This is a genomic window from Pseudoalteromonas rubra (assembly GCF_005887115.1).
Lineage (GTDB): Bacteria > Pseudomonadota > Gammaproteobacteria > Enterobacterales > Alteromonadaceae > Pseudoalteromonas > Pseudoalteromonas rubra_F.
In genome coordinates, this window is the sequence record NZ_PNCJ01000017.1 from 1 (window position 1) to 57,671 (window position 57,671).

Sequence of the window (57,671 nt, forward strand, 5' to 3'; positions counted from 1 at the left end):
GCAATGCAGCGGGTTTTTTGCGTTTGGAGTAAAGTACTTCCATGTAGTATCTCCCCTTCGCGCGTCCTTGCGCTCACTTCCTCGAACTGCGAAGCGTTGCTTCGGTCGCAACTCACCCCGCACTGGAAGCGGGATCAATCAAAAGGCCACACCAAATGCATGGCATTGGCTCCTTACCAAACACACTAACGAGACGGGCTTGTATCAACCTCAGAACAACGACAAAGCAGCGTAAGGGCGCAGAGTGAAGTCAGATATAGTGTGTGAGTTGCTGTTCGAACAAGGCGCAGACACAGCAAACTCAGTGTCTTGCCGGAGAGCAACAAAATAATTGCCCCTATTTTCAATAAATTTAAATCACCCTAGTTTCAAAGTCTCATGCGTTCAATTTCTAATGACCTAATACTTTAGGTATTAAAATACCTATATTTATATTTAATGTGAATTAAAGTTCCTTTAAGTTGTGCTGTAAATCGACTTTTTAGAAATAAATATGCTTGATTTGATGTTTTCGACCATGTTAAAACATAGGCAATTCATCAACAGGACCAATGCCCACATGCAAATTATTACGTTGTCACTATTGCTTAACCTCTTACTGCTTAGCTGTAAGAGCGGGGCGTAGTTGCGCGTAAGGGCAGCAACACGATAAACCCCGCACATTGTGCGGGGTTTTTTTATGCTTAAACGAGGACATCAGGTATGCAAGACAAGGTTTGGATATTCGATACAACATTAAGAGACGGAGAGCAGGCGCTTAAGGCCAGTCTGACTGAAGAAGATAAAATTCTACTCGCGCATACCATTAGTCGTTTAAATGTTGATGTGATGGAAGTTGGCTTTCCAGTTTCAAGTCCGGCGGACTTTCGCGCGGTACAGCGCATTGCCAGAGAAATCAGCGGACCAAGCATTTGTGGTTTGGCGCGTGCCGTGAGCAAAGACATTGAAGCCTGTGGTGAAGCGCTGAGACCAGCTGAGAAAAGCCGTATTCATACTTTTATCGCGACCAGCCCTTTACACCTTGAGCATAAGCTGAGAATGTCCCTGGAAGATGCAACCGAGATGGCGGTCAAATCTATCAAGCTGGCGCGCAACTATACCGATGATGTTGAATTTTCCTGTGAAGATGCGAGCCGAACTCCATTTGATGATTTGTGCCGTGTTGTTGAGCGAGCTATTGACGCAGGGGCCAGCACCATTAACCTGCCTGATACAGTAGGCTATGTGACACCCGATGAATATGCCGCGATGATCCGTCATATTCGCAATAATGTGCCAAACATAGATAAAGCACGTCTGAGTGTACATTGCCACAATGATTTAGGACTGGCTGTTGCGAATTCCATTGCCGCAGTACAGGCCGGTGCAAGGCAAATCGAATGTACCATTAATGGTATTGGTGAGCGTGCCGGTAACTGTTCATTAGAAGAAGCCGCCATGATCCTGAAAATGCGTGAAGACCATTTACGGGTGGGTTGTGATATTCGCAGCGAAGAAATTTATCGGGCATCACGCCAGGTCGCCAAGATTTGTAATATGCCGGTCCAGCCTAATAAAGCCATCGTCGGCGAAAATGCCTTTGCTCATAGCTCTGGTATTCACCAAGACGGCGTATTGAAGGCGCAAAATACCTACGAAATCATGTCTCCAGAAACTGTGGGTGTACCCAACAACCAATTGAATATGACCTCACGTTCTGGCCGCCATGTTATTGAACACCGTCTGAGTGAACTGGGCTATCAAAAATCTGACTATGACATGGACTCACTCTACGAGAGCTTTTTAGCCCTGGCTGATCAGAAGGGCACTGTGTACGACTATGACCTTGAAGCGATGATCCACTTTAATCAAATTACTGATAAAGACAGTTTTTACCAGCTGCAATTTGTGAATGCGTCGTCGAATTCTCAGTCTATTGCCAGCGCAACCGTTGGGATTGCAATGGGCGAGCAATTAAAACAGGAAGCTGCTACGGGTAATGGCCCGGTAGAAGCGGCATTTTTGGCACTTGAGCGGATCACCGGTAAGGCTATTGATATCGTTGAATACAACCTGGATGCCACCGGCCAGGGGGCTAGCTCATTAGGACAGGTCGATATGATAGCCAAATATGACGGTCGTCAATATCACGGTACGGGACTGGCGGCTGATGTTGTAGAAGCCTCAGTGCACGCCATGATCCACGTATATAACTTAATTCACCGAGCCGCCAAGGTCTCGAGTTTGAAACAACAAAGGAAAGCAGGATGAGTCAATCAAATTATCAGATAGCCGTATTAGCCGGAGATGGTATTGGACCAGAGGTGATGGCAGCCGCTGAGTTGGTGCTCGATAAAGTCAGTGAAGTCTTTGGTATCAGCTTACAGCGCCAACACCATGCTATCGGTGGTGCGGCCATTGATGAATATGGCGTCGCGTTGCCTCCAGCAACACTGGCAGCCTGCGAAGCATCGGATGCGATTTTGTTTGGTTCAGTCGGCGGACCTAAATGGGAACATTTGCCACCTCAGGAGCAACCTGAACGCGCTTCTCTATTACCCCTGAGAAAACATTTCGGTCTGTTTTGCAACCTGCGCCCGGCTCAGTTACTACCGGCACTGAGTGCAGCTTCTCCGTTACGTGCTGACATCAGCCAGCAGGGCTTTGATATTTTGTGTGTTCGCGAGCTAACCGGCGGTATCTATTTTGGTGAGAAGGGCCGCGAAGGGGCTGGGCCAGATGAAGTCGCTTTTGATACTCAACGTTACAGCCGCCATGAAATTGAGCGTATTGCTCGCTTTGCTTTTGAAGCTGCCAGATTGCGCAGTAATCGAGTCACGTCGGTTGATAAAGCCAATGTACTTGCGTCGAGCGTGCTGTGGCGTGAAGTCGTATGTGAGGTAAGTAAAGACTACCCGGATGTAGAACTGGAGCACATTTATATTGATAACGCTGCGATGCAACTGGTTAAACAGCCGGGACAGTTTGATGTGTTGCTGTGTGACAACTTGTTTGGCGATATCCTGTCGGATGAATGCGCCATGATCACCGGCTCCATGGGTCTGCTGCCGTCAGCAAGCCTGAATCAATCGGGTTTTGGATTGTATGAACCGGCGGGTGGTTCTGCTCCTGATATCGCAGGTAAAGGCATTGCCAACCCAATCGCACAGATCCTCAGTGCAGCGCTGATGCTACGCTATTCATTGGCACAGGATGAGGCGGCAAGACGCATTGAAAAGGCCGTAGCAGAAGCCGTGGCGGCTGGCGTGGGCACACCGGATATTTACCCGGAAGCTGGCTATACCACTTTGGACGTCGCTCATGCAATTGTTGAGCGAATTTAACCTGATCTCAGATTAACAACAGGATGTAGCAAGTGGCACACACGTTATATGACAAAATCTGGCAGGCGCATGTGGTCGCCAGTATAAACGAGCAAACCGATTTACTGTATATAGACAGACATCTGGTGCATGAAGTCACCTCGCCTCAGGCGTTTTCCGGCCTGCGTGAGAAGAACCGTAGGGTGCGCTGCCCGCATAAGACCTTTGCGACCATGGATCACAATGTGTCGACCAAAAGCCGCTCTATCGATGCAGCAAGTGAGGTAAGCAAAAATCAGCTTCAGGCGTTAGCAAAGAACTGTCAGGAGTTCGGCATTGAACTTTATGATCTGAACTCAGTGAATCAAGGCATAGTGCATGTGATGGGACCTGAACAGGGGATCACGCTACCTGGCACGACTATCGTGTGTGGCGACAGCCACACCTCAACACATGGTGCTTTTGGCGCATTGGCTCATGGCATCGGCACCTCTGAAGTGGAGCACGTGCTGGCAACTCAAACGCTGCAGCAGAAGAAAGCCAGATCACTGAAAATTGAGATCACTGGCACGCTACGGCCAACCGTAACGGCCAAAGATCTGATCATGGCTGTGATCGGCAAACTGGGCACGGCCGGTGGCACAGGCTTTGTGGCGGAGTTTTGTGGTACAGCCATAGAAGCTTTGTCGATGGAAGCACGGATGACTCTGTGTAACATGAGCATTGAAATGGGTGCTAAGGCCGGATTGATCGCCCCGGATCAGACCACCTACGATTACCTGAAAGGCCGCCCTTTCGCCCCGCAGGGTAAAGATTTTGAGCAGGCTGTCACCTATTGGCAAACCTTGCATTCAGATCCTGATGCCGTCTTCGACAGTGAAGTGATCATCAGCGCCGACGAGATCCAGCCACAGGTGACCTGGGGCACCAGCCCCGAGCAAGTGATCGGGATTGATGAAGCTATTCCGGATCCGGAAACTGAGCCGGATCTGATCAAGGCCGAGGCCATGCGCAGCGCACTGCGTTACATGGGCCTGCGCGCAGGTCAGAAACTGACCGACGCTAAAGTAGATACGGTGTTCATAGGCTCCTGTACCAATAGCCGCATTGAAGACTTGCGTGCCGCCGCTCAGGTTGTGGCGGGTAAGCAGGTCGCCAGCGGCGTTGAAGCCTTAATTGTACCGGGCTCAGGTCTGGTAAAACAGCAGGCTGAGCAAGAGGGTCTGGCGGATATCTTCATGGCGGCTGGCTTTGAGTGGCGAGAGCCGGGGTGTTCCATGTGTCTGGCAATGAATGACGACCGTCTGGGGATGGGTAAACGCTGTGCGTCAACCTCCAACCGAAACTTTGAAGGGCGCCAGGGGCGCGGTGGCAGAACCCATTTAGTGAGCCCTGCGATGGCGGCAGCCGCGGCAATTGCGGGTCACTTTACCGATATTCAGGGAGAGCAGGCATGAGCGTATTTCACCGCGGACTACTGGCACCGCTGGATAAAAACAATGTCGACACGGATCAGATCATTCCGAAGCAATTTTTAACCTCAACCAGCAGAGAAGGGTTTGATAAGGCGCTCTTTTACGACTGGCGCTACACAGAACAGGGCGAGCCGGATCCGGACTTTATTCTTAATGCGCCGCAATACCAGGGTGCCAGCGTGTTGCTGACACGGGATAACTTTGGCTGTGGTTCTTCTCGGGAACACGCGCCATGGGCGTTGAAACAGTATGGCTTTACTGTGATTTTGGCACAGAGTTTTGCCGATATCTTTTTCAATAACTGCGGCAATAATCAAATGCTGTGTATTAGTTTGCCTCCAAGCACGCTGGATAGCTTGTTTGGCTTGTGTGAGCGCCAGGCAGATATTCAGATTGAAGTAGACTTAGCTGAGCAGCAACTACGCAGTGAATACTTTGCCCCGATCACATTTGATGTTCGCCCGGACATCAAAGCGCGACTTCTCAGTGGGCTGGACTTTATCGGTGAGACCGAGCAATTGAACGCCCAGATAGAGTCGTTTGAACAGCAGCTTCAGGCGGCGCGTCCCTGGCAGTAGCGGTTTGATCACCGCATTTAATTGGCAAAGGCCGCTAAGTGGATTACGCTGCGGCCTTTATTATTTTTTAGGAACATTGATATGAAGCTTGTTTATGCAGCTGCTTTGCTGGCCAGTGGTACTGTCATGGCACGTCCGGCGCCTTTAGTCTCTATCCCCACGCATGATGCGTTCTTTGCTCAAATCAAACAACATTGTGGTAAAGCGTATGAAGGCAAAGTGACTGTCGACAATCAGGGCCCTAGTGCGTTCAGTGATGCGCGCCTGATCATGCACGTACGTCGGTGTAACGATCAGGAGCTGCAAATTCCGTTTCATGTTGGGCAAAATGCCTCGCGCACCTGGATCCTGACAAAGACAGGCAGCGGTTTGAGCCTGAAGCACGACCACCGTCATAAGGATGGCAGTGATGATGAGTCGACTATGTACGGCGGTCATACAGTCGATGCGGGCTACAACAATGTGCAATCTTTCCCTGCAGATCAGTACTCTAAAGAGTTATTTGTAAAGCGTGGTATTCCACAGTCAGTTGGTAACACCTGGCAAATGTACATTTACGATGAGCGCTTTACCTATCGCTTGGTAAGAGAAGGGCGTGAATTTAGAGTTGATTTTGATCTGACAAAACCCGTTCAGGCACCGAAAGCGCCCTGGGGTTATCAGGATTAACACAGATATCTTGCCGGCTCAGTGCGAGGCACTGAGCTGCGAGAGTGACATCACTGCGGGTTTTTCACACATCGCACTTCAACTTGCAAGTCTGGCTCATACGGCCTGGGATAGGTGGGTAGTCGATCAAAGCTCTGAACGCCCGCGATCACCACCAGCTGTGGTAACTGACCCTGGCATAAACGTTGGCTATGCCTAAGTAAAAACACACTTTGTTGCAAAAAGTGCTGATAACTATCCGATTTTATCTGTAAATAGTAGTGGTCGTCATTATACTTAATTTGTTCGTAATGCACTTTGTGATCGAAGTCGTAAAGCTTTTCGACTACGCCATTGGGCGGAGGTGTGTAGCTACTACAGGCACTGACAAGTAAAGAGAGTACGGCCAGAAGAGGTAAGCGCCATTGTTGTTTGATTGCCCGGGTTGTCTTGAAAAAGAAATGCGGCATACAAAAACCTGCTAATCCATTATCGTCTTGCTTGAAGTGTAACATATTTAGGAGGTGCACTTGTTTGCGCAACTGAGAAAGTTCATTAATACCCTGGCTGAGCAACCCGATTCTGATCAGGCTCCTGATTTTACCACCGCATTGGCGGCGCTGATGGTTGAAATTATGCGTGCAGACGGTGAAGTACATGCTGATGAATGCCATATGATAGCTCGGCTGTTGACTCAGCACAGTGGAATTTCCACACAGGCCAGTGAACTGATCCGCGATCAGGCGATTGAAATGGTCAATGAAGCCATAGATTTACATCGCTTTGTACGGGTCGTAAATGACCATACAGGTGAGCTTGAGCGCATAGAAGTGATAGAGCTGCTTTGGCTGGTTGCCTATGCCGATGGTCGCCTGGATCCGCATGAAGAACATATGGTCAGAAAAATAGCGGGTCTGCTCTATGTGGCACATGCTGATTTTATCTCGGCAAAACTCACCGCTCGCCAGCAACTCCAGCTTGCTGATTAGTGGGTAAGTTGCGCCGTCCCCAACTCGGTTTTGCAAGATTGAATAGCTTCCTTAATCAGAAAGTTAACCAGGGTTGGGGAGATACAATACATCTGAGCAATTTCTTTTTGCTTTAACCGGCCATCTCGATAAAAGCTCACCACATTTTGGTGACGTGTTGAGAGCTTAGCAATGGTGTGGTTTACCTTCTCTGACAATTGCTCATCAATGAAGCGTGTTTCAATGTTGGAATCTTCATCATCAAAGTGTTCGCCGTGCACTGACTCCATATCAACCAGACTTTCCCGACTCTGCTTACGCAGCATATCGATAGCAATGTTGCGGGCAACCTGATAGCAAAAGCTCTTGGAGTTTTTAACCTGGCAGTTTTGACAGGCTGACATGCCAGACAGGCGAATAAAGGTGTCTTGTAACGCATCCTCAGCGAGATAGGGGCAACGCAGAATATTGTTCAGATAAGCAAGTAGCTTGGCTTCGTTTTCTGCAATGACATTTGACCACTTTTCTTGCGACTGCGGCACGGTAATTTCTCCTGATGTATTTGATTTAGATCCGTTATAACGAATGATAATAGTTATCAGTTGCGCATTATTTATATTTTGTATTCACAAGTCAAGAGTGTTTCTGGTTGTTGTAGCAAATATTGCGAAAGTGTGTTCGGCAGGGAGGCTGGCGGGTCGGGTGCTCAGTGGATTGATTAGGAGATAGCGAGTACGTTTGTGTTTGAATTTAAAATAATTGCCATGGCAATGATCACGGCATCTCACACTATTTGGTCGCTCATCCTGTTTTTTTTAATCTTTTATGACGTCTACAAGGAGGGCCTATGACGAGATTTATCGTCATAGGCTGCTGTGTAATTTGTAACCAAAAGGATTAATATGAACTTTTTTAAGTTGAGTATGGCTGGTTTATCAATCTGCATGGGGAGTGCTGTTGCTGCTCAACAAGCTGCCTCCACACCAGCACATTTTAACGCTCAGGAATCTGTTAGGATCACTCGTACGCACCTGGGTATTGCACACGTAAAAGCAGATACTTTGTACGGACTTGGATATGGTAATGCCTTTGCACAGGCGCAGGATCATGGCTGCATACTGGCCGATGGTTATTTGCGTCAGCGAGGAGAGCGGGCGAAATACCTGGGGGCGCACCGCCGGGACCAGGATAATTACTATTTATATTCAGACATCGGGTATCGGATCCTGGATTTACCGGGGCGCGTTGCGCAGCACTACAATCAGATGTCTGACAACAGTAAGGCGCTGGCGGAAGGCTTTGCAGCTGGGTATAACCACTTTCTGAGCGAAGTCGCAGCAGGTCGTGAAACACTGGATCAGGCATGCCGAGATCAGCCCTGGGTTAAGCCCATCACCGCACAAGACGTTGTATCAAGTTTAGTGCTGATGAGCGTACAAGGCAGCTTAGGGCGCATGTTGCCAATGCTGATCCAGGCTGCGCCACCTCAGTCTGATAGTCTGAGCGGAGTTGATGTGGTGTCTGAGTCTGTCGGTGATATCACTCAAGGCTCCAATGGATGGGCACTGGGTCAGTCGGTCACTGCCAACGGGCGAGGTATGGTACTGGCCAACCCGCATTTTCCGTTTCATGGTAACTCCCGTTTCTGGACGCATCATGCGACGGTCCCGGGGGAGCTGGATGTGATGGGGGCATCTATCGTTGGTGTGCCCGGCATTGTGAATATCGGCTTCAACCGCAATTTAGCCTGGACGCACACTTTTTCCAGTGCTTTGCACCATGTGTTTTACCGCCTGACGATAGACCCGAATAACCCGCTTCGTTATCGGTACGAAGGACAGTGGCGCGATCTACACACCCGTCAGATTCAGATACCGGTCAAAACCGCTGGTGGGATAGAGACATATGGGCACACCGCTTACGCAACCCATTTTGGCTTTCTTTTGGAAGACACACAAAATTTCCCCTGACAAGGGAGTGTTGCCTTTGCTGTTCGTGATGTCAATCTGGAGAACTTTGAGGCCATAGATCATTGGCTCGCTTACAATAAAGCTGCTTCAATAGATGAATTAGCAGCAGCATCAGCACGTTATAATGGATTATCCTTTAACAATACACTCGCCGCTGACAGGCAGGGGGAAACGTTTTATACCGATGACTCCAACGTGCCAGACTTATCACCGGCGGCATTGGAGTGGCTGCGCACCGATCCATATACAGCCGCAGTGTTTGCGTCGACGGGCCAGGTTGTATTACCTGGTGATCGCAGCGATATGATATTTACTGGTGCCATCGACTTCGATAATTCTCCTTCTCTCAGGCGCCGAGATTATGTACAAAACTCCAATGATTCATTCTGGTTATCCAATCCGGAGCAACCCATCCGGGATGTGTCTCCCTTATTTGGAAAGGTAGATGCAAAGCAATCTGAGCGCAGCCGGTACGCACATGAGCTGCTTAATACACAGCGTGGCCGAGATGGCCGTTTTGACTTGTCTGAGTTAGAGAAAGTCATACTGGGCAATGGCAGTTATTATGCCAATCAACGCGCAGTGGTTGGCGGCCTGTGTCAACACTATAGCGGTCAAACCCTGGTGTTAAGCGAGCAAGTCAGCGCTCAGGTGGATCCTATCTGTGCGGCATTTGCACAATGGGATGGCCAATTTAACCTGGATTCTAAAGCCGCCCACCTCGCCCGAGAATTTTTTAGAGCGCTGGATACGAGCCAGGACTTTGTTGTGCCATTTGACGCAACTCAGCCAACCACCACGCCACACACCCTGAAAAGTGAGCGCACTATCCTTGAGAAGCTGCTGAGTGCTGGTGTCAATTTACAGCATTATGGATTCGCACTGGATGCGCCTTACGGCGAGATCCAATACCTGCACAAAGGCAATGAGCGTATGGCCTGGCCTGGTCCAGATCACAGCAGCGGTGGATTTAACATGTTTGCCCCGGCCAATGGCATGGATCTTACCAGCTTTGCCAAGCCTGCTCCCACGCCACTGACCAGCATAGTTGACGGTCAGCCGTTGTGGTCTGAATTAACCCGTGACGGTTATGAGGTTAACTATGGCTCCAGCTGGATGATGGTGGTGGGCTTCGATTATTGGGGCCCTGTGGCCAAAGGCCTGTTGCTTCATTCTCAAAGCGCTAACCGCGACTCAGCGCACTTCAGTGACAGTAGCCGGCGCTATGCTCAGCAAGGCGGTCTGATCACCTTGCCATTTTACCCCTGGCAAATTGCGCTCAGTGCCATCAGCAGTACCAAACTGATTGTGAAAAAAGACTAAAAAACCCAGGCTGTCGCGCGTCACTATGCCGACAGTCTGATTTTTGGAGAATATGATGAGCTTTGACAATGAAAATGGCACCTTCAAGGTATTGGTCAACCACGAAGAGCAATATTCACTCTGGCCCAGCTATAAAAGCGTTCCGGGTGGTTGGAAAGACGTGGGTGTGGAAGGTGATAAAGAGACCTGTCTGGCCTACATCAATGAACACTGGACCGACATGCGTCCACTCAGCCTTCGCCAGGCAATGGAGCAGTAACTCTTCTTTCGCGTATTGTGATGGGTATTGAGGTACTCATAGTGATGCGCACCTGGCTAATACAGGGGATTGTATGCCCCTGCCTCCCTGTCTGTATGTTTTACGGAGTATCCCATGACCGCCACGACGATAATGGATCAGCTTGCCCGCCATGCTGAGCAAAAACCTCAGCAAACAGCATTAGTTTGTGTGGATAAAAAAGCCCATACCCGCTGGAGCTATCAGGCTCTTTATGAGCAGAGTGTTTGGCTTGCGGGCCACCTTCAGGCGCATGTAAATGCAGGTGACAGAGCACTGATCTTAATGGACACAGGAATCGAATATGTCACCAGTTTTCTTGCCTGCCAGTATCTGGGTGTGACTGCCATTCCGAGTTTTCCACCCGAGTCGACTAAAGCACAGCATATTGCCCGGACAGTGGGTATTACAGAAGATGCCAGTGCAACACTGGTCCTGACGACCAGCCGTTTCGCCGACACGGTTTCGGCTATGTGTGAGTCCCTGAGCGAAGTGGTGGTACAGGTGGTTGATGAGTTGACGGGGGATACGCCACCAGCGCCGCGCCACCCGGCACTTAGCGATGACATTGCGTTTTTACAGTATACCTCTGGCTCAACAGCTAAGCCCAAAGGGGTGATGGTCAGTCATGGCAACTTGTTAGCCAATGAAGTTGCCATTGCCGAACGAATGCAAACCAGCGAAAAAGACGTCTCGGTGAGCTGGCTTCCGCTCTTTCATGACATGGGGCTAATCGGTGGACTATTACAGCCTATCTATACCGGTTATCTCCTCGTACTGTGCTCGCCACGCTATTTTATGGAACGCCCGGCGCGTTGGTTGCAGCTGATCAGCGAGTATGGAGGAACTATCTCCGGGGGGCCAGACTTCTCATATCGTCTTTGTCTTGAGCGTGTGCGTGAAAAACAGCTGGAAGGGCTCGACTTAAGCAGCTGGCGTGTCGCTTTCTCCGGCGCTGAGCCGATCCGCCACGATACCTTACTGGATTTTACTGAGCGCTTTGCACCTCAGGGCGTGAAAACGTCTGCCATTTATCCGTGTTATGGGTTGGCTGAGGGCACCCTGATGGTAACCGGTACAGAGGCCGGCGGCGGTGCGGTTATCCGTGCGTTCGATAATCAGGGGTTGGCAGAGGGGCTGGCTAATCAGGTTGAGGCCAAAGATCTTCGTGATACCGACGCTTACAGTCATCAGGTGGGCTGCGGTAAGCCTGCCAGCAAACATACAGTGCGGATCACTTGCCCGCAATCGCAGCGTGCATTGGCTGACGGAGACATTGGTGAAATTTGGGCTGCGGGGCCGAGCATTGCCTTAGGGTACTGGCAAAATGAGCCGGCGACACAGGAGACGTTTGTTGAATGTGAAGGTCAGCGCTGGTTGAGAACCGGTGATGTCGGCTATGTTTTTGACGGTCAGCTTTATATTTCTGGTCGACAAAAAGATTTGATCATCATGAATGGTCATAATGTTTATCCTCAGGATATTGAACGGGCCATTGAAGCCGAGCTAAGTTTTGTGCGCAAAGGGCGCGTTTCTGCCTTCCCGGTGCCCAGCAAAGAAAGTGGCGAAGGAATTGGCCTGGCGATTGAAACCAGTAATAGCTATCGCAATGACATACCTGCTGAGCAAACAGCATTGATTGTTCGCGACTTTATTACCGAGCAGTTCGGTGCCTGCCCGGAGCTGATCGTGTTGTTAGATCAGGGCGGCCTGCCTAAAACGTCCAGTGGCAAGCTGCAGCGCAGCGCCTGCCTGAAATTGCGTAATGCGGGTGAACTGGCCAGTTATGGTGATTTTACTCTCACTCATTTGCAAACACTCAATACCGCTTCGTCAGGTGCAGATACGTCGCACTGGGATGCGCTAACGCAGCAATTGGCTCAGCACTGGCAAAGTGTATTACGTTATCCGGTGAATCATGATGATGCCGATTTCTTCGCGCTTGGTGGCAGTTCTATTAAAGCCGCTCAACTGCTGGCCTTGATCCAAAGTGAACTGGACTGTCAGCTTGAACCCAGCAGCCTGTTTGCGGCGCACCGTTTTGCAGATTTCTGTCAGCTGGTCAGAGAAGCAAAGGCGACACCTGGCATTCAGCTGGTGGCGTCACAGTTGGCTGATTATCCGCTGAGCACCCAGCAACAAAGGCAGTTGTTCTTATGGCAACTGGAACCACAAAGCAGTGCCTATCATATTGGTGCCACTCTGGAGTTGCAGGGGAGTATTCAGCCTGAATTGCTTAAACAGGCGTGTGCCAAAGTGCTTGAATCACAACCGGCTCTGCGCCAGGCGTACTTCAAAAATGCAACGGGTCAGTGGCGTCAACGCACCACTGAGCAGCCATTGCAGTGGCAAGAGCACGATGTTAGCGATGCCGCCGAGCCCACAGCGCAAGCTCAGACAATACAACAACAAATTTCGCAGCAACCTTTCGCACTGGACAAGGGTGAAAACTTCCGCGCAGCTTTGATTTCGCACTCTGAACAGCATCATAGGTTTGTGCTGGTTATGCACCACATCGCCAGCGACGCCTGGAGTTTTGATTTGATCCTGGCGGAGGTCACCCGTCAGTACAATGCATTGTGTGGCGACGCACCGAGTGCGCCGACTCAGAATGACGCCATTCACTACGGTGATTTTGCTCTGTGGCAGGGAGGATGGCTGGGATCTGAGCAGGCTGCAACTCAGCTGGCTTATTGGCAGCAAAGGTTGGATGGTCAGGGAGATGAAGAGCTGTTAGCGCCAGAGCGAGCGCGGGGCGCAGATCTGACTGCGCCACTGGGCGTGATGCAATTTACACTGGACCACAAACACACCGATAAGCTGCAACAACTGGCACATGGCAACAATGCCAGCCTGTTTATGCTATTGCTGAGCAGCTTGCAGGTACTGTTTTATCGTGTCAGTGGTAAGCGCCAGCCGCAGATCGGCGTTGCCGTCGCAAACCGAAATCTGGCTCAGCTACATAATTTGGTTGGCTTTTTTATCAATACCCAGGTGATCCGTGGTGTAGTTGCGCCGGAGCTAAGTTTTGCTCAGCTGCTCAGAGCGTGCAAGACTGCGGCACTTGAGGCGCAGCAGCATCAGGACTACCCGTTTGAAAAGCTGGTGGAAGTACTCAATCCACACAGAGCTTTAGGGCAGACGCCTTTATTCCAGGTGATGTATAACCATCTGGAGCAGGACGTGACAGATGCGCTGGCCTTAGCGGGCATGACAACGACCAGCGCACAGTCTTTACAGCAGCAGGCTCAGTTTGACCTTAGTATTGATTCCCGACTGGATGGTCAGGGACAGCTGACTATCGAACTACAATATAATCAGGCATTGTATCAGACATCGACCATTGCCCGGTTGTGTGATGCATATCAGCAGTTACTCAACCAGTTGCCACAGCAGGCAGAGCTGGCCATCGGAAACTGGTCATTGCAAGCAGAGCCCCTAACCATGCCGAATGCTGCAACGGGACCACAGGTGGCTGCGCAGGCCGGAAACTGGCTGAGTGCAATCAGTGAATATGCCAAGCAAAACCCCGATGATACCGCGGTGATCTTTGAAGATCAGCACTACAGTTATACATGGCTGGAGCAGACCGCTAACCGGCTGGCCAACGGCCTTGTTGGCAAGGGCTTTTCAGGTGAAGTGGTTGGTATCATGCAGGCGCGTAAGCCGCTGATGCTGGCCTCGGTGCTGGCCTGTCTTAAAGCCAATGCCGCTTACTTACCACTCGACCCGAATTTCCCGCAAGCCAAACTCACTCACATGATAGACGACAGTGGCTGTGCTGCTGTACTGGGCGACAGCACGCCCTTTGCGCTGTCTGTGCCAGTGATTTCACCAATCACATTACTGAGCGAATACCATGAGCACAATCAGTCGCCAGAGTGGTTGCATCATTCACATTCACTGGCGTATTTAAACTACACCTCAGGCTCGACCGGCCAGGCCAAAGGCGTGGCGATTGAACATCAGGCGCTGGCAAGCTATATCGGCTCGGCGACTGATTTTATCAATTTAACCTCTGATGACGTCGTGTTGCAGTTTGCCACCATCAATTTTGATGCCTTTGTAGAGCAAGTGTTCCCGAGCTGGACGGTGGGTGCAACTGTGGTGCTGCGAGGTGATAGTTTGTGGGATGCCGAGACCTTGTATCAGCAAGCTCAGCGTCACGGTATCTCGGTCATGGACTTGAGTGCGGCCTATTGGCGTAGCATTGCCGCCAGTTGGGCGCGTATTGCTGCAACAACCCCATTGTCGCTGCCGCGGCTGCGACAGGTTCACTCTGGTGGTGAGGCCATGTCTGAACAGGGGATATCAGACTGGCGACAAGCCGGCCTGGGTGACGTCCGCTTACTCAATACCTATGGGCCCACTGAGATAGTTGTTGAAGCGGCGATTTATGATTGTCGGCCACTGACCCCCGGAGAGTCGGTACCACTGGGGCATGCACTGGGCGGACGTCGTCTGTACGTACTGGATCAAAACCTGCAACCGGTCGCGAACGGGCAAGTCGGCGAACTGTATATAGGCGGCGAGATGCTGGCGCGTGGATATTGGCAACGTGCCGCTCAGACCGCGACGCGCTTTATTGCTGATCCGTTTACTAATAACGGAGGACGCATGTATGCAAGTGGCGATCTGGTCAGCTGGCAAGCAGGTGCACTGCACTATCATGGGCGTAGTGACCATCAAGTGAAAATTCGTGGTTTCAGAGTTGAGTTAGGCGAGATTGAAACGCGTCTGACGCAGTTACCCGATGTAACCGCAGCCGTTGTGATCACCCAGCAGCAGGCGCAGGCGCTGAGCCTGATCGCCTATGTGCAAAGTGAACGTCACAAAGACCCAGAGTATGCGGCTAAACTCAAGCGTGCTTTGGCTGAGCAGTTGCCAGAATACATGGTGCCGTCACATATTGTGGTGCTGGCACAGCTGCCCATTAACGCCAGCGGCAAACTTGAGCGACAACAGCTGCCTAAGGTCCAGGCTTCACCCAGCATGGTCTCGAATACGGCCAGTAGTGACATTGAGCTGGCACTGGAGACGGTGTGGCGCAAACATCTGGCCACGGAGCAGCTGGATCTGAATGCTAATTTCTTCGACCTGGGTGGCCACTCGCTATTACTGATGGCTGTGTATGATGACTTAAAACCTCAGTTTAGCCAGCTGCAGCTGACCGATTTATTCGCCTATCCCAGTATTGCCAGCCTGGCAGCCTACCTGGAGCAGTCCGGGACGGTTGCGTCACAAACAAGTAGCACCCAAAGTGGTGCCAAACAGCGTCGCGGCATGGGCGCCGTCGCCGCTCGCAAACGAAAAGCAAGAGAATCATAAACATGTCAGAACATGAGTATAGTGAACTGGATATTGCCATCGTCGGGATGGCGGGACGTTTCCCCGATGCGGATAACGTCGATGCCTTATGGCACAACATTCGCGCCGGGCAGTGCGCGGTACAAAGTTATGACGACGAGGCATTGCGTCGTGCCGGGGTGAGCGAATCCGACCTCACTGACCCGGATTATGTCAAGCGCGGTGTCCCGTTTGAGCGGCTCGCGCAGTTCGATGCCGAATTCTTTGGATATACACCGAAAGAGGCTGAGCAACTGGATCCACAGCAACGCCACTTTCTGCAAACTTGCTGGCATGCAATGGCTCATGCCGGGTTGCCACTGGGAGAACAAACGGGTGTATATGCCGGGTGTGGTGTGCCTGCCTATCTGATGCAAAATTTATTACAGGGTCAGTCACGTGATATCACCAGTTTACTGGCGCTGACCAATGGTAACGACAAAGACTCACTTGCTACCCGGGTCAGTTATGAACTGGATCTGAAAGGGCCAGCCGTCACAGTGCAAACAGCTTGCTCTACGTCTTTGGTTGCTGTTCATATGGCCTGCCGTGCCCTGCAGAATTTTGAGTGTGACTCTGCCCTGGCAGGGGGAGTATGGCTGAATTTGGCGCAGGATCAGGGTTATCATGCGCCTGCGGGTGGTAGCTTGTCACCGTCGGGTCAGTTGAGTGCATTTGGCGAGCAGGCCGATGGTATTCTGATTGGTAGCGGCAGTGCGGCCGTGGTTCTCAAGCGTTTGGCGGAAGCTCAGCAAGAGGGCGATCACATTCTGGCTGTGATCAAAGGCTCAGCAATCAATAACGACGGCCGTGATAAAGTGGGCTACACCGCCCCCAGTGTGACTGGGCAGGCCAACGCCATCATGGCGGCACTGGAGTTTGCAGATATTGAACCGCACAGCGTTGGTTATATCGAAGCACATGGCACGGGTACTGAGTTGGGCGACCCGATTGAAATCGCCGCACTGAGCCAGGCATACGCCAGTGATACAAAACAGTACTGCGCCATAGGCTCTGTTAAAACCAACCTGGGCCATCTTGATGCGGCGGCAGGTATCACGGGCCTTATCAAAGCGGTTCAGGCCTTGCGCCACCAGGAGTTGCCGCCAAGTTTGCACAGTCAGCCGCTGAACAGCAAAATTGACTTTGCGAACAGCCCGTTTTATGTCAACGACACACTCAAGCCCTGGCAAAGCAATGGACCACGGCGCGCTGCGGTCAGCTCATTGGGCATGGGGGGCACCAATGCCCATGTGATTTTGCAGGAGTATACGCACCAGCAGACAAGTGAAGTAAGCGCCTCAACGCCGTGGCAAGTGTTACCTCTGAGTGCCAGCAGTCAGGCCGCCTTGATGCGTCAGACGCAAGCGCTGGCCGATGCGCTGCAGCGTACCCCAGAGCAATTTGCCCAGCTTGCGGCTCAGCTGCAACACAAGCGCAGTGCTCTGGCTGTACGCTATGCGTGTGTGGCAGACAGTGCAGAGCAGGCAATTGCTCAGTTACTACGTGAACCGCAAGGTGACAAAGCGACGGCGCCGCGAGTGGCTCTCATGTTTTCAGGGCAGGGGTCTCAGTATGTCACTATGGCTCAGCCTTTGTTGCGTGATGTGCCTGCATTTAAGGCGGCATTTGACGAGGTGATGGCACACTTCCCGGACGCACTGAGCGCCGAGCTGAACAGTGTATTTAGCCCAGCAGACAGCGAGATCCTGACGGCCAATCAATTGCTCAATCAAACTCGGATCACTCAGCCTGCTTTGTTTGTGGTGGCTTATGCGACTGCGAAAGCTTATCAGGCACACGGTGTTCGCATCACGGCGATGCTGGGACACAGCATTGGGGAATATGCTGCGGCCTGCCTCGCGGGTGTGATGACCCTGGAGGTGGCAACGCGACTGGTGGCTGCGCGTGGTGAGGTCTTACAAAGCATGGCACCTGGCAGCATGTTATCGGTTATGGCTGATGGCAAGGCGGTTGCGCCTTACCTGAATGAGGAGCTGGATATTGCGGCGCTGAATAGCCCGACCAATACGGTTGTCGCTGGTACCCGCGAGGCAATAAAATCACTCCAGGGCGAGCTCAAAGCAGCGGATATTGCGACCTCCCGCCTTCATGTTTCTCATGCCTTCCACAGCCATCTGACTGAGGCTGTATTGCCTGAGTTTGCGGATACATTAGAACAGGTGTTGAGCACCTCATCACTTCAGGCGCCACACACGCCGTTTGTGTCGAATGTGACTGGCACCTGGATCACCGCAGAGCAGGCTTGTTCGGCTCAGTACTGGTTAGATCATATCCGCCAGCCCGTTAACTTTGTGAGCGGTGTCAGTGCGCTGGCTGAGCGATGTGATGTGCTCATCGAAGCCGGACCCGGGGATACCTTGCAAAAGCTTGCCAGACAAACTTTGGGCGACAGTGTGGTCGCACTGCATTCGGTGTCTCATGCACGCGACCTCAAAGCGCCGTTACCGCCATTTGCTAAAACCCTTGGTAAGCTTTGGCAGCTAGGGTGTGCCATCGACTGGTCACAGGTAACAGCGCGTCCGCACGGTCAGGCGAATATTTTGCCTGAATATGTGTTTGCAGATAGCGAATTTTGGGTTGAGTCTAAGCCATTCGAAACAGTCGCATTCTCAGCAGACAATGCACTGAATAGCGAGCCTCAGCTGTATGTACCACAATGGCAACAAGCGGTTGAGTTTGCACAAACCAACCGTGCTTTGCAGGATAAACATCTGCTGCTGATCGCGGCGGACACGCCACTGGTCAGTCAGCTGAGTGAAGCTTTGCATCAGGCTGGGGTAAAGGTCACTCAGGTTTGGCAGGGGGAGACCTTTAGCCGCATCAACGAACAAGCTTACCGACTTGATTTGGGGTCGACCGAGCAGTTGGCGCAACTTGGTGAGGCCATTGGGTCGTTCGAACAGGTCATTGATACACGTCTGACGGCAGCGCTTTCGTCAGACACACTGGGATACAACTTACTGCTGCCCGTGTTGCAGTGGCTGCTGTCTCTGGGCGGACGTCCACTCAGTGTACTGGCAAGCGATCTTTTTAACGTGTTAGGTGATGATATCGTCAATCCGGCCAAGGCATCAGTACTTGGGCTAACACGTGTGGCACCGCTGGAAGTTGCACAGCAAGGTTGTCAGGTGTTGGCACTCACCGAGGCGATGGTGGCCAGTCCGACTCCTGCACTGATTGCCGCGCTGGGGGAAGATTTAGCCCATGCCCGTGGTGAAATCGCCTATCGTGGCACACACCGCTTTACCCAGTCTCAGTGCGCTGTGCGCACCCAAACAGGCACAGTGAAAGCGACGACAAAGCCACAATGTACCTTGATCACCGGTGGATTAGGGGGTGTAGGCCTGGCACTGGCAAAACATCTGGCGCAACAGAGCCATCGTTTAGTCTTACAGACTCGTCAGTCCTTGCCTGACAGCGCACAGTGGGCACAGCTGGCGGAAGATGAACAGCAAACCCCACAACAACGTGCGCGTTATCGGCAACTACTCGACATTCATGCCCAGTGCCCACAGCTGCGAATACTTAGTGCCGATGTGACCGATTTAGCGGCCATGCGTGCGGCGTTCGACGCGGCATCAATTCCGCTTTCTTCTATATCTCAGGTGGTACATGCTGCCGGCTTGCCCGGCGGTGGGCTGGTTACTCAGCTAAGCGCTGAGCAGGTCGTTCAGAGTACAGCTGCGAAAGTACAGGGAACGCAAAACCTGCTGACTTTGTTTGCAGAGTCTGAGCTGGACACTATGGTACTGTGCTCTTCTTTGGCTTCCGTACTCGGCGCCATGGCTCAGAGTGATTATTGTGCAGCAAACAGTTATCTGGACGCCGTCGCGCAGCAGTCACATCCTTTTACTGTGAAAGTGCTGAACTGGGATGCGTGGCAAAGTACCGGTATGGCTGCCAATATTGAGTTGGCGGACGGGCTGGGTCTGACGCCGGATACGGCTTGTCAGTTGTTCGATAAAGCCATCGGTGTTGCACAGCCGCAGGTGTACTGCGCCAGCACTGAGTGGACACAACTTGTCAGTGCAACACGCGCTACCGAGCAGGCTATTCTGACGCGGTTAAACAAGCCAAAAGGTCATGCTCGCCCGGAGCTGGCGGTCGAGTTCGAAGCACCGGAAAGTGAACTTGAACATAAACTGGCCGCGTTGTGGGCTGAGTATCTGGGTTTTGACGAAATCGGTATTTTTGACAGCCTGCTGGAGCTAGGCGGTGACTCTTTGGTAGCCATTCAGATGCTGGCAAAGGCTAAGCAAATGTTCAGTGTTGAACTCGAACCTGCCGCCTTTTTCGACGATCCGACCATAGATAACCTGGCATATATGATTGAAGAACAACTGGTGGCGCAGCTACAGCAGTAACTCAGTGTAGTCAGATATCAGATGACGGCCTCCAGGTGAGGCCGTTTTTTTTGCGTTAAAAAAACACCGATAGCAAGCGTCTTATAGATGGACTGTGCAGCGGATGTACAGCGCAAAAATAAATAATAATCTGGATAAATGATGAAAACACTGAATTTGATATATATCTGCTCGTTACGCAATGCGGCGGCCGATCAGGCCGGACGTATGGTTGAGTACAAAGGGGAGCAGCGCTACATGATGTCTCCCCTTGAGCATCTGGTGGAGCAGCTGAATACAACCTCTTTAGGCCAGCAGTATGCGTTAAAAGCCGTTATTTTCGATGACGATCTGAGTCATGGACCTGATCAGCGCAAGCTGCAAGACTATGGCCTGGCGCGTGGTACCTCAAAAGGTCCCTGGATCTACCCGGAGTCACTTAACATTCAGGGCCAGCCGGTGGATGAGCTACTGCAGAATATTCCATCGAGCTATCGCAAAACACCGCTGAATTCACCTGAGCGGGTGGCTGGGAAAAAAGAGTTTGAGGCACAACTGGAAGCGCAACTGGATGCACTTGATGCCGATGTTGTTTTGCTGGATGGACTTATCCTGATTCTGGACGATTTAGCCAGTGCAGACAGTAAATACCACAATAAAATTGTGAATATTCATCCGGGGATCACGCGAGCAGATTCACCTTATCAGCGCCGCGGTGCGACCGCAACACTGGACGCACTGTACGGAGCACGTGGTCAGAAAGTCATTAATTGGGAGACGAAAGAAACCGTAAGCGTTCCGGTGATAGATAAAACAGGCGCTTCCTTTCACTACATTGATCAGGGGATAGATTCAGGTCCGGTGATCACTGACGTGATGGATACCCACATAAATCCGGACGACACCATTATTGAGATGCGCTGGAACAACTTCCAGCAGAGCCTTTTCCCTGCCATGATCAATGGCCTGAAGTTGCTGGCAGAACAACGCTTACCCCAGTCGGTAGCAGCTGACGCCGAATCTGCCTGATAGTGATAAGGTAATGGGGTATTGCCGTTACCTTTCCTCATCTGAAATTTGTCTGAAAAACACACATTATAAAGTTCGACTCTTGCGTTTGTTTTTGTGATATTATAACATATCTGTATTGTTACAATATAACGTATTATATTAGAGTAGTATTGATGATTTTCAGAGCAAAAGTATTGGCTGCAGCTGTATCTGCAATCTTGTTGTCGGCTTGTGGTGGTACAGACCATCAGGTAACCAAAACACAACAGGCTGTGTCTTCTGATGAATCGGTAACGGAAGACGAAAACAAAGCGGGTGAGGAGACGCACGACCATGACGAAGACATCAAAGATGTCGCGGGTCGTTTGCTGGTCACCAGTAGCGAGAGCAACGTTGTCAATATTTACTCTGCCGCAGAGCAAAGCCTGATTGAATCAGTGGGCCTGACGTATGCACCACAATATGCTTATGGGTCTGAAAACCATCGCTATGCCATTTTGGTGCAGCGTGAGCAGGGCATGGTGGAGTTTGTTGACGGCGGGCTATATAGAGAAGCCCATGGCGACCACTTCCACAATCATGAAGATGCACCGAGTAGTGTGTCTTTGCAGCTGGCATCGACTAAACCAACTCATGTTACCGTAAATGAGGGCGGAATTGCTGTCTTTTCGGATGGCGATGCTGCCACCCAAAAGGTGGCGTCTGTTGCCATGTTTGGTGAAGCGCAGATCAGCGGCGAGAGCGGTCAAGTCGTTAAGCTTAATTACAGCACGCATATGCATGGTGCTGCCCAGGCAAGAGGCGAGTATCTGATCAGCTCGCTGCGTGATAGCGAGAGCGACTCTCCCATGCCATCACAAATTGCTTTGTACCATGCCCATGATGACCATTTTGATCAGGAGCAGGTGTTTAGTGTGACTTGCCCTGTGCTGCACGGTAGTGCACAAAACGAAACCACCATTGTATTTGGGTGTGGTGATGGTGTTGCCATTATCTCGCAACAAGGGCAGTCGTTTAGTGCAACCAAAGTGGCTAACCCAGAAAGCTTTGCAGAGGGCATGCGTGTTGGCGCGATAAAAGGACATCACAAGCAAGAACAGTTCATAGCAAGCGCGAGCAATCAGTTGTTTATGTTGCACCCGGAAGATGGGGAGCTGGAAGCGCTGGAGTGGCAGGTCACCACTGGCAATCATCGCCTGAACTATTTTGGCTTTAGCCATGATGGTGAGCGCATAGTGACACTCGACAGTGCGGGTAAACTGAGCATTCTGTCAGGGCATGAGCACGAAGCAGAACAAGGCGGCGAACATCAGGGTGAACATCATTGGGAAGTGGCGCATGAAGTGTCGATTACTGACGCCGATTTAGTAAATATGCCTAAAGATCATAGCTTCTCACTGGCACTCTCATATGCTGAAGATGCTGTGTTTGTAACTGATCCAATAGCGAAGCAAATTAAAAAGTACGATCTGGAAACAGGTAAATTGGTACAAACAATTGAACTGGATGTAATACCTAATAAGCTTGTGTGGCTTGGCATTGCCAACAGTGAAAAAGAGCATGATCACGACCACTAAGCAAATCAGGTCGGGCTGAACCATTTTTGTAGTGTTAGTAAGCCATCTCGGGTAAAACCAGGTGGCTTTTTTTAAAAAGTAGGATCTTGAAGAGGGTGCGCTGGCTTAAACCTTAGGGTAGAAATTGGTCCCTAATGACTGGGTACTGTCAAAATCGAACAAACACATGAACACTCGCCGCAGGCACCGTTCGCAACAACCATTTTTGTAGTGTTAGTAAGCCATCTCGGGTAAAACCAGATGGCTTTTTTCTTATTCAGATTCAGTAGTGCTGTTTTGCACCTTTGTATCCACTTCCCTGATTTAGGGATATTAGAGCGTTATTTTTTATTAACACCAAACCACGCCTCAAAAGTAAACAGTTGAGTAGTAAATTTACCAACAAATACAGCTTAAGTTATCTTTTTGATAATTATTATAATTCGTACTAAATTTGTGCGGAGGGAGTTCGTCTGGGTGTCATAAATACAACTAGGATGAAACAATGAACCCACTCAAATACAGCTTACTGCCGCTCGCACTTGCCGTTTCCAATGCCGTCATGGCAGACGATAGTAAAGAAGACCTGAAGTCAATTGAACAGATAGTGGTGTATGGTGAAAACACCCAACGTTCACTGAAAGACACCACGTCATCTATTGCCGTTATTGATCAAGAGCAACTGAAAAGTGGTCAGGTTAACTCCTTGCTGGATGCCTTATCAGGTATTGCAAACGTTGTATTTACGGATAGCCTGCCGACGATCCGTGGCTTGCAAGGTGAAGGTGTATCTCAAGGCTTTAGTTCTTTTTCATCGGGTGCCAAGCCACGTGTATCTGTTATGCGTGACGGTGTTTCAGACCCGTTTGTTGCTAAGCTAAGTGGTGATTTTGGCCTGTGGGACGTTGAACAAATCGAAGTATTGCGTGGCCCACAATCGTCAAACAGTGGCCGCAACAGCATTGGTGGTATAGTTTACATCAAGACCAAAGAGCCCTCACTGACTGATTTTGAAGCTGCAACCCGTATTGGCTATTCAGACCTGAACGAAAATACAGAACTGTCGGGCATGGTCTCTGTGCCACTGCTGGAAGATCAGCTTGCACTGCGCGCCACCGTTCAGCGTAACGAAGGGGAGTCGTACATGGAGTATACAGGCACCTCTCCTCGAGTGGTGTACCCGTTTAATCCAAAAGAGCTTGAAGATACTCGCATGGACATCAAGCTAAAATGGCAACCCGCTGCACTCAGTGGCCTGGATATGCTGCTACATTACTCACGCAGTGAAGAAACCGGTGAGCGCCATTGGGGCTTCCAGGGGCCGGTATTAAATGGCAATGATCCGGTAAATACCAAAATTGGTCCGCAGTTATCGGACCGTGTTGTGTCCTATCAGATGGTGCCAACACCCGAGGGCCCCGTCGCAGGCTCATATGCGCGTGATAAAGACACAGAATATGACCGTTGGTCGTTACGCACACGCTATGAGATCAATGATGCGATTAACCTTGAAGTCATGTTGTCAGATACCGACTACCGCTATGAGTTCAGACAGTATCCGGAGCCTTGGTATGTCATCATGAACGACAGCGGCAAAACCTATGATGTGAAAGTGAGCTTTGTGGGTAATGAAACTGTCAGTGGTTATCTGGGTTTGTACATGAATGATCGCGACCAGACTTTCTTCCGTGAAGGTTACTACAAAGGGACTGATGACAGTGAAAACCAGGCAATCTATGGTGAGGCAACCATCAAGGTGAGCGATCAGGGCCGTGTGGTCCTTGGTGGTCGAATCGAGGATGAAGAGCAGTATCGATTCTTCGATGGCGCTGAAATGGCGAAGCGATTTGGTATGCCTAATATCGAATTTGTCACCGATGTTGATAATCGCATTTACCTGCCAAAACTGGCCTATCTGCACGATTTAAACGATAACATCACAGTCAACGCCAGCTTCCGCAAAGGGTACAGCTCGGGCGGTGGTGACTTCCACTGGTTTAGCATGAGCAATTACACTTTTGAGCCAGAGTATGTCGATACTTTCGAAGTCGGTTTGCGCTCTACGCTTATGGACGGTGACTTAAACTTCGCGGTAAATGTGTTTTACAATGACTTCGAGGATTACCAGTACTACGGTACCGGTCCAACGGGTAACCCGAATGACTTTAGCATCATTAACCTGGCGAAAGTAAAAAGCGCCGGCTTTGAAACTGAAGCGCGCTATGCCATCAACCCAGATCTGACCTTGTCGGCAAGTTTTGGCTGGATGGACAGCACGGTTGACGAAGCGAATGCTGAAAATCCAACAGTACGTGACAAAGCGCTGCCAATGGCGGCCGATATCACGGCTGGATTAGGGCTGGAATTCTGGGCCACAGACAAGTTCCAATTAACGGCGCGTAGCAACTATGTGGGTGAGTATTACAGCAAGCTGGGTGAAAAAGCTGAGCACCTGGCAGGCGACTACGCCGAGTTTCATTTCTCTGCCGCCTATGTTGAGGAAAACTGGCGTATCGATGCTTATGTAAACAATGCCTTCGATCACGACAGCTTGATCAGTGCAGGTCGGGTAACCGGCTCAGACGTATTTATTTACGGTGACTACACGGACCCAAGAAACATGGGTATCTCGTTTAGCTACACCTTTTAATTTGTAAGCCTATCATGCCCGCGTAAGCGGGCATTTTTCTCTCTCTGCACAGCCCACTCAGGTACCTTGCTCAAAGTCACATTTTTTACCCGCTAAGCTGGATTTTTGCCGTGTTCATTCGTCTAGCAGTCATATTTTGAAATCAGAATCAAACTGACTGCAGTGGAGCCAGAATGTCACAGCAAAGACGTACCAGAAGAAATCGCGCTATCTCCTCCCTATCAACCGAAGACCAACAACGCTTAAAAGCACGTATTGACCAGGCCCAGAGCAATGCCGGCCAGCTCCAGGTTGAGTTGACAGCAGGTGAGCGAGTGCCGCTGACACCCGCACAGAAGATCCTCTGGTATGCCTGGAAGCTGGACCCGCAGGATGTCTCCTACAATTTGGCCGGGGCACTGCATTTTCAGGGGGAGCTACACACCGCTCAGGTCAGGCAGGCATTTGAGACCTTGCTGGCAAAACACTCCGGGTTGCGGATCCTGTTCGTTGAGGAACAAGAGCAGGTCTGGCAGTGCGATGGCGGATATCAGTCTTTGCCAGTTCATGAGCTGGAACTTGCGCATCTTAGCGATCAGGCAAGTATTCGTCGTTTCGTTGAGCAACCATTTGCGCTGTGCAGTGAGCCCTTATTGCGTATCGCCATTGCCCGCTGCGAGGGGCGAACCAGCCTGATCATGACTTTGCATCATATCATCGCCGACGGCACGTCAATGCAACAGTTGTTAGATGAGTTTATTGCACTTTATGCTGGCAAAGAGATTGCCTCGCCAGCGTCGGGCTATCTGGAGTTTGCGAAATGGGACAATGAGCAGGACCATCAGCCACACTATGATACCCAGTTGACGGTATGGCGGCAGCAGCTGACAGACTGTGAAGAGACCTTGCGTTTGCCGGCCAAAAATCAGCACAGACACGACCTCAATTATCAGGTTGCAACGCAGACACAGACATTGCCAGCGGCGCTGTGGCAGCGCATTGGCGCGCTTGCCAGTCAGTATCAGGTGACCCCCTATTTAGTCTTATTAACGGCCTGGCAGGCTCTGCTGGCGCGCCTCAGTGACAGCCAGAATATTCGCGTCGGGGTGCCGATTGCCAATCGTCATCGCAGTGAAACTCAGCACCTTGTCGGCTTTTTCGTTAATACTCAGGTGATGCCGTTGCAGCTTGAAGATACCGACAGTTTTGTAAAGCTGCTAGAAAAAAACACGGCAATGAGCCGACTGGCACAGAACAATCAGGATTTACCATTTGAGCAGCTGGTGAACGCACTCAAGCCGGCGCGTCAAAGCGGCGTTCACCCTATCTTTCAGGTGATGTTTAACTACCTGCGTCGTGATAAGCGCAATCTAAGCCAGCTGGAATCTGTTTCTCTGCTGGACACCGAAATGTACCGTTTTGGTATGCCGTTTGATTTGCAACTGGATGTGATTGAAGACCTCAGTGAAGGGACCAGTCTCAACCTTATCTATGCCCGTGAACTATATGATGCTGAGTTTGCTCAGGCTTGTCTGGCGCAATTTCAGATGATGCTGGATAGCTGTCTGAGCGACCCAGGTGCTGAGGTCAATAATGTTCCTCTGCTATCTGCACAACAGGTATCCGACCTGATCACCACAGGGACCGGCGCTGAGGCGTTTGACTACTCACAGCCCGTTACAACCCTGATCAGCCAGCAAAGTACCAGCACACCAGATGCGATTGCAGTACGTTTCGCTTCGCACAGCCTCACTTATCGGGAGCTGGAGCAACGTACAAACCAACTGGCGCATTATCTGAACGCGCAAGGCATAGGCGCGGAAGACAAGGTGGCGCTGGTGTTCGAACGCAGCATCGAGATGGTGGTCAGTATTCTGGCGGTGGTGAAGGCAGGGGCAGCCTATGTGCCACTGGAGCCCTCTTTACCAGCAGATCGCATAGCTTACATCGCCAGTAGCAGTGGCCTGAGCCTGTTCTTGGGTGACCACTCACTGGCGCGATTTGACAGCCAGGCAGATCTGGCCCCCCGTGTTGAACTTTCGACACTGGCGCTTGAACACTATCCGCACAGCTTGCCGACGCATGAGATCCCCGCAACCCAACTGGCTTATGTGATTTACACGTCAGGGTCCACCGGCAAGCCCAAAGGCGTCGGTAACCAGCACAGTGCCATATACAACCGTATTGCCTGGCAACAGTCAGCTTATCCCATTGATGCCGGTGATAAAGTATTGCAAAAAACCCCGTTTGGGTTTGATGTTTCGGTGTGGGAATTCTTCTGGCCACTGATGTATGGTGCTGAGCTGATAGTGGCCCCGCCTGGTGCACACAAAGACAGTGCGCAACTGATCGACACGATCAATCACTTTGGCGTGACAACATTGCACTTTGTACCATCGATGTTGCAGGCGTTTTTAGGTCATGAAGCCGTTGCTACGGCCACCAGCATTCGACAGATCTTATGTAGTGGTGAGGCGTTGCCCAGCGAAGTACAGGCGCAGGCAATGCGTAAGTTACCTGGCATTGCAATTTACAACCTGTATGGCCCGACAGAAGCGGCTGTGGATGTCAGTCACTTCACCTGCCATGGCCGTGCTGATCTGCCCGTCCCAATTGGTGCACCTATTGCGGGGATCCGGTTATATGTGTTGGATCGCGCTTTGAATTTATGCCCGCAAGGTATTGCCGGAGAACTCTACATCGCTGGTGCAGGTCTGGCGCGAGGGTATGTCAGCCGCCCTGATTTGAGTGCTGAGCGGTTTGTTGCCGACCCCATTGCGGCGGACGGCAGCCGCATGTATCGCAGTGGTGATTTGGTAAGCTGGAATGATCAGGGTCAGCTGGATTATCTCGGTCGTATCGATCATCAGGTTAAGATCCGTGGTTTCCGGATAGAATTAGGTGAAATTGAAGCTGCGTTGTACGCAGCATCAGGGGTACGCGAAGCGGTTGTCGTGGCCGACGACAGCGGCGCTGCGACACGCCTGGTTGCGTATGTTTCAGCCGTCGCTGAGCAAATTCTGGATAGCGAACAACTAAAAGCAACACTGGCTGACGCCCTGCCTGAATATATGGTGCCAGCGGTGATAGTGGTGCTGGATACGCTGCCGTTAAGCAGTAACGGTAAAATTGACCGTAAAGCTCTGCCAAAGGTAAGCAATACCTCATCAGTGCCATTTGAAGCGCCACAAGGTGCGCGTGAAGAGGCGCTGGCAAGTGTCTGGCAACACGTGTTGGGCCAGCCGAAAATTGGTCGACTGGATAACTTCTTCGAACTCGGTGGCGATTCGATCCTGAGTCTGCAGATTGTTACCGGATTGCGTGAACACGGTTATGTGGTGACACCAAAACAGATTTTTGAACTGCATAGCATTGCCCGTCTGGCGCCTCAGTTAAGCGAACTGAGCCAGGCTGAAGCGATAGCACAGCAGGTGGAAGGTGAGGTGGCTCTGTTACCGATTCAAAAACAGTTCCTGACCTCCAAGCTGGACAATAAAAACCATTACAACCAGGCGCTGTTATTGACATTGGACACACCACTGGACGAGGCCCTGATCCAGCAAGCCTGGTCTGCATTAATCGCACACCATGATGCATTGCGTCTGCGCTTTGTCAAAGATGCGTCTCAGCAGTGGCAGCAGCACTATACGGAATTTGATGCCACGCAGGCAGCGGCCAGTTGTTGGTCGCGTCGTATTGAGGCGACTCAAATAACGGCGCTTGCCGAAGAAGCGCAGCGCAGCCTGAATATTGCCGAAGCTGAGGTGACCCGACTGGTGCATATGACGCTGGACGATGGCAGTGCACGCTTGCTACTGGTGATCCATCACCTGGTGGTGGATGGCGTGTCGTGGCGTATTTTGCTCGACGACTTAGCGCGGGTTTATGGCCAGTTACAACAGCAAGTTAGCCCATCCCTTGCCAGCAAGAGCCACAGCTACCAGTACTGGGCGCAGCAGCTCAGTGGTTATGCACACACTCACAGTGATGAACTGAGCTACTGGCAACAGCAGCAGGCTCCCGAGTTGACTTTGCCTGATCTCAACCATGAGGGCAGCCGTAAGCTTGCCCACAGTGCCAGTGTGCAGGTCACACTGGATACACAGCAAACTCAGACCTTGCTGCACGACGCTGGCAAAAGCTACCGGACTCAGGTCAATGAGTTATTACTGAGCGCGCTGAGCGAAGCCTTGTATCAATGGAGCGGACAGGCTGAGTGTTTGATCAACCTGGAAGGACATGGCCGTGAACCCTGGGATCTGGACACAGATTTAAGCCGTACGGTAGGCTGGTTCACCAGCTTGTATCCGGTTCAGCTGACCCGACACGCCACTCTGAGCGACACCCTGAAACATAACAAAGAGCAGCTCAGAACCGTGCCAAACAAGGGCATTGGCTATGGGGCACTGAAATATTATGGTGATGCGCAAACCCAGTCCTGCCTGGCAGCCCAGTCTCTTGGACAAATTGAGTTTAACTATCTTGGTCAGCTGGACAATACACTGGCTCAGTCAGAGGCCCCCTGGCGTTTGGCCGACGAGCACAGCGGTGCCGCTTTCAGCCCGGACTTTGAGCCACACAGTGAGATCAGTATCAATGGTCAGGTGAGCGATGGCCGCCTGCAACTGGTGATTAGCTATGGTGCACAGCGACTCAGCGACGTGACAATGACGGCCTTTGCCAGGCATCTGGAGGCGGCCCTAGTCGCTGTGATCGGCCATTGTACAGAGGAAGCGGGCTGCCTTACCCCCAGTGATGTGCCATTGGCCGCACTGAGTCAGTCGCAACTGGATACCTTAGCGATTAACGGTGCTGAGCTGCAGGACCTGTATCCGCTGTCGCCGATGCAGCAGGGCATGCTGTTTCACAGTCTTTACGAGCAGGGCGAAGCCTATATCAACCAGACCAGTCTGGACATCACCGGACTCGATGCTACGCGCTTTAAAACCGCATGGCAGACGGTGATAGATCGTCATGAGGTACTGCGTAGTGGCTTCTTAAGTCTGGATCCACAACCGCTACAGTTTGTTGTTAAAACTCTGGCTGCTCAGTGGCAGACTCTGGACTGGCAGCACCTGAGCGCCGATGAGCAACAGCTGAAATTGCATGAGCTGGCTCAGCAACAGCGTAGCCAGGGCTTTGAGCTCGATGGCACGCCAGGCTTACAACGTTTTGTATTAGTACAGCTGGCACCTGAACGGCATGTCTTCATCTGGACCATACATCATATTCTGACCGATGGCTGGAGCTGTTCGGCGCTGATGGGAGAAGTGTTACGCCTGTACGAGGGTCACACTTTGCCTCCGGCAGAGGCCCAATATCGTGACTATATTGCCTATCTGGCGCAACAAGATCAGTCCGCTAATCTCGCTTACTGGCAGGCGCAAACTGATTTATTGTTGGAGCCGTGCTATCTGAGTTCGGCCTTTACCACGCCCTTGCAGGGCAGCTACAGCGCGTTCGATTTACTGCTAACGGAGCAAGAAGATGCCGCGCTGGGCGAGTTTGTCAAAGCCCAGCACCTGACGCCAAACACCCTAATGCAGGGAGTATGGGCACTTTTGCTGAGTCGCCATCTTGGTCGTGAAGCGGTGTGCTTTGGTGCCACGACATCAGGGCGTCCGAGCGATTTGGCAGGGGCAGAGCGGATCCAGGGGATGTTCATCAACACTATGCCGGTCATGGTTGAAGTGCGCCCTGAGCTGTCTTTGAGTCACTGGCTGCAGGCGCTGCAATCGGCCAACCTGGCCGGTCGGGAACACGAATTTACGCCTTTATACGATATTCAAAAGCAGGCGACACATCTGGCAATGGACAAGCACGGCTTGTTCGATACCCTGCTGGTGTTTGAAAACTATCCGCTTGCGGAAGCACTTGAAACCCGTGCTGAACAACAGACCAAATTTACTGTCGGTGAGGCCAAAGAAGAAACCAATTTCCCGCTTACGGTGAGCTTTATTCAGGAAGAGACGCTGCGGTTACATTTCAGTTATCAGGGCAGTGAGCTTGCCGGCGCCGATGTACAGGCACTGGCAGAGCAATTCAGACGCCTGCTGCTGAATATCATAGCGTCACCGCAAAGCCGTTTGTCGGCGCTTACGCTGATCAGTGAATCACAGCAGCGGACACTGCAAAAGCTGGGCTTTGGTGAATCCATCACGCCACTGCACTCGGGTGCTGTGGAGCCCATCTATATCCCGGGGGGTCAACTGCCGCAGTTGGCGGCCACGCAATATCAGGATGTGGTGTCGACGCTGAACCAGTTGGCCGAGCAAACACCGGATGCGCAGGCCCTGACATGCGAGGGTCACAGCTATACATTCAAAGAATTGTTTGAGAAATCAAATCAGCTGGCCTTCTACCTGCGTGAGCAAGGGGTTGTGCCCGAGCAACGCGTTGGGGTGGCGCTGCAACGGGGGAACGATCTGCCACTGGCTTTCCTGGCGGTACTTAAGGCTGGTGCGGTTTATGTGCCAATGGACTTGAGTTATCCACAGGAGCGTCTGGCATATATGATCAACGACAGTCAGATGGCGCATATTCTGGTCAGTGATAACAGCCTGGATGAGATTGCTGGTGAGGCAACTTTGCATTGTCTGGCGGATATTGTACTGACCGAGCAGTGGCAGCAGCCTCAGGTATATCCAATGCAGGGCGCGTATGTCATTTATACTTCGGGTTCGACAGGTAACCCCAAAGGCGTACTGGTCAGCCGTGGCTCAATTGCAGCGCACTGCCGGGGCATTGGGCGTCGGTATGAGCTGAGCGCCGCGGATCGCGAAATGATCTTCATGTCTTTTTGTTTCGATGGTGCCCATGAGCGCTGGCTGTCAGCAGTAACCCATGGCGGCACAGTGGTGATCCGTCCTGAGCGTCAATGGGATCTGCAGGAAACCTATCAAAACCTGCATCAGCAAGGCGTAACCACAGTGGTATTTCCACCGGTATTTTTGCGTGAACTGTCGGCATATGTGGAGCAGGTAGGTAATCCGCCGCCGGTGCGGGTTTACTGCTTTGGCGGGGATGCGATGCCACAGGCATCTTTTGAGCTGGCGCAGCGCGTGCTCAAACCCAGTTTCTTTATCAACGGGTATGGTCCGACTGAAACTGTGGTCACGCCACTGACCTGGAAGGCCATGCCTGGCAGTTCATTTGAGGCGGTGTACGCGCCCATTGGTGAAGTGCTGGGGCAGCGACAGGCCTGGGTGCTGGATAGCCAACTCAACCTGGTGTTACCAGGACAGATCGGTGAGCTATATATGGCACAAGAGATTGGTCTTGCCCGGGGCTACCTGAACCGGCCTGATCTCACTGCCGAGCGCTTTGTGGCCAATCCGTTTGCCAATGATGGCAGCCGCTTGTATCGCACGGGAGATTTGGTGCGCTGGAATGAACAAGGCCTGATGGAATATCTGGGCCGGACTGACCACCAGGTTAAGATCCGTGGTTTCCGCATCGAACTGGGTGAAATTGAAACCTTATTGCGTAAACAAGACACAGTGCGTCAGGCGGTGGTTGTTGCCGACGATACGCCAGCAGGAAAACGCCTGGTGGCGTATGTCAGCGGACATGATGGTGCACTGCCTGACGACGCAGAGTTAAAGAGCATACTGGCGGCGAACCTACCGGATTATATGGTACCTGCAGTGATCATGGCGTTGCCGGATCTGCCAGTGAACAGCAATGGTAAAATAGACCGCAAAGCTTTACCCAAAGCTGAGTTGCAAAGCGAAGTCAGCTATGTGGCGCCAGAGGGCGACATTGAGCAAACGATGGCTGCCATCTGGCAGGATGTGCTGGGTGTTGAGCGGGTTGGTCGTTTGGACAATTTCTTCGCACTGGGGGGCGACTCTATCAGCAGCCTGCGTGTGATTGCGCAAGCCAAACACAAAGAGATAGCCCTCGACATTCAGACGCTCTTTGGTGCCGAGACACTTCAGGCGTTGGCTGCCAGTCTCAATACGGGCAGTGTGATAGCAGAGATCCCGCGTCAGGAAAATGAATATCGTGGCCTGTCTTATGCGCAGGAACGTCAATGGTTCCTGTGGAAGCTTGACCCGCAGAGCATCGCTTACCACTTACCCAGCGCATTGCACTTAACCGGCGAGCTGGACCGCAGCGCATTGCAGTCGGCTTTTGATCACCTGGTGAACAAGCATGCTGCGCTGCGCACGGTATTTGTTGAAGATCAGCAAGGCACCGTCTCGACACAGACGCTGCAAGCCAGCCCTTGTCAGATCGCTTACCTGGAGCTTGGTGCGACACAGGCACAACGCAGTGACTTTAAACAGACACTGATCAGCACGCCATTTGATTTAACCCGGGGACCGCTGGTCCGGGTCGGTGTGATCTGTGATGCACCACAGCAGCATGAGCTGGTGGTGGTCATGCATCATATTGTCTCTGATGGATGGTCATTGAAGCTGATTGTTGCGGACTTTGTGCGCGGTTATGAAGCGGCCCGCAACGGTGAAGCACTGGATGTGGCAGCAGACGCCTTAAGATATAGTGATTTTGCTAAGTGGCAGCGTGATTACCTCGCCGACGGTGCTGAGCAGCAACAGCTGGCCTACTGGCAGTCTCAGTTGGGGGATGAGCATCCCACGCTTGCTCTGCCCAGCGATCTGGAGGGGGATGATACTCAGCGTCACAGCAGCACCCTCACTCATGAATTGAGCCAGGAGCAGACCAAAACATTGCAGGCGTTGGCAGCGACACAAGGTGTCACACTGTTTGGCCTGCTTATGAGCGCGTGGCAGATCTTATTACACAAGTATAGTGGCCAGCGCGAGATCCGGGTAGGCATGCCGGTGGCCAACCGCCATCATAGCGGCACTCAGGCCATGGTCGGTTTCTTTGTTAATACTCAGGTGATCAACAGTCAGATCCAAGGCAGTGATTCACTGGAGCGTGTCTTGCTTCGCATAAATCAGGCGCTGCGTGGTGCTCAGGCCAACCAGGATCTGCCGTTCGAAAAGCTGCTGGATAGCTTGGATCTGGAACGCAACCTGGCAGCGTCCCCGTTGTTCCAGGTGTTGTATAACCATCAACGCGTGGAAGAAAACGCCCTGACTGAGTTCGGCGGTCTGCAAGCTCAGGAGGGCCAGGCTGATACCCAGGTTGCGCAGTTTGATCTGGTATTGAACTCTTTGGAGCGCGAAGACGGCTCACTGACCTTGTCACTGGACTATGTCAGCGCGAAATTCAGCGCTCAGCGTGCTGAGGCATTGTTCTATGGCCTGACAACAATCCTGACTGAGATGCAGCACGATCTGACTCAGCCTGTCGGCACTCTCAATGTGCTACCCCACTCTGAGCAACAAAGGTTGCTGCCTGAGCATACTCCTTATCTGGCCGGTGCCGATCAAGCTGACAATCTGGTTGCCCAACTGCGTCGCCAGGCGACATTAACGCCGGATGCCGTGGCGCTGAGCCTGGCTGACCAAACGCTGAGCTATGCACAGCTGAAGGCACGTGCTCAGCAATTCGCGCACTACCTCATCGAGCAGGGCGTTCGCAGCGAAGACAAAGTAGCGGTGGTATTCAGACGTGACATTGATACCGTGGTGAGTTTCCTGGCTATTTTGCAAAGCGGCGCCTGCTATGTGCCTGTTGATGCCGAGCTACCTGCTGCGCGTGTTGCGACTATTACAGCGCAGTGTCAATGGGTGGTCACTGTGAATACTGACTATCAGAGCGAAGCGCAAACGCTGATCCAGTATCGCCCTGAGTTGTGTGCCAATGACGGTCTCAAGCGAGCTGAGCCGCTTATCCACCCTCAACAACTGGCTTATGTGATTTATACGTCTGGCTCCACCGGGACCCCTAAGGGAGTAGCGGTTAGTCATCAGGCCTTGCAGGGTCACTGCAACGCCGTACAGTCGCTTTATCAATATCAGGCACAGGACCGCTGTGCGATATCTGTTTCCTTTGGCTTCGATGCCTCAATTGAGCAATTATGGGGGCCGTTGCTGGCTGGGGCATGTGTGGTGCTGGATGAGTTCAAGCTGCTCTCTCAGCCTGAACTTGAGCAGTTTGCAAGGGACAAGCAACTTTCCGTTATGGGCTTTACACCGGCGTATTTGCAGCAATTTAAGTCTCTGCCTGCACCGCTTCGCTTATGTATTGTCGGCGGGGAAGCCTGGTCTGCACAGCACTGTGCCAGCCTCTTAGCGCATGCGCCAGACACTCGCTTTATCAATGCCTATGGTCCATCGGAGACGGTGATCACACCGCTGGCCTGGACGCAGCAACAAGGTGCTGCACTTGGCAGTAACTATGTGCCCATTGGTCAGCCAATCGGTGGTCGCGCACTTTATATTCTTAATGAAAGCCTGCAATTGCTGCCGTATGGCATGACGGGTGAACTTTATATCAGCGGTGCTGAAATGGCGCGGGGCTATCTTGAACAACCTGGACTCACAGCAGAGCGTTTTATCGCGAATCCGTTCGACAACGATGGCAGTCGTCTGTACCGCACAGGAGATCTGGTACGCTGGGATCAGCAGGGTCAGCTGGAATATGTCGGGCGTTGTGATCAGCAGCTTAAAATCCGCGGTTATCGGGTTGAAGCCGGCGAAATTGAAGCTAAACTACTGGCCTTCCCTGGGGTAGAGCACGCCGTGGTCGTGGCTGACCAGGGAACTGGCTCAACCCGCCTGATCGCGTATGTCAACGCGGCTGCGGGCATTGAACTGGACAGTCAGCAAGTGAACGCGTCACTGGCGGCTCAGCTGCCGGATTACATGGTACCCAGCCTCATCATGGTACTGCCACAGATGCCATTGACCCATAATGGCAAGGTCGACCGCAAAGCACTGCCTGCGCCACAGGCTGAGGCTGATAAAGTCTATCAGGCACCACAAGGGGCGCAGGAAATGCTGCTTGCTGAGATATGGCAGCAGTTACTGCGACTTGAGCAGGTGGGCAGGGACGATAACTTCTTTACACTCGGCGGCGACTCGATCCTGAGCCTGCAGATCATCGCTAAATTGCGTCAGGCAGGGTTTGTTCTGAGCGCCAAGCAGATCTTTGAACACCAAACAATTGCTAATCTGGCCCCTCTGATGACCCCGTTAAGCGAAGATGCCATACCGCAACAAGAGGTGACTGGCACGGTGAGTTTGCTGCCAATACAGCACGCCTTCTTCGAGCGTGACATGGTCAATCGCACTCACTGGAACCAGGCGGTCATGCTGCACCTGACTGAACCAATGGCGGCGCAGCTGTTGACGCAACTTATTTCTGCCCTACTCGAGCGCCATGATGCATTGCGACTGCGTTATCTGCAAAATGAGACGGGACAGTGGCAGCAGGCCTATGCGGCGTTTGACGCACACATGGCCGAGCAAAGCATTTGGTATCGGGATACCCATTCCACGCAAATCACAGTGCTGGCGGAGCAGGCTCAGCAAAGCCTGAGCCTGAGCGAAGGTCCATTGTTACGCGCCGTACATATGACGGTGGAAGACGGCAGTGCACGATTATTACTGGTGGTGCACCACCTCGCGGTCGATGGTGTGTCATGGCGGATTTTATTGGAAGATTTAACGCGGTTGTGGCAACAGCCTGATGCTGAGCTGGGCACTAAGAGCCACAGCTATCAGTTCTGGGCACAACAAATTCAGCAATACCCGGCGCAGCATGAAAACGAATTTACCTACTGGCAGAGCATGGCCGGAGTCAACAGTGTCTTGCCTGGCCTGAACGATGCAGGCAGCCGCTACTATCAAGACTCAGAGGTGGCCGAGGTGACGCTGGATGCGATTCAAACCGAGGCCTTACTGACGCGCGCGGGTCAGGCTTATCGCACTCAGGTCAACGACTTATTGCTCAGTGCCCTGAGTGATGCACTGTACCGCTGGACCGGACAGGCGAGTCATAAGATTAACCTGGAAGGGCATGGCCGGGAGGCCTGGACAGACACGGTTGACCTGAGCCGCACGGTTGGCTGGTTCACTAGCCTCTTCCCGGTGGTACTGACGCGCCATGAGCAACTTGCTCAGACCATCAAGTTCAACAAAGAACAGCTGCGCGACATACCCAATAAAGGGATTGGGTATGGGGCATTCCGCTATTATGGCAGTGATGCTCAGCAGGCTGAGCTGGCCGCTCAGGGTGGCGCTGCCATTGAATTTAACTACCTGGGTCAGCTGGACAACAGCACAGCAGAGACACAAAACTGGCGCCCGGCGGACGAACACACAGGCACGGCATTGGATCCGCAGTTTGCCATGGACAGTGAGCTGACGATCACCGGCCAGGTTATCGCGGGTCAGTTACAGTTGAGTATTCGTTATGGCAAAGAGCGACTGGCGCGCCAGAGCGTGGCTGCATTGGCTGCACATTTTGCGGATGCACTGGCTGAGTTGATTGCTCACTGTGAGCAGGCTCCGGCCACCTTTACTCCCTCTGATCTGCCGCTGGCCGATTTGTCTCAGGCGCAAATCGACGCCCTGTCGCTGCCGCTGGATCAGATCAGTACCATTTATCCATTGTCACCGATGCAAGAAGGCATGTTGTTCCACAGCCTGTTTGAGCAAAGCGAAGCCTACATCAGCCAGAGCTGCTTTATGATCACCCGCCTGGACAGTGCGCGATTTAAAGATGCCTGGACACAGGTGGTGCAGCGTCACGATGCGCTGCGTACCGGGTTTATTACTCAGGACGGCCTGTCCTTGCAGTATGTGAATCGCGATGCTGTACTGGACTGGCAGGAGCTGGACTGGCAAACGCTGACGCCAGAGCAGCAGCAAACACGCTTACGTGAGCTGGCACATCATGAATCTCGTCGCGGTTTTGATCTGACCACTGAGCTTGGATTAAACCGCGTTATTCTGATCACACTGGGCGAGCAGCAACATGCGCTGATCTGGACCATGCATCACATTCTGACCGACGGCTGGAGTCGCTCTGCGATGATGGGCGAGGTGTTGACGGCATATGAAGGTCAGTCACTTGCTCCGGTACGTGGCCAGTATGGTGACTATATTGCGTATCTTACAGCGCAGGACGAAGCACAGAATCTGGCATTCTGGCAGGGGCAGCTGGCTGAGCTGGAGGAGCCAAGCTACCTGAGTCGCGCTTTTGCTCAGCCACCGAGCGGACAATTCGGTGGTCTGGATGTACTGCTCAGTGAGCGCGAGTATGCGCAGCTGACTGCTTTCTGTCAGCAGCATAGGATCACCCAGAATACCCTGGTGCAGGGCGCCTGGGCGGTGTTGCTGAGCCGTTATCTTGACAGAGATACCGTGTGCTTTGGTGCGACGACTGCGGGTCGCCCGAACGACCTGCCAGGTCACGAGGCTATCCAGGGTATGTTTATCAATACCGTCCCTATGGTGGCGAGCGTAGATCCGGCCCAGTCACTGACGCACTGGTTGCAGGCGCAACAAAGTACGGCACTGGCAGTGCGTGAGCACGAATTTACGCCTCTGTATGAAATCCAAAAACTGGCGGCACAATCGCTGGAGCTTAGTCGTGATGGTCTGTTCGATACCTTACTGGTATTTGAAAACTATCCTATCGATCAGGCACTGATGCAAGAAGGTGAGCGCCAGACGCATTTTGAGATCCTCGAAGATCGTGATGAAACGAACTTCCCACTGACGGTGTTATTTATACAAGAAGAGACGTTGCGTCTGCGCTTCAATTATCAGGGCAGTGTTTTGGCTGAAGCCGATGTCCGTGCGCTGGCTACTCAGTTTAAAGACTTGCTGCTGGCGATGACACAGGGCGACCAGTGTCAGCTTGCGTCTTTACTGCCATTGCAGGATGAGCAACAGCTCAGCACCTTATTAGAGATGGGTACAGGTATGCCAGCGCATGCATATCAGCGTCCGATCACGACTCTGATCAGCGAACAAAGTGCCCGCACCAGCGATGCTGTGGCGCTGCGATTTGGCCAGCAGAGTATGACCTATGGTGAGCTTGAACGTGCCTCGAATCAGCTGGCCCACTATCTAAATGCCCGTGGTATCGGTGCAGAAGACAAAGTTGCACTGGTCTTTGAACGCAGCCTGGAGATGGTTGTCAGCATTCTGGCGGTGGTTAAGGCGGGTGCAGCCTATGTGCCGCTGGAGCCGTCACTGCCGTTAGAGCGCATTGCCTATATCGCCGAGCACAGCGATTTGTCGCTGTTTATCGGGGATGATTCGCTAGAGCGACTGGCGAGCCTGTCTCAGCTTGCACAGTGTGTACCTTATCGTAGTGTGCCGTTAGAAGATTATCCACAGCAGCTGCCACAACACCACATAGCCCCGAACCAGCTGGCCTACGTGATTTATACCTCGGGCTCAACTGGTAAACCGAAAGGGGTTGGCAATCAGCACAGCGCGATATACAACCGTATTGCCTGGCAGCAGTCGGCGTATCCGATTGGGGGCGATGACAAAGTGTTGCAAAAGACGCCGTTTGGGTTTGATGTGTCGGTGTGGGAGTTTTTCTGGCCACTGATGTATGGGGCTGAGTTAGTGATAGCGCAACCGGGTGCACACAAAGACAGTACTCAGCTGCTCGACACCATTAACACCTTTGGTGTGACGACCCTGCACTTTGTGCCGTCTATGTTGCAGGCATTCATTAGCCATGAACAGGTCCACACGGCGACCAGTATTCGTCGCATTCTGTGTAGTGGTGAAGCGCTGCCCAGTGAAGTCCAGGCACAGGCATTGAGTAAACTGCCAGAAGCCAGGTTGTACAACCTTTATGGTCCAACGGAAGCAGCGGTTGATGTCAGTCACTTTACCTGTCATGGCGATGCGGCGTTACCTGTGCCAATTGGGGCGCCCATTGCGGGGATCCGTCTCTACGTGCTCGACAGAGCGTTGAACTTATGTCCGCCGGGGGTTGCCGGTGAACTGTACATTGCCGGTGCCGGGTTGGCTCGTGGTTATGTGAATCGTGCCGACCTCAGTGCTGAGCGCTTTGTGGCAGACCCCTTTGTGGCGGATGGCAGCCGCATGTATCGCAGTGGCGACTTAGTATGCTGGAACAATGCGGGTCAGCTGGAATATCTGGGCCGTACCGATCATCAGGTGAAAATCCGTGGCTTCCGTATTGAACTGGGTGAGATTGAAGCGGCGTTGTACGCGATTGAAGGTGTACGCGAAGCTGTGGTGGTCGCAGACGAAGGCCCATCGGGCAAACGACTGGTTGCCTATGTCAGTGGCCATGAGGCGGTGACAGTAGACAGTGGCGAATTGCAGGCTGAGCTGGCTTCAGTATTGCCCGACTACATGGTGCCGGCGGTGATCATGGTGCTGGCCGATCTGCCAGTGAACAGCAACGGTAAAATTGACCGTAAGGCTCTGCCGAAGGTAGAGCAGCAAAGCCTGGTTAGCTACGAAGCGCCACAAGGTGAGGTGGAGCAGACGATGGCGTCTATCTGGCAAACGCTGTTAGGCATTGAGCAGGTTGGCCGACTGGACAACTTCTTCGCGCTGGGGGGAGATTCAATCAGCAGTATGAAGCTGATCTCTCAGGCGCAATCGCGCGGTATGAACTTATCTCTGGCCGATATTTTTGCGGCTCCTGAGCTGCACAGTCTGGCACAACGGGTCGGATCAGCACAGAGCAGCATACCAGAACTTGTGCGTAGCACTCCTGAGCAGGCTTACCAGGGGTTATCGTATGCACAGGCACGTCAGTGGTTCCTGTGGAAACTGGCGCCGCAAAGCGATGCTTATCATATCGCAGGTGGCCTCAGCCTCAATGGTGTTCTGAATTGGGACGCACTTCAGCAGGCATTTGATTTTGTACTGCGTAAGCACAGTGTGCTCAGAACCCGCTTTGTTGAGCATGCTGACGGTAAGATCAGTCAGTACGTGGATGACAACTGTGACTGCGAGATTGCCCGCAGCTCGGCGACCAGTGCACATGAGCAGCAGGCGTTTAAGGCGAAACTGGTTAATAGACCGTTTGATCTGACCCGTGACCCCTTGTTGCGGGTTGGTGTGATTGCACATCATGACACCCGACACGAGCTGGTCGTTGTGATGCACCACATTGTGTCGGATGGCTGGTCAATGAAGCTGATTGTGCGCGATTTTGTTGCGGCATATCAGAGCGCAGTCACAGGAGACACTTTGCACATTGACGCAGCCCAGCCAGAGTACCGCGATTACGCATTGTGGCAACGCAACTGGTTGGCCGGTGGGGAAGAGCAACGTCAGCTTGCTTACTGGCAGGCGCTGTTAGGGGATGAACATCCACACCTGACCCTGCCAACGGATCGCAGCAGTGATCTGTATGAAAACAATGGCGCCGCACAGCAGGTGGTTGTGGATGATGCACTGAAACAGGCACTGGAGCGTTTTGCCCAAGCGCAAAACAGCACCTTGTTTGGTGTGCTGATGGCGGCATGGCACGTGCTGTTACATCACTACAGTGGCCAGTCTCTGATCCGCGTTGGCATGCCAATTTCTAATCGTCAACACAGCCATAGCCAGGATATTGTGGGCTTCTTTGCCAATACTCAGGTCCTGCAATCGACACTCAGTGGTGAGTTGAGCTTGCAACAGGTGGTAGCGCAAGTTGCAACCCGTTTGCAGGAGGCTCAGGCCAATCAGGATTTACCGTTTGAAAAGCTGGTGGACAGTTTGTCGCTGGAGCGTACCGTCGGACAACAGCCACTGTTTCAGGTGGTCATGAGTCACCAGCGTCAGGATGACAATGAGCTGGTCAATCTGCCGGAACTGACCATAGCACCCAGTGAACTGCCTAAAACCAAGGCGCAGTTCGATCTGGTACTCAATACCAGCGAGAGCTTTAGCGGTGAATTAACTCTGAAGCTGGACTATGCACAGGAGCTGTTCAGTGAGCAGCGGATCGCAACTTTGATGGCGGGCTTGCAGCAGATCCTCAGTACCTTTGTAACTCAGCCTGCATTGAACCTGTCGGATCTGGATATTATGCCACTGGATATTCAGCAAGCACTGCAACAGCAGGGCTTTGGTGAGGCAATCACGCCATTGCACAGTGGCGCCGTTGAGCCGATTTACTTACTGACGGGTCAGCCGCCACAATTGGCCGAAACCCAGTATCAGGATGTGGTGTCGACGTTAAACCAGCTGGCCGAGCAAACACCCGATGCTGAAGCCCTGACCTGTGAGGGCAACAGTTACAGCTATAAAGAACTGTACGAAAAGTCTAACCAGCTGGCTTATTATCTGCGTGAGCAGGGGGTGGGTCCAGAGCAGCGGGTTGGGGTGGCACTGACCCGTGGCATCGACTTACCCTTGGCTTTCCTTGCGGTACTCAAGGCCGGCGCGGTCTATGTACCTATGGACCTGAGTTATCCAAAAGAGCGTCTGGCATACATGATCAACGACAGTCAGATGCAGCATATCCTGGTCAGCGATCATAGTCTTAATGATATTGCCGGGGAGGCCCGTTTGCATCGGATGGCAGATATTCCGTTGGCACAGCAATGGCAGCAGCCACAGGTCTATCCGGCTCAGGGAGCCTATGTGATCTACACCTCAGGCTCAACGGGCAATCCAAAAGGTGTGTTAGTAAGTCGGGGTTCAATTGCCGCACACTGTCGCGGCATTGGCCGCCGCTACGAGTTGACGTCGGCAGATCGCGAATTGATCTTTATGTCCTTCTGTTTCGACGGCGCCCATGAACGCTGGTTGTCTGCGGTAACCCATGGCGGCACTGTGGTGATCCGTCCACAGCAGCAGTGGGATTTACAGCAAACCTATCAGAATCTGCATCAGCAAGGGGTTACGACCGTGGTGTTCCCGCCTGTATTCCTGCGCGAGTTGTCTGCCTATGTTGAGCAGGTGGGTAACCCACCGCCAGTGCGAGTGTACTGTTTTGGCGGGGATGCGATGCCACAGGCGTCGTTTGAACTGGCGCAGCGAGTACTGAAGCCGGACTTTTTCATCAATGGATATGGTCCGACCGAGACGGTTGTGACGCCTTTGACCTGGAAGGCGATGCCGGGCAGCTCGTTTGATGCGGTGTACGCGCCCATCGGTGAAGTGCTGGGACAGCGTCAGGCCTGGGTGCTGGACAGTCAGTTAAAGCGGGTGTTACCGGGCCAGATCGGCGAGCTGTATATGGCAGAAGAAATCGGTCTGGCACGAGGTTATCTGAACCGTCCGGACCTGACGGCGGAGCGCTTTGTGGCGAACCCATTTGCCGATGATGGCAGCCGCTTATATCGTACCGGTGATTTGGTACGCTGGAACGAGCAGGGGCTGATGGAATACCTGGGCCGCACCGACCATCAGGTGAAGATCCGTGGTTTCCGCATTGAATTAGGGGAAATTGAAAGCCTGCTGCGCAAGCACAATACTGTGCGCCAGGCGGTGGTTGTTGCTGATGATACGCCAGCTGGTAAACGCTTGGTGGCTTATGTGAGTGGTCACGATGGGAGTGTACCAGACGAGGTCGAGCTGAAAGCCAACCTGGCGGCGAACCTGCCTGATTATATGGTTCCTGCGGTGATCATGGCGTTGACGGATCTGCCAGTAAACAGCAATGGTAAAATTGACCGTAAAGCCCTGCCAAAAGCACAGTTGCAAAGTGATGCCAGTTTTGTTGCACCCCAAGGAGAAGTTGAACAGGCGATGGCCGCTATCTGGCAAACCGTGCTGGGTGTAGAGCAGGTTGGCCGTCTGGATAACTTCTTTGCGCTGGGTGGAGACTCTATCAATGGTCTGAAAGTGATCAGTATGTGGCAGCAACATAATGCCCTGCCGCTGGCCGTCAGACAGTTGTGGCAAGCCCCGGATCTGGCGAGCCTGGTGGCTGAGATGACGCACCAGAGCGAGCTTATCCTGCATCCGCTCAATGATGCCGTGGCAGGTGCAGATAATCTCTTCTGTCTGCATGAAGGCAGTGGCTTAACGGTCGCGTATCGTCCGCTGGCTGAGAAGCTGGCGGGTAAGGTTAATTGTATCGGTGTGGCGGCTGCAAAACAGCTCGCCCAGTTCAGTACGCTGACCGATTTGGCGCAGCATTATGCGAAGGCACTGGATGAGGCTCAGCCGAATGGCACCATCAAACTGCTGGGCTGGTCTTTGGGTGGCGCGTTGGCGGCACTGGTTGCCAATGCACTGACTGCGCGAGGCAGAACGGTGAGTCACCTGTATCTGGTTGACAGCTGGAACCCTCACGGTGAAGCGGCGCAAAGCAGTCTGGACTGGCGTAGCTGGGCGCTGTCATGGATCGGCGGCTACAGTCTGGCACCTGACAGTGCATTGCATCACGCTCTGGTGACGCAATTGCAGCAGGGGCTGGATGAGACTGTCCGGGACCCAGCCACACTGGCTCAGTGGCTGATCACGCATCAGGCGCAATTTGCTGATCTCTTTGAGCACACGCTCAGTCAGTTGCCTGAAGCGGAATTAACAGCCTTACTGGCGGCGGGTTATGAACTGCAGCGCCTGGCCAGGGCGCCTCAGCAGTATGCTCAGGAAGCCTCGGCAAAAGCGCATGCCTGGTGGTCTAATCAGGCAGATCAGGCTGCGATGGATGCCTATCTCGCAGAGCTGGATGCTGAGTTTGATGTGACGCATCTGGATTATGATCATCGCCAGATCATTGCTGCCGAAGAGGTACTCACCTCCGTTTACGACAGTTTGCTGTGCACTGATTAAGCGCGTCAGAGTCGAAGGTAAAAAAGCCGTGCGAATGCACGGCTTTTTTGTGTCAGCAGATCGACTGGGTGCGCACAAGCTGGTGTAATCAAGTGTGATAGAAAAAGCCCCCTGCCTGCGTTTAAATAGAGATCTTAGGTGTACAAAATAGAGGTAATTAACAATGGATCATACGCAGGCGATTGAAATCGTTAACGTAGACCGAGACAAAGTCGCGCAGCATATTGAGTTATGCAACAAGGGGGAGCATATTTGTGACCTCAATGGGTGGTGTTTAGAGATAGCATCATCAGCTCAGACGTTTACATTTGGCCCAGATACTATCTTGCGGCCGGGGGAGGAGCTCAGTGTCTACATTGACAGGAGAGGTGAACTTAGCTTTAACGCGGCCAATGCTTTAAACCGTCGGGGTGACAGGGTGTTGTTGTTTGATGCACATCGTGAGCTGCGTTATCAGTTTGTATATGGCCAGTCAGCCCACAACCTTGTGATCATCAGCGATGTGCACTGCGACAGTCAGGGGGGCAGAGATTTCAGTGATGAATATGTTGAGCTATTTAATATGTCAGATTGCCGTGTGGACATCAGTGGCTGGCAAATTCGCGCCGTAAAGGGGGATGCGCAATTTATTTTCCCAAAGGGGGCCCAGCTGGCGCCTCAGGCACCTATTCGGGTCTATTCCAACTATATAGATCCGCAGACTGGCGGCTACAGCATCAACAGCCCGCGAGCGCTTTGGCGCACCAGCAATGAAAGTTGTCAGCTGCTGGACGACGCCGAGCGTGAAGTATCCCGCTATTCTTTCTGAGCGGTGGGACTGGGGAGCGACTGAATGTCCTCCCCGGCACACTTGATTACAGGTCGAGCGCTTCGACGATCTCCGCTGAGCGTACCGCCAACACTGACAGTAAAGAGTCACTGATGCCATGGGTTTGCTCATTGACACCCTGGGTAAACACTTTTGGCATAAAGTTGTCGGCCGTTTCAATTTGATAGTAGCGACTGATATCTGGCTTCAGCCATTCTGCCAATTGCTCAAGAAGCGGCGAGCGGCTTGGGTACTGGTAGCCAGTCGCCAGAATTAGATGGTCGTACTTTTGTACCCCACGGCTTTGTACACCTTCCAGATCCAGGTTGATCTTACCTTCGTTATCAATTGCTGCGCTATTGACAGAGGTACGGTGGCGAATAGCCAGGCGATTGCCTCCTTTAAGTTTCTGGTCATACAAACTGGCATAAATACTATCAATCAATGGCTCATCGACGACAGAGTAGTTGGTACTTCTGAATTCGTTAAAGTAGCGGTCTTTTTGCTCTGGCGACTTGTCGAACACCACATCGGTGAATGCAGGGTCAAAGATCTCGTTTACAAATGGACTTGAATCAGCAGGCTTCATTGCACCGGCACGCATGATTAAGTCAACCTGTGGTTGCTCAGTCATGTTTTCCAGATCAGCAAAAATCTCAGCACCACTTTGTCCGGCACCGATAATCGCAACGCGATCACCCGCTTTGACTTTATGTTTGTTGTGCAAATACTGCGACGAGTGCCAAACATGATTGCTGTCTTTCAGTGCGTCAAATGGGGCGGGGATTTTCGCCGAACCGCCAACGCTCACAACCAGGTTTTTGGTCAGACGTACGCTTTGATTGCCCTCGGCATCCCGGCTGGTGACTTTGAGGTGATCAACTTTACCTTCGACAATAATTGGCTCAACGTCATTGACCTGCTCGCCAAAGTGACAGTGATCACGGAAATGGCTGGCTGACCAGCGCAGGTAGTCATTGAATTCATGACGAGAAGGATAGAAGGTCTTCAGGTTGATGAAACTGTCCAGGCGGTTTTGATTATGTAAATAATTAATGAAGCTGAAATGACTGGTTGGGTTGCGTAATGAAACCAGGTCTTTGAGGAAAGAGATCTGCATATCAGTGTTGTCCAGCAGCATCCCACCATGCCACAAAAAGTCCGGCTGTTTCTCGATAAAACACACTCGATCACTCAGTTTGTTTTGCTCTTTCAGGGCGATAGCCAGTGCCAGGTTGGCTGGGCCGAACCCGATCCCAATCACGTCATATAGTTTCATTTTTCTGCCTTTGATTACCTTAAATCGCACGCACGGGGGCGTGAAATAATATTGATTGTCATAAAGACGAAAGATGTGCGGGTTTCTTTAGGGGCCGTCAGGTGCAATCAGCGCAAAAAGTAAGGGAAAAAGAATTACCATGCGCGAGCGCAATAAATTCTCATAAAATGTGAATTTTTTTGTCAATAACTCGTCTAGCTAGTTCACCGTGGCTACGTTGCTAAATGCCGTCGCCCCATATGTTCTTTGCGCTAAAACGAGTGAGTGAAACCAATATGTTAGTTGCCGACTTTGCCTTGGAAAAATGCCAGTCATTAAGTGAAAATGCCATTGCATTGACCCAGAAGCTGGTACGTTATAAATCCATCACACCTGAAGATGCTGGCAGCATGTGTTTCCTGATCCGTAAGCTTCAGTCACTCGGATTCGACTGTCACGAAGTCACTCGTCAGGGCGTCAGAAACCTGGTGGCGAAAAGAGTATTTGGACCAGGTGAAACCCTGGCGTTTGCCGGTCACCTGGACGTTGTGCCGCCCGGGCCGGTCGAGCTGTGGCAATGTCCGCCCTTTGCTGCAGAGATCCAGGATGGCCGCTTATATGGTCGTGGGGTAGCCGATATGAAAGGGGCAATAGCCTGTTTTATTGCGGCTGTTGAGTCTCTGCTCGAACAATGCAGCCGCGGTAGTCTGATGTTTTTGATTACCTGCGACGAAGAAGGAGAGGCGGAACACGGCACCGCCGTGCTCATGAGCCATTTGAAACAGCAAGGTGTAGATCACCTGCCGCATTATTGCTTGGTGGGAGAGCCATCGAGTCGTAAGACGCTGGGTGATGTGCTTAAGATAGGTCGTCGCGGCTCCTTGTCTGCCCATATTCGGGTTTATGGCCGTCAGGGTCATGTGGCCTATCCACATAACTGTGATAACGCCACGCATCATACGTCACGCCTGTTGCAGCGTTTACTGGCGCTGGAATGGGACGAGGGCAGTGCGCAAATGCCGGGTACCACATTTCAGGTGACGCAGCTCAACAGTGGTGAATTTGTCGATAATGTGGTCCCGGGTGCCTGTGATGTGTGCTTTAACATTCGCTACAGTAGTCGCTTTAACGAAGCGGAGCTGAAACGACTGATCGACGATATATTGCTGGATTTAGACCTCAATTATGACATTGAGTGGCAGCGCCCTTGTGCGCCGTATTTCAATCAGGCGGATGACTTTGTGGCCCTGATCTGTGGTGCGATAGAGAGCGTGGTGGGTCAGGTCCCCATGCTGACTACAGATGGCGGTACGTCGGATGGCCGTTTTATTGCCTCAAGTCATACCCAGGTCATTGAGTTTGGTCTGAAAAACGACAACATCCACCAAATCAATGAATCTGCACAGATACAGGACATTGCCGATCTGGCGCATATTTATCAGCTCGTGATCCAGGCATTTTGTGTTGAGGAAACACAAATCGCACAGCGTCAGGCGCAGCAACTGGCGGCATTGACATAAACAGCGAAGGAAGAGCCCATAACCGGGCTCGTTTGATTGTGCGGAACAACTTAGAAAGTCGCACCACCATCGATGGTGATAGTTTGCAAGGTGGTGTGAGATGAAAGCTTTGACGCCAGAAATACCACGCTATCGGCAATCTCTTGTGCCGTGGCCAGCTTTTTAAGCGGGATCCCTAACTTATACTGGGGGGCAAAACCTTCTATGACGCGCTGTGCACCTTGCTCGTCCTGCCACATACCGGTTTGCATTGGCGTCAGTGTCGAACCCGGAGCAACCACATTACACCGTACACCAAAGTTCGCCAGTTCCAGCCCTGCGCTCAGCGTAAGCTGAGTAACGGCGGCTTTTGAAGCGCAATAGGCTGCCATCTGTTGACGAGGGGTGTGTGCGGCATTGGAGCCAACCGTCACAATGGCCCCTGCCTGTTGTTGTTTAAGGTGGGGCGTGCAGGCGCGAATAAAGGTAAACACGGCACCCGCATTGACATTCAGGCAGTGCTGCCATTGTGTCAGTGATAACTGCTCTACCTCACCCAGCTCCAAGACCCCGGCGATGTTGATCAGGTTATATGGCGCCAGGCCCTGAGCCAGCAGCTCGTTTAAAGTGGCTTCCAGTTCCGTCAAATCTGCCAGATCACACTGCACGGCACGCTCGAGTATGTCGGTGTCACTGAACTGGCGATCAAAGCCAATCACTTTCGCCCCAAGGGCGGCAAAGCGCTGGGCTGTAGCCAGTCCGATGCCCTGACCGACACCACTGATCCAGACAATCTGACCCTGATACTCCTGCTGTAGTCGCGCATCATAAGACATGGTCATAGACTCCGTTTAATGCTGTGACCACGCTGCTCAGTGTTTGGGTGGGATGTTGAGACCAGTAGTGAGCAGCCCGGAATATGGCAGCCTGCACCTGCTGTTGCTGCTGATCTGAATAACGCGCCACATTGGCATCGACATCCAGCCTGGCAGGTTGATCCTGCAACAGGTGCCACTGCAACATGATGTCGTCGGTCGTACCGGCACTGAGTATATGGGAGTGGCTGGCAATTCCACCATATTTTGGACTGCTGGTGAAGGGCAGCAGGTTAACGGTCGGGCCAAATATATGTGTACCTTTACCTTGCTGCTGACGAGTTCGCTTGAGATCCTCAACCCGGTAAGTTTGCAGTGCTTTGAGCGCTTTAATACCCTGATTGATGACCCGACAACACTGGCTGAGTGTCATGTCTGTCGCCAGCTCCAGTGGCAGTGGCATAACATTGCTCTGTACACAAGGCGTGCTGAGTTCATGCTGGTGCTGGCGGTTCATCATGATAAGGCCCAGCGTTATGTGGTATTGCGCAGTCTTGGCAACCAGTGCCGCGCTGACCGCCGCGAGCAGGACTTCGGCATGACCCGCCTGACATACCGAGGCGGCAGACATCACGGTATGCCAGTCGGTGTGAGTAAAGGCCTGACTCAGACGTCTGTTTGGTTCTGTGACATCTTCTTTTTGGTGACTGAAGCTTAGTGGGGCAGGTACACCGTCTAACCAGTTGTTGAGTGTGGCCCGGGCGACTTGTTGGCGTGCCAGATAGGCTTCACTATTGTGTAAAGTGAGCAAGTCTTGTTGCTGGCCAAATGGCAACTTGGGCAGTGGCTTGCCTTTTTGCTGCGCGTTATAACAACGATTAAGTGCCTGGGTGAATAGACCAAACCCATAGCCATCGAGCAATAAGTGGTGGCCAACCAGAAACAGTAAATCCTGCTCGGGAGCGCGTACCAGTGTTAGTTTCAGCAGGGCATCTTGTTCTAACACAAAGGCTCTGGCCATTGCCGGTGTCACAAACTGCTCGGCAAAGGCGGGAATATCCTCTGGCTGAGCGTCAAGCTGGATGATATCCAGGGTTGGCACCTCAGCATACGGCTTTAATTGCGGGGTAAAAGCATTGTCATGAACAAAACGACAACTCAGGCAGTTACTGCTTTGCCAGACGTGTGCAAAAGCCTGCTGCAACATAGTCGCTGAAATTTTACCTTTAAACTCAATACACTCGGCCACATTGAACAGCGCGCCACGGCCGCTGATGGTATGCAGCAACCACATAGCTTGTTGTGAGTCCGTTAACGGCAATGCCTGTGACATTAGTCTTCCTTACGCTCTTCCAGCAAGTCAATCCAGGCAGCCAGGGTCGGGATCTGTGCCAGTTCTATGAAGTTTGTTTCAATACCTTGTTGTTGCCACAACGCGATGAGATTCATCACCTGCACGGAATCCAGGCCATAGTCGATAAGGCTTTCATGCTCGTCAAATTCATCGGCTTCACAGTCGATCAGCGGCAGGATATGCGCTTTAAGGCCCTCAAGTGTGGTGATGTCCTGAGTTTCTTCACCGAGAATGTCAGCCACAGTAGCCACTTTACCGCAGCGTCCCGCCACAAAGTTCAGCGCCATCAGATGCTCATCGCGGCTGAAATCGGCAATCGCATCGGCAATCACAAACGGCTGAATGTCACGCATAAAGGCATCTACAGCGGTGGTCATCACCCCGATGTGGCCATAAATACCGACTATCATTAGCTGGTCACGGCCGCGCTCTTGTAGTTGCGCTTCAAAGTCGCATTTCTGAAAGGCACTGTAACGCCACTTGGTAAGCACGACATCTTGCTCGCCGGGTGCCAGCGCATCGACAATCGGTTGTTGTGCCGGGTCTTGCAGGCCCGGGCCCCACATGTCACTCAACAGTCCACGTTCATGCTGGCCCTGTTTGATTGGTTGCGCGGTGTAAAACACCGGAATGCCCTGCTCGTAACAGAACTGTTTAAGGCGCTGAATATGATTGATCATGGTTTCAATCAGGGGGTTATTGTCACCGTAGTAACCCACAAAGTAATGCTGTACATCGTGGATCAGTAAGGCGGCACGACTGGCATCCAGCTGCCAGTCAACGCGGTTTTCAGGTAACTCCGCAGCGCGGGGTAACGGGTAATGGGATAACTTAGGAATACTCATTGTCTTTTTTACTTCTTCTGTTAATCAGGCCTGGCCGTCGAAGGTGGCACGCAGGGCTTTTTTATCGACTTTGCCGACCGCAGTCAGGGGTAAGTCGGTTACAAATTGGAATTTGTCGGGCACTTTGAAATCGGCGATCCCCAGCTGGCGCAGGTACTTTCTCAGCTGTAAAGGGGTGAGTTTTTCGGCTGCCACCACGAAGGCACAGCTTTTCTCGCCCAAAGTGGCATCGGGCATAGACACTATGGCGACTTGCTCGATATGTGGATGGCCAAGTAAATGGTTTTCTACTTCTTCTGCCGCAATTTTTTCGCCGCCTCGGTTGATCTGATCTTTATCACGGCCAACCACAATCAGGTGGCCGGAGGGCAGTTGCCTGACCAGATCGCCGGAGGCATAAAAGCCGTCAGCATCAAATGCACTGGTATTATGCTGAGGTGACTTGTAGTAGCCGCGGAACGTATAAGGGCCTCGGGTAAGGAGTCTGCCGGCTTCACCAGGTGCGACGGGCAGGCCATGCTCATCCACTACTTTGATCTCATCGTCGGGACTAATCGGGCGGCCCTGAGTGGTCAGTACCAGCTCGTCATCATCGTCGTGACGGGTGTAGTTCACCAGGCCTTCTGCCATGCCAAATACTTGTTGTAATTGGGCACCCAACACCGGCCTGACCTGTTCGGCTACAGTGCGGCTGAGTTTAGCGCCGCCAACCTGGATCAGCGTCAGGCTGCTCAGGTCATGATTGCTGTGTGCGGCGTGTTGTAACCACAGCTGTAGTGCCGGCGGTACCAGCGCGGTGTGGGTTATGGCAAAGCGTTCGATTAAAGGAAAACAGTGACTGGGGCTGGGATCTGAGGCCAGGATCACTGAGCCGCCGGCTGCGAATACGCCCAGTGCGCCTGGCGAACTGAGCGGGAAGTTATGCGGTGCCGGTAGTGCGCACAAATAGCGGGTATCCCCGTGCAGCTGGCAAATATCCCGACTGGCAACCACAGAGTAAAGGTAATCGTTGTGGGTGCGTGGGATCAATTTAGGGGTGCCTGTGCTGCCACCGGAGAGCTGAAAGAAGGCGACGTCTTCTGGATTGAGCTCAGGCGCACGGAAGGCGCGTGCGTGCAAATACGCCTGTTTCAGTTCGCTATTGCCTTTACTGTGATCCACCATAATATGGCTGATGCAGGCAAAGCGGTTAAACAACTCCTGAGAAAAGGATTCATCTGCAAACAGTGGCTGAGCAGAAGAAACCAACAGCAGCTTAGGCTGCAAAATTTCACAATAGCTTTGCAGCTCAGTGCGTTGATGATTAAACAGGGCACACACCGGCGCCACGCCGAGTTTAAGCAGCGCAAAGTAGCTGATATAAAACTCCACACAGTTGGGCAGCTGAATAAGCGCGGTATCACCCTGTTGCAGCCCCTGACTGGCCAGATGAGCCGCCAGGTTGCTGCTGTACTCATCGAGCTGCTGATAGCTCAGTTGTCGATTGGCATCGGCGACGGCAATGCCTTGCCCGTTATGCACCAGTTGTTCGTTCAAAATGCTGGTGAGTGGTTTATCCTGCCAGTAGCCCTGGGCGCGATAGTGGGCGGCCAGCTCTTCAGGCCAAGGGGTATATTCAATACTCATAGTGTGTGTTTCGTTGCTAAGTGATAGGCATGCCGTACGTCCAGCGCATTCAGCATAGTGTTTAATTTGGCTTCGGTTTCCAGCCACTCGGAGCTGGGGTCAGAGGCGGCCACAATACCGGCGCCGGCAAATAAGGTCGCGAGGTTCGCTTGCAGGTAACCGCAGCGGATCACCACCACCCATTCACCATTGCCCTGATTGTCACACCAGCCAACGATCCCAGAGAACAGGCCACGGCCATGGCCCTCTAGTGCATCAATATGCTGATATGCCAGTTCTGTGGGTTTGCCACACAGTGCGGGCGTGGGATGGAGGCGGTTGGCCAGCGCAATGGCAGGCTGTTGGGGGTCAGAGAGTGTTCCTTCAATAACAGTCGATAAATGCCACATGGTGGCCGTGCTGAGCAGATCCGGTTGCTCTGGAATGTGCAGCGCAGAGCAAAGCGGGCCAAGGATCTGTGCCATATCTTGTAGCACAACGGCATGTTCATAGCGGTCTTTTTTTGATGCGAACAGAGTTGAGCGACGTTGTGCTTCGACGCTGGGGCACGGATCGCGAGGAATTGAACCGGCCAGCGGATTACTGAAGATCTGTCCGTCAGATTTGCGCAGCAACAGCTCCGGGCTCACCCCCATGAGTACGCCGGCATCGCGCTGCGCATGGGCATCGTGTAACTGGCCGGGGATAGAGAAATGATAACCACTGGGGCTTTGTGCCAGCAGCTGTGAAAGCACGCTAACCTGGTCCAGTGGCTGCTCAAACTGTAATTCAACCTGCTTACTGAGCACGATTTTATCCAGCTCACCGTCGGCAAACAGGGTTTTGGCATCGCGTACGGTTTGCTCAAAATGGGCTCTGTCTTGCTTGTAGTGCACTGACTGTAAGCGATTGGGCGTTTGAGCACGTGTAGGCTGTGCACTCAGGCACTGAGCAAACAGGTGCTTGTCCAGCGTGCTGACCTGTTCCGGGATGATAAACTGTGCCTGCTGTTGCTTACAAAAGGGCACCACACCGAAAGCAATGTCCTGACCCTGGCTGGTCTGTGCAGCGTTGTTTAAGGCTTGCTGCAACTGGTTAGCCAAATTATCAGTGTCGTTGATGGGCAGCGTAAAGCGACGTGCTACGCCACGACTAACCAGGCAGTTTTGCCCGGAAACAAACAAACAGTCCTGCTCAGGCCGGAACTCCCCCAATTCTAGGGTCTGGGGGACATCGGATAGGTGACCAGCATGCATGCGATTTCTTCCTCGTATTCATCAAATCGTGTCAGTGAGAAACAATTTGCCACTGATTGAATGTGTTCAAGACGTATTATTGCGACAAAGATTTAGCAACTGATGCGCGCATGTGCATGTGTTCAGGTCGTTTTGGGCAATCATCACAGTAGCCCTTAACCGGGTGTTCGTGCATCAGGCAGCAATCGCCCCGTACACGCATAGCCCCCACGTCAAAGCCTTTTTGGTGGGCCCTGAACAAGGGGTTGCGTTGACCACGCCACTGTTGAGTGTGTAAAAGCCAGTGGATATCCTGGTTTAACTGAGTTGGGTTGGGCAAGTGCCCTGCAATCGTTTTGCTGAGATGGTTTAGCCGATACACCAGGCTGCTCCACAGTACGCGCTCCGCAATGCCAAACTGTTCGTTCAGATAGTGGTGTAGAGGCACAAAGTGCTCGAATATCAGCGCATGGTATCTGCTATCAGTATCGTCTGAGAATGGGCTGATTTCTCCGCAGTGCGCCAGCATGAGTCGCTGGCTTGTTAGGCACAGTCTTACTGAGTGGGTACTCAGCGGTAAAGGGCGCATCAGCAGGCTATGACTCAGTAACACAGATGGCATCACTCTGATCGTATACAACATATGCCAGATAGATGCCTGTGCCCGCCCAGGCGCTATTCCCTGCGAGTGTGCCCAGCCAGTGATTGCTGTTGCGAGCAGTCCGCGCTCGTCTAAACACTGTGCCAGCGTCGGCTCGGACTGAGACTGAGACAGTGCCATCGCATCGCCATATTCGCTAAAGGGCCCCTGAAAAAATGGCTGCAGTGTCGGTAGCAAAAGAACCTCGATTTCACTTACTGTTTAAAAGACTTAGTTAAGACGTTTGAAGGGTGAATTTTTTTACTTCCAGATCGTCAAGCCATATAAGTAAATTCGCGTTAGCAAATGAGAGAGTCACAGTGCTTGCAAAATTGATCCAAAATACCTGGTGGCGATTCATCGCGACCGCCTTCAGTAGTATTCTGTTTGGGGTAATAAGCGTGTCTTTGGTCGCGCTTATCAACGAAATCATCAATGGCACCCAAGAGTCCCGGGCTGAGCAGTTCACCCTGTTTGCAATCCTTGCCTGTCTGGGCGTCGTGTTACAGCTGGTATCTCGTATACTGGCAGAGCAGCTCAGTGAACTCAGTCAGGCGACGGTACGTCAGCAGGTGGCGGAGCACGTTATAGGTGCCCGCTTCAGTCATGTTGAAGCACAAGGTGCCGGTAAAATAAAGTCGTGTCTGACCGAGCACAGTCTTCGGGTTGCGGAGTTCTTTCAGGGGCTGCCCAATATTCTGAGTAACGGCATGATTGTACTGGGGAGCTTTGTCTATATGGCTTGGCTGGATTGGCAGGTATTTGTTTTTGCCATGTTAACTCTGATCTTAGGCTCTGTAGGTTACAGTCTGGCGAACGCCACCGCATTCAGAAAGGTCTCTGAAGCCGCCAGTATTCAGGATGCGCTGTATGAACAGTTCGACGCGATTTATGCCGGTGCCAAAGAGCTTAAACTGCATCGCGAAAAGCGTATTACCTTTTTAAATCAGGTGATTGGAGACACCATTACCCTGTTGCAAAAACGTCGGGTACAGGGCGCGAGTATTTACCATTATGCTGCATCCTGGGGTGGATTCAGTGTGTTTGCTTTCATCGGTGGCGCACTGTTTTATTTGTCAGGGCAAGCCGAAGACACCGGCAAAGTGATGTCTGGTTTTGCACTGCTTTTCTTGTATATGCTCACACCACTGGAAGTGATGCTTGGGGCAATTCCTAAAGCTGCCGCAGCAAAAGCATCGGCCAATACGATTGCCACACTGACAGAAGAAATGGCCTTGATGCCGCACAGCGACCAAGCCATGACCACGTTCGAGCAACTGAACCTTAAGGACATTAGCCACGGTTATTATCACGAACAAAGTGACGAAGTGTTTGCCCTCACGCCTATTAATCTGACTCTGCGCAAAGGCGAGTTAGTTTATCTGGTGGGTGGCAATGGCAGCGGTAAGACGACTTTTGCCAAGCTGCTGTGTGGCTTATATGAAGCGCAGAAAGGTCAAATCCAGGTCGACAATCAGGTACTTGAGACCCGGCAATTTGATGATTATCGTCAGCTGTTCAGCACCGTATTTAGTGACTTTTATCTCTTTGATCGGGTTCTGGGTTGCCAGGGGCAGGATTTGGAAGATAAAGGCAATGCCCTGATCCGCAAACTTAATCTGCATCACAAAGTGGCGATTAAGGATGGGGCCTTTACCACCCAAAAGCTATCGCAAGGTCAACGTAAACGTCTGGCGCTGGTAGTGGCATATATGGAAGACAGACCTTTCTATATCTTTGATGAGTGGGCCGCTGATCAGGATCCGGTCTTTAAAGAGGTATTCTATCGCGAGTTGCTGCCGGAGCTCAGCGCTCAGGGCAAAACCGTGCTGGTGATCACTCATGATGACAAGTATTTTGCTCTGGCCGATCGGTTACTAAAAATGGACAACGGGTGTCTCAGTGAAGCTGTACAAGTGGCGCCCCAGACGCCATCAAAACACACTGAGCCGGCTTAAACGTCAGCGCGCAAACAACACTCGGTCAGCACCAGTTCGTCATTGCACTGAAAATACACGCTGATCCGGGTGCCCTGCGGCAGAGTCTCATGAAGCGTTTCTGTGAGCGTAAAGCATAACTGATTATCGCTGTGCTCCACCAGGCATGCCGCTTCAAATCCAAAAAAGCGTTGTACCACCGGGTAGAGCGCTTTATAGATGCTTTCTTTGGCAGAGAAGATCAGGGTCAGCGGACAGGCATGCACCTGACCTAGCCGCTCGAAAGCCGGTTGCTCTGCCTTTGCCAGGATCTGTGTCTGTAATTCTTGCTCTTGCTTGAGTGACATCTTTCTTTCCAGATCAATTCCCAACCCCAGTATTGCAGGGTCGTCACAGACCATGGCCATCGCCAGCTCCCGAGTATGGGTGATGGTGCCCTGAATGCCTGCAGGCCAAATCGGCGCGCGACTCTCTGCGCTGGCAATGATGGTATGTGGCAGTCCCAATGCTTTTAGTGCCTGACTGGCACAGTAGCGCCCGGCCAGGTATTCGGCCTTGCGTTTGGCCACAGCGCGGCTGAGTTTGGCGGGCAATGGCTGTGCGAAAGTCGCAAAA

The 57,671-nt window shown here is 52.3% G+C and carries 26 protein-coding genes and 1 pseudogene (1 of these 27 running past the window's edge); 17 read left to right on the forward strand and 10 right to left on the reverse strand.

What is annotated here, in order from left to right; translation table 11 throughout:
* The first annotated feature begins 702 nt into the window (after positions 1 to 702).
* From leuA to CWB98_RS12315, 5 genes are all read left to right on the forward strand, one after another.
* On the forward strand, positions 703 to 2,250 hold the full coding sequence (gene leuA, locus CWB98_RS12295; RefSeq protein WP_138545146.1) for a 2-isopropylmalate synthase: 1,548 nt from the start codon (positions 703 to 705) through the stop codon (positions 2,248 to 2,250).
* A complete protein-coding gene (leuB, locus tag CWB98_RS12300) occupies positions 2,247 to 3,323 on the forward strand; it encodes a 3-isopropylmalate dehydrogenase (protein WP_138545147.1) in 1,077 nt (358 codons plus the stop codon). Before leuA ends, leuB begins: the two co-directional genes overlap by 4 nt.
* 32 nt (positions 3,324 to 3,355) lie before the next feature.
* Positions 3,356 to 4,759, forward strand: a complete 1,404-nt coding sequence (gene leuC / locus CWB98_RS12305; RefSeq protein WP_138545148.1) for a 3-isopropylmalate dehydratase large subunit — start codon at positions 3,356 to 3,358, stop codon at positions 4,757 to 4,759.
* A complete protein-coding gene (leuD, locus tag CWB98_RS12310; protein ID WP_138545149.1) occupies positions 4,756 to 5,355 on the forward strand; it encodes a 3-isopropylmalate dehydratase small subunit in 600 nt (199 codons plus the stop codon). Before leuC ends, leuD begins: the two co-directional genes overlap by 4 nt.
* An 81-nt stretch (positions 5,356 to 5,436) precedes the next feature.
* The gene (locus CWB98_RS12315; RefSeq protein WP_138545150.1) at positions 5,437 to 6,024 is read left to right on the forward strand and encodes a hypothetical protein; all 588 of its coding nucleotides are present in this window, start codon (positions 5,437 to 5,439) and stop codon (positions 6,022 to 6,024) included.
* A gap of 50 nt (positions 6,025 to 6,074) precedes the next feature.
* Here the strand turns inward: CWB98_RS12315 and CWB98_RS12320 are convergent, their stop codons facing one another.
* Positions 6,075 to 6,473: a hypothetical protein gene (locus tag CWB98_RS12320; protein WP_138545151.1), complete on the reverse strand. Its 399-nt coding sequence runs from the start codon at positions 6,471 to 6,473 to the stop codon at positions 6,075 to 6,077.
* Positions 6,474 to 6,533: 60 nt separating this feature from the next.
* Between CWB98_RS12320 and CWB98_RS12325 the strand changes: the two genes are divergently transcribed.
* Positions 6,534 to 6,992, forward strand: coding sequence for a TerB family tellurite resistance protein (locus CWB98_RS12325; protein WP_138545152.1), 459 nt, complete (start codon positions 6,534 to 6,536; stop codon positions 6,990 to 6,992).
* On the opposite strand, the gene CWB98_RS12330 is transcribed toward CWB98_RS12325, so the two are convergent.
* The gene (locus CWB98_RS12330) at positions 6,989 to 7,513 is read right to left on the reverse strand and encodes an RNA polymerase sigma factor (RefSeq protein ID WP_138545153.1); all 525 of its coding nucleotides are present in this window, start codon (positions 7,511 to 7,513) and stop codon (positions 6,989 to 6,991) included. The two genes, CWB98_RS12325 and CWB98_RS12330, sit on opposite strands and share 4 nt — an antisense overlap.
* Positions 7,514 to 7,915: 402 nt before the next feature.
* Here CWB98_RS12330 and CWB98_RS24415 point away from each other — a divergent pair.
* From CWB98_RS24415 to CWB98_RS12380, 9 genes and pseudogenes are all read left to right on the forward strand, one after another.
* Positions 7,916 to 10,264, forward strand: a pseudogene (locus tag CWB98_RS24415) (penicillin acylase family protein).
* A gap of 52 nt (positions 10,265 to 10,316) precedes the next feature.
* Entirely contained in the window at positions 10,317 to 10,523 is a 207-nt protein-coding gene (locus CWB98_RS12345) for an MbtH family protein (protein WP_269465264.1), read from the forward strand.
* A gap of 114 nt (positions 10,524 to 10,637) precedes the next feature.
* Positions 10,638 to 15,869: a non-ribosomal peptide synthetase gene (locus tag CWB98_RS12350; RefSeq protein ID WP_138545156.1), complete on the forward strand. Its 5,232-nt coding sequence runs from the start codon at positions 10,638 to 10,640 to the stop codon at positions 15,867 to 15,869.
* 2 nt (positions 15,870 to 15,871) lie between these two features.
* A complete protein-coding gene (locus CWB98_RS12355; RefSeq protein ID WP_138545157.1) occupies positions 15,872 to 20,275 on the forward strand; it encodes a type I polyketide synthase in 4,404 nt (1,467 codons plus the stop codon).
* Between the two features lie 141 nt (positions 20,276 to 20,416).
* The gene (locus CWB98_RS12360) at positions 20,417 to 21,283 is read left to right on the forward strand and encodes a formyltransferase family protein (RefSeq protein ID WP_212751136.1); all 867 of its coding nucleotides are present in this window, start codon (positions 20,417 to 20,419) and stop codon (positions 21,281 to 21,283) included.
* 155 nt (positions 21,284 to 21,438) lie between these two features.
* Positions 21,439 to 22,842 carry a hypothetical protein gene (locus tag CWB98_RS12365; protein WP_138545159.1) on the forward strand — a complete coding sequence of 468 codons (1,404 nt, stop codon included), beginning with the start codon at positions 21,439 to 21,441 and terminating at the stop codon, positions 22,840 to 22,842.
* A 484-nt stretch (positions 22,843 to 23,326) separates the two neighbouring features.
* Positions 23,327 to 25,471, forward strand: coding sequence for a TonB-dependent receptor (locus tag CWB98_RS12370; RefSeq protein ID WP_138545160.1), 2,145 nt, complete (start codon positions 23,327 to 23,329; stop codon positions 25,469 to 25,471).
* 173 nt (positions 25,472 to 25,644) lie between these two features.
* Positions 25,645 to 45,060, forward strand: a complete 19,416-nt coding sequence (locus CWB98_RS12375; RefSeq protein ID WP_138545161.1) for a non-ribosomal peptide synthase/polyketide synthase — start codon at positions 25,645 to 25,647, stop codon at positions 45,058 to 45,060.
* Positions 45,061 to 45,223: 163 nt separating this feature from the next.
* Entirely contained in the window at positions 45,224 to 45,868 is a 645-nt protein-coding gene (locus tag CWB98_RS12380; RefSeq protein ID WP_138545162.1) for a lamin tail domain-containing protein, read from the forward strand.
* 46 nt (positions 45,869 to 45,914) lie between these two features.
* Here the strand turns inward: CWB98_RS12380 and CWB98_RS12385 are convergent, their stop codons facing one another.
* A complete protein-coding gene (locus tag CWB98_RS12385; RefSeq protein WP_138545163.1) occupies positions 45,915 to 47,147 on the reverse strand; it encodes a lysine N(6)-hydroxylase/L-ornithine N(5)-oxygenase family protein in 1,233 nt (410 codons plus the stop codon).
* Positions 47,148 to 47,422: 275 nt separating this feature from the next.
* On the opposite strand from CWB98_RS12385, the gene dapE reads away from it, so the two are divergent.
* On the forward strand, positions 47,423 to 48,646 hold the full coding sequence (gene dapE, locus CWB98_RS12390; protein WP_171045643.1) for a succinyl-diaminopimelate desuccinylase: 1,224 nt from the start codon (positions 47,423 to 47,425) through the stop codon (positions 48,644 to 48,646).
* 50 nt (positions 48,647 to 48,696) lie between these two features.
* Here the strand turns inward: dapE and dhbA are convergent, their stop codons facing one another.
* The 6 genes from dhbA to fhuF all read right to left on the reverse strand — a co-directional run bounded on the left by dhbA (position 48,697) and on the right by fhuF (position 55,317).
* Positions 48,697 to 49,461, reverse strand: a complete 765-nt coding sequence (gene dhbA / locus CWB98_RS12395; protein WP_138545165.1) for a 2,3-dihydro-2,3-dihydroxybenzoate dehydrogenase — start codon at positions 49,459 to 49,461, stop codon at positions 48,697 to 48,699.
* A complete protein-coding gene (locus CWB98_RS12400) occupies positions 49,451 to 50,773 on the reverse strand; it encodes a condensation domain-containing protein (protein WP_138545166.1) in 1,323 nt (440 codons plus the stop codon). The genes dhbA and CWB98_RS12400 overlap by 11 nt, the downstream gene beginning before the upstream one ends.
* Complete coding sequence (locus tag CWB98_RS12405) at positions 50,773 to 51,639, reverse strand: isochorismatase family protein (protein ID WP_138545167.1); 867 nt, start codon at positions 51,637 to 51,639, stop codon at positions 50,773 to 50,775. The genes CWB98_RS12400 and CWB98_RS12405 overlap by 1 nt, the downstream gene beginning before the upstream one ends.
* Before the next feature lie 24 nt (positions 51,640 to 51,663).
* Positions 51,664 to 53,265, reverse strand: coding sequence for a (2,3-dihydroxybenzoyl)adenylate synthase (locus CWB98_RS12410; RefSeq protein ID WP_138545168.1), 1,602 nt, complete (start codon positions 53,263 to 53,265; stop codon positions 51,664 to 51,666).
* Complete coding sequence (locus CWB98_RS12415; RefSeq protein ID WP_138545169.1) at positions 53,262 to 54,500, reverse strand: isochorismate synthase; 1,239 nt, start codon at positions 54,498 to 54,500, stop codon at positions 53,262 to 53,264. The genes CWB98_RS12410 and CWB98_RS12415 overlap by 4 nt, the downstream gene beginning before the upstream one ends.
* A 76-nt stretch (positions 54,501 to 54,576) precedes the next feature.
* Positions 54,577 to 55,317 carry a siderophore-iron reductase FhuF gene (fhuF, locus tag CWB98_RS12420; RefSeq protein WP_138545170.1) on the reverse strand — a complete coding sequence of 247 codons (741 nt, stop codon included), beginning with the start codon at positions 55,315 to 55,317 and terminating at the stop codon, positions 54,577 to 54,579.
* 122 nt (positions 55,318 to 55,439) lie between these two features.
* Here fhuF and CWB98_RS12425 point away from each other — a divergent pair, with 122 nt between their 5' ends.
* Positions 55,440 to 57,077, forward strand: a complete 1,638-nt coding sequence (locus CWB98_RS12425) for a cyclic peptide export ABC transporter (RefSeq protein WP_138545171.1) — start codon at positions 55,440 to 55,442, stop codon at positions 57,075 to 57,077.
* On the opposite strand, the gene CWB98_RS12430 is transcribed toward CWB98_RS12425, so the two are convergent.
* Positions 57,074 to 57,671, reverse strand: partial view of a 4'-phosphopantetheinyl transferase family protein gene (locus CWB98_RS12430; protein ID WP_138545172.1) — the 3' portion only. 92 nt of this gene lie beyond the right edge of the window; only the last 598 of its 690 coding nucleotides appear in the window; its start codon lies beyond the right edge, outside the window; the stop codon is at positions 57,074 to 57,076. The genes CWB98_RS12425 and CWB98_RS12430 overlap by 4 nt on opposite strands.

Excerpts from the sequence above, each read along its gene's own strand:
- CWB98_RS12405 (WP_138545167.1), bottom strand. The coding sequence starts at position 51,639 with ATGAGTATTCCTAAGTTATCCCATTACCCGTTACCCCGCGCTGCGGAG.
- dhbA (WP_138545165.1), bottom strand. The coding sequence starts at position 49,461 with ATGTCTTATGATGCGCGACTACAGCAGGAGTATCAGGGTCAGATTGTC.
- CWB98_RS12385 (WP_138545163.1), bottom strand. The coding sequence starts at position 47,147 with ATGAAACTATATGACGTGATTGGGATCGGGTTCGGCCCAGCCAACCTG.
- CWB98_RS12355 (WP_138545157.1), top strand. The coding sequence starts at position 15,872 with ATGTCAGAACATGAGTATAGTGAACTGGATATTGCCATCGTCGGGATG.
- leuA (WP_138545146.1), top strand. The coding sequence starts at position 703 with ATGCAAGACAAGGTTTGGATATTCGATACAACATTAAGAGACGGAGAG.
- dapE (WP_171045643.1), top strand. The coding sequence starts at position 47,423 with ATGTTAGTTGCCGACTTTGCCTTGGAAAAATGCCAGTCATTAAGTGAA.
- CWB98_RS12375 (WP_138545161.1), top strand. The coding sequence starts at position 25,645 with ATGTCACAGCAAAGACGTACCAGAAGAAATCGCGCTATCTCCTCCCTA.
- CWB98_RS12360 (WP_212751136.1), top strand. The coding sequence starts at position 20,417 with ATGAAAACACTGAATTTGATATATATCTGCTCGTTACGCAATGCGGCG.
- leuD (WP_138545149.1), top strand. The coding sequence starts at position 4,756 with ATGAGCGTATTTCACCGCGGACTACTGGCACCGCTGGATAAAAACAAT.
- CWB98_RS12400 (WP_138545166.1), bottom strand. The coding sequence starts at position 50,773 with ATGTCACAGGCATTGCCGTTAACGGACTCACAACAAGCTATGTGGTTG.
- CWB98_RS12350 (WP_138545156.1), top strand. The coding sequence starts at position 10,638 with ATGACCGCCACGACGATAATGGATCAGCTTGCCCGCCATGCTGAGCAA.
- CWB98_RS12315 (WP_138545150.1), top strand. The coding sequence starts at position 5,437 with ATGAAGCTTGTTTATGCAGCTGCTTTGCTGGCCAGTGGTACTGTCATG.
- CWB98_RS12410 (WP_138545168.1), bottom strand. The coding sequence starts at position 53,265 with ATGAGTATTGAATATACCCCTTGGCCTGAAGAGCTGGCCGCCCACTAT.
- CWB98_RS12370 (WP_138545160.1), top strand. The coding sequence starts at position 23,327 with ATGAACCCACTCAAATACAGCTTACTGCCGCTCGCACTTGCCGTTTCC.
- CWB98_RS12380 (WP_138545162.1), top strand. The coding sequence starts at position 45,224 with ATGGATCATACGCAGGCGATTGAAATCGTTAACGTAGACCGAGACAAA.
- leuB (WP_138545147.1), top strand. The coding sequence starts at position 2,247 with ATGAGTCAATCAAATTATCAGATAGCCGTATTAGCCGGAGATGGTATT.
- CWB98_RS12320 (WP_138545151.1), bottom strand. The coding sequence starts at position 6,473 with ATGCCGCATTTCTTTTTCAAGACAACCCGGGCAATCAAACAACAATGG.
- CWB98_RS12345 (WP_269465264.1), top strand. The coding sequence starts at position 10,317 with ATGATGAGCTTTGACAATGAAAATGGCACCTTCAAGGTATTGGTCAAC.
- CWB98_RS12365 (WP_138545159.1), top strand. The coding sequence starts at position 21,439 with ATGATTTTCAGAGCAAAAGTATTGGCTGCAGCTGTATCTGCAATCTTG.
- CWB98_RS12415 (WP_138545169.1), bottom strand. The coding sequence starts at position 54,500 with ATGCATGCTGGTCACCTATCCGATGTCCCCCAGACCCTAGAATTGGGG.